The sequence below is a fragment of the Paenibacillus sp. J2L1-98 genome (genome assembly GCF_056269405.1).
Window position 1 is genome coordinate 1 of sequence record NZ_JBWDNW010000025.1, and the last position, 57,671, is coordinate 57,671.

General features: G+C 48.9%; 48 protein-coding genes, 1 pseudogene and 1 riboswitch (1 of these 50 running past the window's edge). Of the genes and pseudogenes, 9 read left to right on the forward strand and 40 right to left on the reverse strand.

Features of this window, described 5'->3' with window-relative positions; all coding sequences use genetic code 11:
- Positions 1–499: 499 nt before the first annotated feature.
- From AC0YNZ_RS26700 to AC0YNZ_RS26790, 19 genes and pseudogenes are all read right to left on the reverse strand, one after another.
- Positions 500–871: a (2Fe-2S) ferredoxin domain-containing protein gene (locus AC0YNZ_RS26700; RefSeq protein ID WP_475829498.1), complete on the reverse strand. Its 372-nt coding sequence runs from the start codon at positions 869–871 to the stop codon at positions 500–502.
- Between the two features lie 85 nt (positions 872–956).
- A complete protein-coding gene (locus tag AC0YNZ_RS26705) occupies positions 957–1,514 on the reverse strand; it encodes a nitroreductase family protein (RefSeq protein WP_475829499.1) in 558 nt (185 codons plus the stop codon).
- 52 nt (positions 1,515–1,566) lie between these two features.
- Positions 1,567–2,124, reverse strand: coding sequence for a cob(I)yrinic acid a,c-diamide adenosyltransferase (locus tag AC0YNZ_RS26710; protein WP_475829500.1), 558 nt, complete (start codon positions 2,122–2,124; stop codon positions 1,567–1,569).
- On the reverse strand, positions 2,093–3,526 hold the full coding sequence (locus AC0YNZ_RS26715; RefSeq protein WP_475829501.1) for a cobyrinate a,c-diamide synthase: 1,434 nt from the start codon (positions 3,524–3,526) through the stop codon (positions 2,093–2,095). The genes AC0YNZ_RS26710 and AC0YNZ_RS26715 overlap by 32 nt, the downstream gene beginning before the upstream one ends.
- On the reverse strand, positions 3,523–4,632 hold the full coding sequence (locus AC0YNZ_RS26720; RefSeq protein WP_475829502.1) for a cobalt-precorrin 5A hydrolase: 1,110 nt from the start codon (positions 4,630–4,632) through the stop codon (positions 3,523–3,525). Before AC0YNZ_RS26720 ends, AC0YNZ_RS26715 begins: the two co-directional genes overlap by 4 nt.
- Positions 4,625–5,419 carry a precorrin-4 C(11)-methyltransferase gene (gene cobM / locus AC0YNZ_RS26725; protein ID WP_475829503.1) on the reverse strand — a complete coding sequence of 265 codons (795 nt, stop codon included), beginning with the start codon at positions 5,417–5,419 and terminating at the stop codon, positions 4,625–4,627. Before cobM ends, AC0YNZ_RS26720 begins: the two co-directional genes overlap by 8 nt.
- Positions 5,419–6,141 (reverse strand): precorrin-2 C(20)-methyltransferase, encoded by a 723-nt coding sequence (cobI, locus tag AC0YNZ_RS26730; protein WP_475829504.1) that lies wholly within the window; start codon positions 6,139–6,141, stop codon positions 5,419–5,421. The genes cobM and cobI overlap by 1 nt, the downstream gene beginning before the upstream one ends.
- Before the next feature lie 2 nt (positions 6,142–6,143).
- A complete protein-coding gene (cbiE, locus tag AC0YNZ_RS26735; protein ID WP_475829505.1) occupies positions 6,144–7,394 on the reverse strand; it encodes a precorrin-6y C5,15-methyltransferase (decarboxylating) subunit CbiE in 1,251 nt (416 codons plus the stop codon).
- On the reverse strand, positions 7,387–8,496 hold the full coding sequence (locus AC0YNZ_RS26740) for a cobalt-precorrin-5B (C(1))-methyltransferase (protein ID WP_475829506.1): 1,110 nt from the start codon (positions 8,494–8,496) through the stop codon (positions 7,387–7,389). The genes cbiE and AC0YNZ_RS26740 overlap by 8 nt, the downstream gene beginning before the upstream one ends.
- Positions 8,497–8,511: 15 nt before the next feature.
- A complete protein-coding gene (locus AC0YNZ_RS26745) occupies positions 8,512–9,162 on the reverse strand; it encodes a precorrin-8X methylmutase (RefSeq protein WP_475829562.1) in 651 nt (216 codons plus the stop codon).
- A 52-nt stretch (positions 9,163–9,214) separates the two neighbouring features.
- On the reverse strand, positions 9,215–9,982 hold the full coding sequence (cobK, locus tag AC0YNZ_RS26750) for a precorrin-6A reductase (RefSeq protein WP_475829507.1): 768 nt from the start codon (positions 9,980–9,982) through the stop codon (positions 9,215–9,217).
- A 15-nt stretch (positions 9,983–9,997) separates the two neighbouring features.
- Entirely contained in the window at positions 9,998–11,095 is a 1,098-nt protein-coding gene (locus AC0YNZ_RS26755; protein ID WP_475829508.1) for a sirohydrochlorin chelatase, read from the reverse strand.
- Positions 11,096–11,129: 34 nt separating this feature from the next.
- Positions 11,130–12,869: a precorrin-3B C(17)-methyltransferase gene (gene cobJ / locus AC0YNZ_RS26760; protein WP_475829563.1), complete on the reverse strand. Its 1,740-nt coding sequence runs from the start codon at positions 12,867–12,869 to the stop codon at positions 11,130–11,132.
- 36 nt (positions 12,870–12,905) lie between these two features.
- Positions 12,906–13,568 carry a 5,6-dimethylbenzimidazole synthase gene (bluB, locus tag AC0YNZ_RS26765; protein ID WP_475829564.1) on the reverse strand — a complete coding sequence of 221 codons (663 nt, stop codon included), beginning with the start codon at positions 13,566–13,568 and terminating at the stop codon, positions 12,906–12,908.
- A gap of 111 nt (positions 13,569–13,679) precedes the next feature.
- Positions 13,680–15,866: pseudogene (gene lonB / locus AC0YNZ_RS26770) on the reverse strand (ATP-dependent protease LonB); the annotation flags it as partial.
- A gap of 85 nt (positions 15,867–15,951) precedes the next feature.
- Positions 15,952–16,095 carry a CbtB domain-containing protein gene (locus tag AC0YNZ_RS26775; RefSeq protein WP_475829565.1) on the reverse strand — a complete coding sequence of 48 codons (144 nt, stop codon included), beginning with the start codon at positions 16,093–16,095 and terminating at the stop codon, positions 15,952–15,954.
- A gap of 37 nt (positions 16,096–16,132) precedes the next feature.
- Entirely contained in the window at positions 16,133–16,636 is a 504-nt protein-coding gene (locus AC0YNZ_RS26780) for a hypothetical protein (protein WP_475829509.1), read from the reverse strand.
- Complete coding sequence (locus tag AC0YNZ_RS26785) at positions 16,626–17,144, reverse strand: hypothetical protein (protein ID WP_475829510.1); 519 nt, start codon at positions 17,142–17,144, stop codon at positions 16,626–16,628. Before AC0YNZ_RS26785 ends, AC0YNZ_RS26780 begins: the two co-directional genes overlap by 11 nt.
- Positions 17,145–17,274: 130 nt before the next feature.
- Positions 17,275–17,482: riboswitch (cobalamin riboswitch) on the reverse strand.
- 716 nt (positions 17,483–18,198) lie between these two features.
- Positions 18,199–20,757 carry a LamG-like jellyroll fold domain-containing protein gene (locus AC0YNZ_RS26790; RefSeq protein ID WP_475829511.1) on the reverse strand — a complete coding sequence of 853 codons (2,559 nt, stop codon included), beginning with the start codon at positions 20,755–20,757 and terminating at the stop codon, positions 18,199–18,201.
- Positions 20,758–21,131: 374 nt separating this feature from the next.
- On the opposite strand from AC0YNZ_RS26790, the gene AC0YNZ_RS26795 reads away from it, so the two are divergent.
- Positions 21,132–21,800 (forward strand): AlkZ-related protein, encoded by a 669-nt coding sequence (locus AC0YNZ_RS26795; protein ID WP_475829512.1) that lies wholly within the window; start codon positions 21,132–21,134, stop codon positions 21,798–21,800.
- 145 nt (positions 21,801–21,945) lie between these two features.
- Here AC0YNZ_RS26795 and AC0YNZ_RS26800 read toward each other — a convergent pair whose 3' ends face one another.
- Together AC0YNZ_RS26800 and AC0YNZ_RS26805 are read right to left on the reverse strand one after the other, a co-directional pair.
- On the reverse strand, positions 21,946–23,703 hold the full coding sequence (locus AC0YNZ_RS26800; protein ID WP_475829513.1) for a methyl-accepting chemotaxis protein: 1,758 nt from the start codon (positions 23,701–23,703) through the stop codon (positions 21,946–21,948).
- Between the two features lie 167 nt (positions 23,704–23,870).
- Positions 23,871–24,548 carry a hypothetical protein gene (locus tag AC0YNZ_RS26805; RefSeq protein ID WP_475829514.1) on the reverse strand — a complete coding sequence of 226 codons (678 nt, stop codon included), beginning with the start codon at positions 24,546–24,548 and terminating at the stop codon, positions 23,871–23,873.
- A 254-nt stretch (positions 24,549–24,802) separates the two neighbouring features.
- Between AC0YNZ_RS26805 and AC0YNZ_RS26810 the strand changes: the two genes are divergently transcribed.
- Complete coding sequence (locus tag AC0YNZ_RS26810; RefSeq protein ID WP_475829515.1) at positions 24,803–25,861, forward strand: ParB/RepB/Spo0J family partition protein; 1,059 nt, start codon at positions 24,803–24,805, stop codon at positions 25,859–25,861.
- Positions 25,862–26,015: 154 nt separating this feature from the next.
- Here AC0YNZ_RS26810 and AC0YNZ_RS26815 read toward each other — a convergent pair whose 3' ends face one another.
- The 6 genes from AC0YNZ_RS26815 to AC0YNZ_RS26840 form a co-directional block, all read right to left on the reverse strand.
- A complete protein-coding gene (locus tag AC0YNZ_RS26815; RefSeq protein ID WP_475829516.1) occupies positions 26,016–28,313 on the reverse strand; it encodes an MMPL family transporter in 2,298 nt (765 codons plus the stop codon).
- Positions 28,205–29,344, reverse strand: a complete 1,140-nt coding sequence (locus AC0YNZ_RS26820) for an NAD(P)/FAD-dependent oxidoreductase (RefSeq protein ID WP_475829517.1) — start codon at positions 29,342–29,344, stop codon at positions 28,205–28,207. Before AC0YNZ_RS26820 ends, AC0YNZ_RS26815 begins: the two co-directional genes overlap by 109 nt.
- Before the next feature lies 1 nt (position 29,345).
- Positions 29,346–30,080, reverse strand: a complete 735-nt coding sequence (locus AC0YNZ_RS26825) for a methyltransferase domain-containing protein (protein WP_475829518.1) — start codon at positions 30,078–30,080, stop codon at positions 29,346–29,348.
- Positions 30,073–31,227, reverse strand: a complete 1,155-nt coding sequence (locus AC0YNZ_RS26830; protein ID WP_475829519.1) for a type III polyketide synthase — start codon at positions 31,225–31,227, stop codon at positions 30,073–30,075. The genes AC0YNZ_RS26825 and AC0YNZ_RS26830 overlap by 8 nt, the downstream gene beginning before the upstream one ends.
- A 324-nt stretch (positions 31,228–31,551) precedes the next feature.
- Positions 31,552–32,409 (reverse strand): metallophosphoesterase, encoded by an 858-nt coding sequence (locus AC0YNZ_RS26835; protein ID WP_475829520.1) that lies wholly within the window; start codon positions 32,407–32,409, stop codon positions 31,552–31,554.
- Between the two features lie 64 nt (positions 32,410–32,473).
- Positions 32,474–33,976: a DUF4153 domain-containing protein gene (locus AC0YNZ_RS26840; RefSeq protein WP_475829566.1), complete on the reverse strand. Its 1,503-nt coding sequence runs from the start codon at positions 33,974–33,976 to the stop codon at positions 32,474–32,476.
- 128 nt (positions 33,977–34,104) lie between these two features.
- Between AC0YNZ_RS26840 and AC0YNZ_RS26845 the strand changes: the two genes are divergently transcribed.
- Positions 34,105–35,889 carry an ABC transporter substrate-binding protein gene (locus tag AC0YNZ_RS26845; protein WP_475829521.1) on the forward strand — a complete coding sequence of 595 codons (1,785 nt, stop codon included), beginning with the start codon at positions 34,105–34,107 and terminating at the stop codon, positions 35,887–35,889.
- 84 nt (positions 35,890–35,973) lie between these two features.
- Entirely contained in the window at positions 35,974–36,543 is a 570-nt protein-coding gene (thpR, locus tag AC0YNZ_RS26850) for an RNA 2',3'-cyclic phosphodiesterase (protein WP_475829522.1), read from the forward strand.
- Between the two features lie 38 nt (positions 36,544–36,581).
- Here thpR and AC0YNZ_RS26855 read toward each other — a convergent pair whose 3' ends face one another.
- Genes AC0YNZ_RS26855 through AC0YNZ_RS26870 form a run of 4 tightly spaced genes read right to left on the reverse strand, consistent with a single transcriptional unit; the run spans position 36,582 to position 40,667 of the window.
- Positions 36,582–37,721, reverse strand: coding sequence for a GerAB/ArcD/ProY family transporter (locus tag AC0YNZ_RS26855; RefSeq protein WP_475829567.1), 1,140 nt, complete (start codon positions 37,719–37,721; stop codon positions 36,582–36,584).
- A 4-nt stretch (positions 37,722–37,725) separates the two neighbouring features.
- Positions 37,726–37,971 carry a hypothetical protein gene (locus tag AC0YNZ_RS26860; protein ID WP_475829523.1) on the reverse strand — a complete coding sequence of 82 codons (246 nt, stop codon included), beginning with the start codon at positions 37,969–37,971 and terminating at the stop codon, positions 37,726–37,728.
- A gap of 13 nt (positions 37,972–37,984) precedes the next feature.
- The gene (locus AC0YNZ_RS26865) at positions 37,985–39,142 is read right to left on the reverse strand and encodes a Ger(x)C family spore germination protein (RefSeq protein WP_475829524.1); all 1,158 of its coding nucleotides are present in this window, start codon (positions 39,140–39,142) and stop codon (positions 37,985–37,987) included.
- Between the two features lie 34 nt (positions 39,143–39,176).
- Positions 39,177–40,667, reverse strand: coding sequence for a spore germination protein (locus AC0YNZ_RS26870; protein WP_475829525.1), 1,491 nt, complete (start codon positions 40,665–40,667; stop codon positions 39,177–39,179).
- 331 nt (positions 40,668–40,998) lie between these two features.
- On the opposite strand from AC0YNZ_RS26870, the gene AC0YNZ_RS26875 reads away from it, so the two are divergent.
- Positions 40,999–41,520 (forward strand): C40 family peptidase, encoded by a 522-nt coding sequence (locus tag AC0YNZ_RS26875; RefSeq protein ID WP_475829526.1) that lies wholly within the window; start codon positions 40,999–41,001, stop codon positions 41,518–41,520.
- A gap of 133 nt (positions 41,521–41,653) precedes the next feature.
- On the opposite strand, the gene AC0YNZ_RS26880 is transcribed toward AC0YNZ_RS26875, so the two are convergent.
- The 3 genes from AC0YNZ_RS26880 to AC0YNZ_RS26890 all read right to left on the reverse strand — a co-directional run bounded on the left by AC0YNZ_RS26880 (position 41,654) and on the right by AC0YNZ_RS26890 (position 45,003).
- Complete coding sequence (locus AC0YNZ_RS26880; RefSeq protein WP_475829527.1) at positions 41,654–42,769, reverse strand: CapA family protein; 1,116 nt, start codon at positions 42,767–42,769, stop codon at positions 41,654–41,656.
- Positions 42,770–43,052: 283 nt separating this feature from the next.
- Positions 43,053–43,799: a C40 family peptidase gene (locus AC0YNZ_RS26885; protein ID WP_475829528.1), complete on the reverse strand. Its 747-nt coding sequence runs from the start codon at positions 43,797–43,799 to the stop codon at positions 43,053–43,055.
- 160 nt (positions 43,800–43,959) lie between these two features.
- On the reverse strand, positions 43,960–45,003 hold the full coding sequence (locus AC0YNZ_RS26890) for a YheC/YheD family endospore coat-associated protein (RefSeq protein ID WP_475829529.1): 1,044 nt from the start codon (positions 45,001–45,003) through the stop codon (positions 43,960–43,962).
- Positions 45,004–45,222: 219 nt separating this feature from the next.
- Here AC0YNZ_RS26890 and AC0YNZ_RS26895 point away from each other — a divergent pair, with 219 nt between their 5' ends.
- Together AC0YNZ_RS26895 and AC0YNZ_RS26900 are read left to right on the forward strand one after the other, a co-directional pair.
- A complete protein-coding gene (locus AC0YNZ_RS26895) occupies positions 45,223–45,975 on the forward strand; it encodes a YheC/YheD family protein (protein ID WP_475829530.1) in 753 nt (250 codons plus the stop codon).
- Between the two features lie 62 nt (positions 45,976–46,037).
- The gene (locus AC0YNZ_RS26900) at positions 46,038–47,411 is read left to right on the forward strand and encodes a YheC/YheD family endospore coat-associated protein (protein WP_475829531.1); all 1,374 of its coding nucleotides are present in this window, start codon (positions 46,038–46,040) and stop codon (positions 47,409–47,411) included.
- 120 nt (positions 47,412–47,531) lie between these two features.
- Here AC0YNZ_RS26900 and AC0YNZ_RS26905 read toward each other — a convergent pair whose 3' ends face one another.
- A complete protein-coding gene (locus AC0YNZ_RS26905) occupies positions 47,532–48,506 on the reverse strand; it encodes an aldo/keto reductase (protein ID WP_475829532.1) in 975 nt (324 codons plus the stop codon).
- Positions 48,507–48,676: 170 nt separating this feature from the next.
- Here AC0YNZ_RS26905 and AC0YNZ_RS26910 point away from each other — a divergent pair, with 170 nt between their 5' ends.
- Positions 48,677–52,021: a DEAD/DEAH box helicase gene (locus AC0YNZ_RS26910; RefSeq protein ID WP_475829533.1), complete on the forward strand. Its 3,345-nt coding sequence runs from the start codon at positions 48,677–48,679 to the stop codon at positions 52,019–52,021.
- Positions 52,022–52,557: 536 nt separating this feature from the next.
- Here the strand turns inward: AC0YNZ_RS26910 and AC0YNZ_RS26915 are convergent.
- Positions 52,558–52,971, reverse strand: coding sequence for a winged helix-turn-helix transcriptional regulator (locus AC0YNZ_RS26915; RefSeq protein WP_475829534.1), 414 nt, complete (start codon positions 52,969–52,971; stop codon positions 52,558–52,560).
- A 114-nt stretch (positions 52,972–53,085) separates the two neighbouring features.
- On the opposite strand from AC0YNZ_RS26915, the gene AC0YNZ_RS26920 reads away from it, so the two are divergent.
- The gene (locus tag AC0YNZ_RS26920; RefSeq protein ID WP_475829535.1) at positions 53,086–54,099 is read left to right on the forward strand and encodes a zinc-dependent alcohol dehydrogenase family protein; all 1,014 of its coding nucleotides are present in this window, start codon (positions 53,086–53,088) and stop codon (positions 54,097–54,099) included.
- Between the two features lie 172 nt (positions 54,100–54,271).
- Here AC0YNZ_RS26920 and AC0YNZ_RS26925 read toward each other — a convergent pair whose 3' ends face one another.
- The 4 genes in view from AC0YNZ_RS26925 to AC0YNZ_RS26940 are tightly spaced (at most 53 nt apart) and all read right to left on the reverse strand, a layout consistent with a single transcriptional unit that may run on beyond the window.
- Complete coding sequence (locus AC0YNZ_RS26925; RefSeq protein WP_475829536.1) at positions 54,272–54,493, reverse strand: hypothetical protein; 222 nt, start codon at positions 54,491–54,493, stop codon at positions 54,272–54,274.
- A gap of 12 nt (positions 54,494–54,505) precedes the next feature.
- Positions 54,506–55,765 carry an extracellular solute-binding protein gene (locus AC0YNZ_RS26930; RefSeq protein ID WP_475829537.1) on the reverse strand — a complete coding sequence of 420 codons (1,260 nt, stop codon included), beginning with the start codon at positions 55,763–55,765 and terminating at the stop codon, positions 54,506–54,508.
- Positions 55,766–55,783: 18 nt separating this feature from the next.
- On the reverse strand, positions 55,784–57,331 hold the full coding sequence (locus tag AC0YNZ_RS26935) for a response regulator transcription factor (RefSeq protein ID WP_475829538.1): 1,548 nt from the start codon (positions 57,329–57,331) through the stop codon (positions 55,784–55,786).
- 53 nt (positions 57,332–57,384) lie between these two features.
- Positions 57,385–57,671: the 3' end of a cache domain-containing sensor histidine kinase gene (locus tag AC0YNZ_RS26940; protein ID WP_475829539.1), read on the reverse strand. The gene runs 1,483 nt beyond the window's last position; the window shows 287 of its 1,770 coding nt (coding positions 1,484–1,770); its start codon lies off the right edge, out of view — the gene reads right to left on this strand; the stop codon is at positions 57,385–57,387.

Here is a 57,671-nt window from a genome sequence, read left to right on the forward strand (position 1 = left end):
GTGTTTGACTTGCTCATTACTTGTTATCGCTTTTTCGCTTATCCCGAAGGATTTGCGAGGCAGTTATTACTCGTTGTTCAGTTTTCAAAGAGCAATCTATTCTTTCGTTTGATTCTCTTGTTTTGCTTGTCGTCCGCGTGTTTCTCTCGGCCGGAATTAGAATATACCATGTATCAGTCTAGTATTGCAAGTGTTTTTTAAAAATAATTTTAGCCACCCTTCTTTCACTAGCCTTACGTCATAAAATTAACCTTCCTTCTTCACAAGACTATTACCAGTAGAGTCGCAATTATGATCGTACATATAAGCACTGAAAATATGAGCAAGCATTAGCAATTATAAATAGAATAGACTGTGAAAATGCCTGATTCCGCGGCCTCAGGTCATTTTCACATCGTTCAAGCTTCTTCGTATCCGGGAATAAAATGAATAACGTCGGGGTCTATCTATTCGGTAAATCGGACCCACAATCGAAGCCTAGTAACATATCCCCTCATCATTATGAAGTTTTATAGCGTTCAAACTGTTGAATTTGTAAAATTTCAGGTAACTCAAGAAGACAGCCGGCATCCGACGATGATTGCGCCCACTCAAGCAGCGCTTCATATTGATTTTGGCTAGTTATTCCGCCCAGCCATATTTGCTTCTGTGGCGTTAAAATAGAAATGACATTTGTTAAGTCGCATGGCCCCAAACAACCGCTAATCGTCAGTTGAATCGTTCGCAGCAGCCCTCCCTGTTTCCAGTTGTTCTTTAACCATTCTTCAGGAATGGCTGGTTTCCCTTTATCCGTTCGACCGCAACAGCAGCCCGAGCAAATGATAACCTGGCCTAAAACTTGGCGCTTTGTATTAATGGTTTGGCTTAACATCTTCGCGGCCCCCCTTTCTTTCGGCATTGTGCATTTTGATTTTAATCCGTTATATGAACTCTCTTTCTAGAATCGAGAAGTATATTCACAACCATGTTGTTTTTTCGGTAAAAGACGTTCGCTTCGTAATTGGTGTTTCAGATGAGGAATAGCCGATAAAAATCGTTCCAATTACCTTTTTATTTTCCGGGCTTCCAATAAAACGGTTCAGCCTCTCATCGCGTACAAGCCCGACTCCTCTCGTTCGCCATACAAAGCCGAGTCCGAGCTCTTTTGCCGCAAGCCACATGGAATGTATGGAACAGCAAACGGCATACTCATTATCTTCAGATGATGCTTCGTCGCCGGGAATGATATCAGAAGTCACGACGATGATAAGCGGTGTGTTTTTCAAGACTGTAAGTGACTCATTAACTAAATTCGGTTTTGTAGGAAACCTTTCTTCCAAATATTCCAGCGCCATATTCTGATATCGCTGCTTGGCCTCTCCGCGGATAACATAGTAATGCCATGGTTCGCGCAAACGGTCATTTGGTGCCCAGGTAGCTGCTTCAAGTAATTTAGCGATTTTGTCCTCTTCTACTTCGTGAGGTTCATAATTGCGTACTGCCCTGCGGCTTTTCAATGTTTCAATGATAGACATCACACGTCACTCCTCCTTTATTTGGTTGAAATTCTATAAATGTCTGAATCTATTAATATTCAATGCCTAATACTGCTGGAACGCCTTCATTGTAATAGTGCTTTACAACCTGTACTTCTGAAGCCAAATCAGCTTTTTCGATAATCTCACTTTTAGCGTTTCTGCCAGTCAGGACGAGATGCAAGTAGGCGGGCCGCTTTTCTATCAGCTCTATTACTTCATTAAGAGGGAGAACATCATCGATTGGGAACTTTTCAATGGCGAGAGCATTATTGATCTCATCCAGAATTACAACATCCCAGTCACCGTTCATTACTTCTTGTTTCGCAGTCGTCCAAGCTGTTTGCAGAGCGTCCCGGTGTTCTTCCGGCGTTTTTGTCCAGGTGAATCCTACACCCAACTGCCGTATATCCACACCTAATTTAGATAGCGCTATTTGCTCACCGTATGTACGCTGCGGCGATTTGATAAATTGCAAAATAAGTACTTTAAAGCCCCGTCCTACAGCACGAACGGCGAGCCCGAGAGAAGCGGTTGTTTTGCCTTTGCCGTCACCTGTATAAACAAGAGTATATCCCTTACGTTTCTTTCTTCTCTCCGCCTGTTCCATCAGCCAAACCTCTTTTCCTGCGATATTCACCGCAATATGAGATGAAACGGTCAACCACTTTCGGGTTCGAAGCAAAATGAACATGCGTATAGCCGGCCATTAGATTGTCAGCATGATATCCCTCTTGCCCAGCGCCGCGCAGCCCTTTCGTTTCATATACATACGGATAATTTTCCTGATCTGTCGTTAATGTAGAATAATGAAATTCATGCCCTCTAATGACTTCTTCTTGTTCCATAAGAATACAGTCGCTTAAAGCCTTTGCTTCCCGATACCCCAGTGCGGCCAGCTTATTTTGCATTTTCACGTCCGCCGGGATCACCCCCGCCATTTCATGCTTATTTCCTGCACGGTCCGTAATCGAACGGGTAAGATACATATAACCTCCACACTCTGCAAAAACGGGAAGGCCCCCGCCAATACGCGCTTTCAAATCTGCTTTGACATGTACATGTGAAGCAAGCTCCGCTGCGAATTCTTCCGGAAAACCGCCGCCGATATAAAGCCCATCCGCAGCATTAGGCACCTGCTCACCCGCCAATGGACTAAAGCAGATGAGTTTGGCACCTTTTTGCTCCAACAGTTCAAGGTTTTCGGGATAATAAAAATTAAACGCAGCATCACGCGCAATAGCAATTGTCGGACCGTCACTCAGATTGGGTGAGCCCATGGTAAACAACCGCTTCTCCGGCCAGCTTAATTCAGTGACTTCCTCCGCCAGTGAAACGATTGCTTCGAGATCTATTCCCTTTTCTATCAAATCAGCAGCATGATCTAAAAATGGGGTTAATTCACCGCGTTCGATCGCGGGAATCAAACCGAGATGCCGTTCAGGAATCTCTAACTGCTCATCGCGTCCCAGCCAACCGATAACAGGAATTTTGCACTCCTGCTCAATAGCTGATTTGACAATCTTATAGTGTCCTTGGCTGCCGCATTTGTTGACGATCACCGCGGCAATGCGAACCCGCTCGTCCAGCTTTTGATAGCCGAGTACAACAGCCGCTGCGCTGCGCGCCATGCTTTGCGCATTAACGATCAATATAACGGGGCTATGAAGAAGCTGAGCGATTTCCGCCGTGGAACCGGTATTCGCTAAAGGATTTTTGCCGTCGTAAAGACCCATTACCCCTTCGATTACAGAGATATCTGCCCCCTCAGAGCCTCTGAGGAAAATTTCCCGCATCGTATCAGGAGACAGCATCCACGTGTCTAGATTCCGCGATTTTCTGCCGGTAACAGCTGTATGATAGGTAGGATCAATGTAGTCCGGTCCGCATTTAAAGCCTTGCACGCTCAATCCGCGGCGTTTCAAAGCCCCCATCAGACCAATCGTTATCGTTGTTTTACCAACTCCGCTGCCTGTTCCTGCAATGACAATCCTGTTTCTTCCGGCATTCATAGTGTTACCTCAGCATTAACGCTGTTCGGAATGCGGGCAACCGAGATCGTTACATTTCCGCTTTTCCGCTTTTCCAACAGCCAATTTGACGCCCCTGATGAAAGCAATGCGGCAGGCTCGCTCACACCATATGCGCCGGTATATTTATACACCGTGTCAGATGGATTTTTTATCTGCACCTGATTTAACTCTTCCGGTGTATAAGTGTCTAACTTCCATTTAAACTTCCCGCAAACTTCAAGCAATCCTTGCTCATCTTTCTTAAGATCAATTGTGGCCACATTGCGTACACTTTTGATCGATAACTGAAGCTCAGACAGCGTTTCCGCTATCGTTTGCTCAATTTCCTCGGCCAGCGTTCCACGGTTGCAGCCAATACCGAGCACAATCGTTTTCGGACGATACAAAACGCCATTGTGAAGAAGTGCCGAGACTTCTTGCGCATTTAATAAACGATCCGTTACGACTAACGCCGCATCAAAGTCCGTTTGCATCGCTTCGCTTGTGCTTGTATAGGTGCGGATATGCGAAGGAAGAGGCCTGTCATAAGTCCACCAGTTCGTCTCGCCTGCTTCTTGTACGACAACAACCCGTTCTTCGTTTACAACGGAAGCACTTACGGGCGTCGCTCTGTCAAAACTCTCAATCTCCCAACCGAAAGCGCGGCCGAACAAATCTACCGGTATCGTCTGCTGCACATCGGAAGCCGTCGTAATGACGGGGCGTGCTCCGATTACCTTGGCCACTTCACGTGTCAGCTCGTTCGCTCCCCCAAGATGGCCTGATAGAACACTAATGACATGCTCACCGCGGTCATCAATGACGACGACAGCAGGGTCTTTCTTCTTATCCTCCAAAATCGGCGCAATCATTCGGACGACGGCTCCAAGGGAAATAATGATAATTAGTCCGCTGTATCTTTTGAATAAATCCGGCAGTATCAGCTTCACAGAGCCCTCGAACAGTTGATATCCCTTTTCCTGCTCGTCGCCTCTTGCAAATTTACTCATATAGTAGAGATCGGTTCCCGGAAAATGATCAGCCAGATTGCGGGCTATTTCAACTCCATGCTTTGTAATAGCCACGGTGACAAACGGCTTAGTCATTGGTGACAACCCCTTTTCTATACCCGTGAGTAAACGACTTATCATACAGCTTGGAACGATGTTCATCACGATCTACCAATGTAGGGTCAAGCGCCCAGCCTGCCAAAATCATGGCGTGCATACGGATACCGGCCACTCGCAAATCCTGATCGAGGTTTTTAAGCGTTGTGCGTACGATTTTCTGATCAGGCCATGTCGCTCTTTGAACGACAGCTACCGGAGTGTCCTCTGACCAACCGGCAGCAAGAAATTCTTTCACGACTTTCTTGGCGAGTGTGGCGCTTAGGAAGAGAGCGACGGTACAATGATGCGAAGCAAGATCGCGAAGCTTTTCCCTCTCAGGAACCGGCGTTCTCCCTTCAGCACGGGTTAAGATGACCGTCTGGGTTAAATCGGGAACCGTTAATTCGGCACCGAGTGCTGCCGCCGACGCAAATACCGAACTGACTCCGGGAATAATCTCATAGGAGATGCCGCGTTGTTTAAGCAGAACCATTTGCTCCAAAATAGCTCCGTACATGGACGGATCGCCTGTGTGAACCCGCGCAACGCTTTTTCCTTCTGCTACAGCTTTCTCCATAATGACAACCATTTCTTCCAAATCCATACCGGAGCTTTGGAGCACATGTGCATGCTCGCCGGCACGAGAAATAAGTTCTTCATTCACAAGCGAATCCGTGTATAGGACAACGTCTGCTTGCTGTATAATTTTCAAGCCCTTAACCGTTATGAGATCAGGATCTCCCGGACCGGCACCAACAATATAAACCTTCGCTTCCATTTCCATTATTTTCTCACCGCCATCAGTGTTAAATATTCAAGATCCTGGCCCTTTAACTCGCGAACGTTACGCCAGACCAGCTCATGGGGAGAGGTCACTTTGGTAACAACGGAAGCCCGGTCTATAAGCTCGAGTTCCTCTAATATATCGATCATCATGTCCATAACCTTAGCAACCTTAATAAAAATAACCGCATCATGCTCTACAATGGATTTCTTCATCGCTTCACGATCCTCCGTTGCAGGTATGATCGCAACTTGATCATCGCCGTCAGCCAAATGAATCCCGAGACGCGCTGCCGCTCCGAGGAAAGAAGAAATTCCCGGAACAGAACGAATCGGCACTTCCGGGTGCAGCTCTTGCATGAGACGAGCCATATGAATGAAGGTACTGTACAGGTTCGGATCTCCTTCCGTGACAAACACGACATCACGGCCTTCCTTCAATTGCTCAAAGCAAAGGGATACGGTCTTGTTCCATTCCCTGTCCAGCGCCGCTTTATCTTTGGTCATCGGAAAAACAAGGCCCAGCATCACTTTCTCGCTGGTATTCACATAAAGCTCAACAATTTCTAATGCGTACGATTTGCCTCCCATGCGCTTCTTCGGATAAGCAATTACCGGACATTCTTTCATCAAACGAAAGGCTTTGACAGTAATCAGTTCCGGATCTCCGGGACCTACACCGACACCATATAAGGTTCCAACCTTAACCGCTGTTGTTGTCATAATTATTCCTGCTCCTTTCCGGAAATGTGATCGGACCCGCGAAAACCGACGATAACATAGATCGGATTAAGCCCCTCGAACCGGGTCATATCAAGGATTGGTTTGCTTCTGGCGATCTGCACGAGCGATATACGCACGGTAAATCCTTCCTCAATCAGCGCTTGCTGGCTCGCCGACAACGTTTCGATTGTCGCCGCATTGATCACAATACGACCGCCTTCTTTAAGCCGGGTACAGCATATATGGATAAGTTCACGCAATTCTCCCCCGCTGCCGCCGATAAAAACGGCATCCGGATCAGGCAGATTATCCAATCCATCAGGAGCCTTTGCATGGATCGCAGTAAAATCAGTGCGAAACTTTTTACGGTTCGCTTCAATATTCGTCATGTCCCCCTCATTTTTTTCAAGGGCAAACACTTGGCCGTAAGGTGCCAACCTCGTAGATTCGACAGCGACTGAACCCGATCCGGCGCCAATATCCCATACCACGCTATCACTTTTCAATTTCATCTCGCACAAACTGAGTACTCGAACTTCCTTTTTGGTAATTAAGCCTTTTTCGGGTTTTCGTTGATGGAATTGCTCATCTTCTATACCAAACCCTCTAAGCGGTTCAGGAGCGTCAGGCTTCCGCCTTAGAATCACGACATTCAAAGGCGAGAATTCCGCATGAAGCATATCCTCCAAAGTCCAAAAACCATACCTTTCATGTTCGCCGCCGAGATTTTCCGCTACAAACACTTCATATTCTTTCATTTCGAACTCTATTAAATAACGGGCGATCGCCGAAGGGCTGTTCTCTTCATCCGTTAAGATCGCTATCTTCGCTTTTCCGTCGATTTTTTGCGCAAGCCCCTTCATCGGCCGGCCATGAACACTTTCAAAAGCCGCATCCTGCCAGCTGTCGCCCATTCTTGCAAAAGCCAGCTGCAGCGAGCTTAAATGCGGATGGATCTCTACCGCCTGCGAACCTATTTTTTTGGCTATGAAACTAGCAATACCATAAAATAATGGATCGCCTGATGCTAATACGACTATTTTTTGATGATGACGAAGCTCAGCCAACTGCTCAATCACGGCGGCTAAACCTCCTTTTAACACTTTGCGTTGTCCGCTGTATTCTGTAAAAAAAGAAAGATGCCTTTCGCCGCCGATGAGAATGTCCGACTCATGAACCCATTGCAAACAAACAGGTGACAAATCATACATGCCATTGTCACCGATCCCAATTATTTTGATGCGATTATCCATTGATTTCCGCCCTCCCCAAAACGTCGCCTTTCATTGTGACCAACACGGTCTCAATTGTTAATCCCCCGCCGATATGCTCCAAGGAATGCCGGCAGGCATATTCGCATAACTTATCGAAAAACTCGCGTATTCCAGCCTCGATGACAATATCTGAAACATGCGATCCCGTATTAGCTTCCAGTATGGAAGTCTGCAGTTCTTCCGATGCTCCTGCTTCTTTAGCCACTCCTGCTAAGAAACCGAAGTCAACAGCCGCACTTTTGGAATGCACCATCATTACGCCTTGCGCGACTTTTGAAAATTTACCCATCATCCCGACCAAACTGATTTTGTTCATTCCTAATCGCTTGGCATGCTTTAAAGAGAAGCCGACAAAGTCACCCATTTGAATAAACGACTCCTCTTTCAGCTCAGGATTTAACTTCATCGCATATTTTTCACTGCTGCCTCCGGTAGTGAGTACAACGTGATTGCATTCCGCTGCCTTGGCCACCTGAATGGCTTGTACGACACTTGCTTTATATGCAGATGTGGAAAAAGGCACCACGATTCCTCGTGTGCCTAAAATCGAAATTCCTCCGATAATGCCAAGCCTTGCATTTAACGTCTTCTTCGCTATTTCCTCTCCATCCGGCACAGCAATTACGACTCGCACACCTTTGTCAACGCCGTATTCGCTTAACACCTGTTCAACCTCTTTGAGAATCATCTTCCGGGGAATGGGGTTAATCGCCGCTTCACCGACAGGAACCGGAAGCCCCGGTTTCGTTACGCGCCCGACACCTGCGCCTCCATCGAGTTCGATGCCGCTGCCCCCAGTCCAAGTGACGGTCGCTACGATTTTCGCCTTATGCGTCGCATCCGGATCATCACCTGCATCCTTTATAGTTGCACATTGCGCCATATCCGCAGTAAATTCACTCTCAATTAAGTCAAATTGATGGAAAAAACCGGCAGGAAGCCAAATCTCTGATTGATATACGAATTGTTCGGTGATCAACATGGTTACAGCGCCTTTGGCCACCGCAGCTGCGCAAGCGCCTGTTGTATATCCATGACGCATCTCTTTGGGATCTTTCTCTGGATCTTTAAAATCACTCATGTGATCACCTTCAATTTAATTTTGGTTTTGAGCCATAATAGATAAGGCGTTTACGGCTGCGACGACAACCGTGCTTCCGCCTTTGCGGCCGATATTTGTAATGAATGGAATGTCCAGTTTGCGGAGCTCATCCTTGGATTCCGCCGCGGATACAAAACCAACCGGCATGCCGATAACAAGGCCCGGCTTCGTCACGCCTTCCTTAATCAAACGAATCAATTCAAGCAGAGCTGTAGGGGCATTCCCAATAGCATAAATGCCTCCTTCGGCTTCTTTAATCGCTTTGCGTATGGAAATGATTGCCCGGGTAGTATTCAGCCTTTTCGCTTCTTCTATAACATCGGGATCTGAAATATATACGCTAACATCTCCGCCAAACTTTTGAATGCGGTCTTTACTTATGCCAACTTGAACCATCTGTACGTCGGCAACTAGTTTTTTACCATTTCGTATGGCTTCTATGCCCGCCTCAATCGCTTTTGGATGGAAGACAAGGCTGCGGCCAAGTTCGAAGTCTGCCGAAGCATGAATGACCCGCTGAACGATTGGATATTGGTCAGCTGTAAACGGATGCTCCCCTAATTCCTCCGTAATCATCTCAAAGCTTTTTCCTTCAATTTCCTGGGGTTGTACAGTCAATGGCTTAAATTCTGTTTTAAAATCCATATCCATATCGATTCCCTCCTTCAATATAAAACAAACACCTTACGTGCATATTTTATTGGATAGCTTCTTTCAACTGGCCAATCACGCCATCAAAGTCGGTAAACACCGATCCAAACTCAATCTCGGGCCTTGAAATTAACACAACATCAATTCCCATTTGCAAAGCAGTCTCTACTTTTTCATCTACAGAACCGGTCTTGCCGCTCTCTTTGGTCACCATAACCGTCGTTCCGTATTGCCGGTAAAGAGCTTCATTCATTTCCCGTGAAAAAGGACCCTGCATCGCAATAATATTTTTTTGCTCTACTCCAAGTTCTTCGCATTTCTCCATATTGTCACGCCGCGGCAGCATGCGGGCTACAAGGCGTATTTCCGGATTTCCTATCAAATGCTTCGCAAAAATATGCAGCGTTTTGCTGCCTGTTGTCAGCATGGCAGATCCTTGGCGCTGCTTTACTTCCAGTGCTGCTTCTTCATAGGATGAGACTACGGTAAGCTTCGGATGGTCGCCATAGACGAGTGATGCACGCTCAAAACGAATATAAGGTACATTAGCCTTCTTAGCGGCTTCAATCGCGTTTTTGTGAGCCTCTTCCGCAAAAGGATGGCTCGCGTCAACAATGGCCTCGAAACCTTCTTCGATGATCAGGCCAGTCATCTCATCCGCAGTAAGCCGCCCCATACGGACCCGCAGTCCCGCTTCTTCCAAGCTTTTTGCCGCAGACTCGGTGACGACAGAAGTCATGACATGATAACCGCTATCCTTGATCCTTACAGCAAGCTCCCTTGCATCACTTGTACCGCAAAGCATAAAAATCATTTGGCTGCCCCCTGACTATCCTTTAGCTACTGATGGCTTCGTATGATTATGGTCATGGTCGTGACTGTGGTGGTCATGATGGTGGTCATGAGCATGATGGTCATGATGGTGATCATGGTTATGGTCGTGGTCATGATTATGGTCATGACTGTGGTCATGATGGTGGTGATCATGGCTGTGATCATGACTGTGATCATGACTGTGATCATGACTGTGATCATGACTGTGATCGTGGTGATGGTGATGATGGTGGTGATCATGATCGTGACCTTGACCGGCCCTGCACATATCGCAGCTCACAAACGGCTCTCCCTCGATCGCCTCCGTTACCCGGTCGAGCAGCACCTCTACCAGCAGCGGATGGAACCCGAAATACCCTGCCTGCTGTATGTCTATCTCTTTATGTGTTGCGGCAAATTCAGCCGTCATTTGCTCAATTCGTTTTATTAATATACCTGTAAACAGAAAATAAGGAAGGACGTAAATTTTCTTAGCTCCAAGTCGTAAACAACGCTCCAGCCCCTCCGGGAAAGAAGGCTCGGTAACGCCGATGAAGCTGCTTTCCACCCATTTCACGGGAACCAGTTCCCACAGCAGCCGGGTCATTTTAAATAAATCGCCGTTTGCTTCGGCATCGCTGCTTCCTCTTCCCAATACAAGGACAGCCGTCTCCCCATTACGCAAAATTGCCGCTTTGCCGCACCCTCCGCCTGCAGGCAGTGAAACTTGCGCGGCTTCGGTCTCAGCCGGGAAGCCGGCTTCTTCAAGGCGGGATTGCAAAATTTCGATTACCTTATGATGAACGCCGATCGGACGGCCATATGTAAATTCAATATGAGGATACCGTTTTTTTCCATTACAGATTTCGACCGGAATATGAACCTTTGCATGGCCTGCCGCAAACAAAGTAATCGGTACCACGACGATACGATGGGCTCCCAGTTCCACGCAGTGGTCAATGCCTTTGGAAATATTGGGTGCCTCGAATTCTAAGAAGCAAGTTTCGATAACGAATTGCGGAGCCGTCTGCCGCACCGTATCCGCAAAACGCAGCAGCTCCGCATTTCCTTCCGGATCGCGGCTGCCGTGCCCGACTAGTAAAATAGCTTCCATTCTTTGACCTCCTAAATTTTATTTGCGTCCCTCATTAATCGCCGCATAACGGATCAACCTCAACCAGTTGAGCTTGCTCGCGGTATTTAAAGCCGAGAACTTCTCCTTTACGCTTAAAAAACTTATGAAATCGCTCATTGGGATGAGCATTTTGAACGTATTGCTGAAAAATGCTCTCCACCGTAGTCACAATCCGATCCCCCGGTATGCCTTCAGCTACCAATTGCGCCGGATGGGCGTTACGTCCGATCGTTTTTCCGCCAAGGAACAAATCGTATGCGCCTCTGCGGAACACGATGCCGATATCTTCAAGGGCAGCTCCATAGCAAGCCATGCCGCAGCCGTTAAAACCGATCTTAATCTCTTTAGGTGTTCTGAGCCCGCCAATCGCCCGGTGGAGATCCTCTGCAACAGGAATCGCTTCGTCTTTTTCCAAATTACAAAAATCACAAGCCTTTATTTGAGAAACGTCGCCGATCGGGGAAACAAGCAGCTGTTCTGCCTTTAGCTTGGCTACTATTTCTTCAGGAACATCCGTGGGCACGCGTAAAATAATCTGATGGTGCGGCGTATACTCCATCTCGCCTTCATCTCCGGCGATTTGCGCGAGCAGCGTCATTTGCCGGGCCGTAAACTTCTTGTTCGCTATGCCTGGAGCTACTCCAACTTCAAATATCAAAATCTCTTTTTTTCTAGATGTGTCAGGATTGGCTGCAGATCCTAAATATCCTCCTGAAATGATTCCTTTAGCCTCAAGCATTTTCAGTGCCTCTAATGCAAGAACAGATGGATGCTCCGGCTTGTTGTCATCGCTTTGCGATAGAGGCAATCCGGTATCACCTGATAGCGAAGCGCCCGGGCCGTCTCCCGATGCATCCGTATCTAATTCATCTTCGTAAGTTATTTCTTCCTCTTCACTTTCCCAGTCATCTTCCATCGCATTTAGCGACCAAGGCTCAGCCGCTGTTTGCAGCCGCTGATGGGGTCTTAGAGTTTGTTCCGCAGTATCAAGCGTATATTTCCGCTGATATCCTCTTGGCGTAATCATTTGGCCGTCATATAAGAAAGTCGTCGAATTGCCGATAATGACCGTAGTCAGCATGCCGATATCATGCTCCAGCATGCGTTCCAGCGTAGTAATCTCTACCTGCTGCCGGTCCCGGTAAGCACTTTTGACCAATCCGACAGGCGTATCAGGAGAACGATATTTCAATAAAATCCGCTGGCTTTCCACGATTTGCCGGGTACGCCGGCCGCTTCTCGGATTGTACAAAGCAATAACGAAATCTGCGGAAGCTGCCGCTTCGACGCGTTTAGCAATTATGGTCCATGGAGTTAAATGATCACTTAAGCTAATCGTACAAGCGTCGTGCATGACCGGGGCTCCAAGCAGTGAAGCGCACGAGTTGATAGCGGATATGCCGGGAATGACTTCAATTTCGACTCCTGTAGCAGATTTCCACCCCTTACCAATCAATACCTCATAGACTAATCCTGCCATGCCATAAACACCTGCATCGCCGCTGGAAATGACGGCAACCTTTTTGCCCATTTCAGCCTGCCGGACCGCTTCCTGGGCGCGGCTTACTTCTTCCGTCATCCCTGTCCGCACAATTTCCTGGTCGGTCAATAGATCCCGGATCAAGTCCACATACGTGTTATATCCGATTACCACTTCGCTTTCCTGTATGGCATTCCGGGCCCGTTCCGTTATATGTTCAAAAGCACCTGGTCCAAACCCGATGACAAGCAGCTTTCCTCTTTTCTCTCCCATCATGCCACCTCCAATTTCATAGTAAGCCTAAATCTATTAACCTTCTTTTCCCCAAAACTCGGAGTATATGAGTTCTTCTAGTGGAATGCGTTTACGCCAATTTTCCTTTTGCAAAATCGGTTGATCGGGAAACTCATCCGTATAACCGATGGAAATTAAAGCAACCGGGTCAACATGCGGAGGAATATCAAGCACCCCTCTTACATCCTGCTTTTTATAGAAACTGACCCATCCTACTGCCAGCCCTTCGGCCCTCGCAGCCAGCCAAAGATTTTGAATCGCGCAGGATACGGAAGCAAGATCCGTTTCAGGAATGGAATTCCGGCCAAAAACATGGGGACCGCCGCGAGTTGGATCGAGTGTAACGCATAAAGTAATAGGCGCTTCAGTGAGGCCCTCAATTTTCAACTTTGAAAACTTGTTGGCTTTTTCCCCTTCATAATGAACCATCAGCGCACGTCTTTCCTTATCCGCCGCATCCTTCAACTTTTGTTTCGTCTCCTCCGACTTTATAACAATAAAGTTCCACGGCTGCATGTAACCGACGGAAGGTGCGTGATGAGCTGCGGTAAGCAGACGCTTCAGCAGTTCATCCGGGACAGGATCCGGCCTGAAGCTTCGAATATCTCTTCTTTGCTCAATCGCTTTATACACGGCCGCCTTGTCCTGTTTCGAGAAGGCAAAGTCCGTCCGGGGAATATCAGTCAATGAATTGCCTCTTGAAACAGATTGTAGGACAGGCTGTACGGCAGCTTCTTTTATTGGCAAGGCCAGCGCTGCACTTTGAGATTGAACAGCGTGCCAAGCCTCATCAATGGAATGCACCCATATAAATTGAATACCGCCTGGAAGTTCTGCTCTGCGATTGCCTATTGGCGCTATCAGCGTTCGTATTCCTAAATGCTGTGCCGCTGCTATCGTTCGATCAAAATAACGGCTTTCCTTAACCAGTCCAAGCACATTTATACTCCCGCAAACCGCTAAATGTTCAGGCAATATCGACTTATGCGCTGCCGATAAAGCGGAGAGGGCGATTGCCAAAGAAAAATGTTTAAAACTATCGTTCGATTTCGCCCCTTCTATCTCAATAAAGTATTTTCCAGGAAGCTGAAATCGGTTTAAGGCTGCTTCAATCGATGAAACGTCCGGATTGCCGGACCCCTCACCTGATGTTTTTATTTCAACTGCCTTTGAAGGCTGGAAATCCGTCCAACACTGCACCATTGTTCCGAAAGCTTCTTGATTGCTTGCGAGCGCCTTTACCCTTCCACAGCATGAACCGGCTCGAAGGAGCTCCAAACCCTCGTATTCACGCAAACCGATCTGTTCTTCCAGCGGCATAGAAATATTTAATGCCTTCAAAATATGATCCTTATGAACAAGCGCCGAGCCGGATTGAACAGCCATATCGCCAGCTGCCCGGATCAAGCCTCCGAGTTCACGAAAGCGGGAGGATAAATATCCAGCCCGATCGGCCTTATGACTTGCTTGATGGATCACTTCATTAACGGCTGCGGAAGTAAAGTGAGGAATTTTCCCGTCTCTATGAACTTCCTGAGCAACAAATTGAAACAGTTTAAAACGGTTTTCCGCCGTATCAGGCATCGTGTCTTTCAAATATACTTCGTACCCGTAACCGCGTATCCTTGATCGCAAAGCGGGATGAATTTTCTCAACATCCTGCATATTGCCGGCGAGCACCAAAATAAAATCGCTTGGCACAGGCTCGGTGCGAATCATCCTCCCGCTTGAACCGGGGGTTCGCCCCGTTATTGCCATCTTTTTTTCTTGAAACGCAGTAAGAAGGGCTTGTTGGGATTCTAAAGATAGTGTCGAAACCTCATCGATATAGAGTACTCCTTGATGAGCTAAATGAATGGCCCCCGGTTCAACCAGATGATGAGGTGACGTCTCCATACCTCCTGATTGATAAGGGTCATGCCTTACATCGCCAAGCAGAGCGCCTGCATGCAATCCGGTTGCATCAATAAAAGGGGGATTTTCCTTACCTGAATTATTAATCAGATATTTAGGTGTTTTATTAGAAGGCGTAACTTTCAATGTTTTTCCAAACCAAAATAGGAGTAACAGGATTAAAAGACCGCTCATCATATAAACCGGATTATCCCGGGTCAAGGAGTAGAACACCGCTACAAATAAACAGACAAATGCTGCAAATCCCAATATCCAACGTAAGGAAGCAGCATTAGAACGATGTGAATGTTCATACTCTTTTATGACTCGTTCCCCTTCACCGGCTGGCAATAAACGGATAGACGGGACGTTGCGCTCTTTCACTCCTGCCTCGGCTACAACATCTGTCAAACGAGATCCTTGCAGCAATTCGGCCATTGCCTGCCCAAGCATGCTTTTCCCTGTTCCCGGTTCACCTATGAGCAGCACCGACCTTTTTTGGGAGGCGGCAAGGCGAATGACAGTCACAACTTCATCCTGGCCTACAACCTGGTCAATGATCTTTTCCGGTACAGGTACCTCAGCTGTTGTTGCATAGTCGCTTCTTTGTTCAAAAGCTGAGCTTTGTTTCTCTAGAATCGGGGCGACGTAGTTTTCAAAAATGGCTTTCACTTTTACTGAACCGTCATGGCGAATTTTTTCCGCTTCAGGCAGCAGCTTCATCTTTATTTCCGGCATATTCAGTAAGGCGATTAGAGTCATAGCAGCGGTTTGCCGGACTTCATCTGATGAATCGTCAAAAGCTTTTTGCCAAAACTGCCATATTTGATCAAAGCGAGCTTCAGCAGACTGCACAATCCCTTTAGCTATCCCTTCACGCACATAAAGGGAAGAATCGCCTGCAAGACGCATCGCTATACTCGCTGCCTCGCCTTGGTCATGAACGATCAATCGCCCAATTTCCCGGCCTGCCAAGTATCGAAGAATCCAGCGCGTGTCTGTGGAAAACAGATATAATGCTTCAATCCATTGCTCGGGCTGTTTCTCAAAAAGCCGGATGATCAAAGCGATCATCCGTTCCATGGCAACAACCTTGCCTTTACGGGCATAATGATCCAATGCTGAGGCAAATAGATGAATTACAAATCGGTTCAAAGCAAAGACCACCTTAATGGCATGGAATAAACATCAAAGCATGTCGCAATTCGTGAAGTGTATCATGCACCGGAGCGTAAGTAGAAAAAAGGGCCGTATAAATAACAATGCCTGCAAGAGCTGTGATAGCGGTTAGTTGGAACGTAAGAGATTGCATTATTTTTCTAAATCCATGACTCTTCTGATGTTCAAATTTATTTAGCACTTAAATTTCCTCCCTTTGCGTATCGTGTTCTCTTGCCTAGTTTACTAATGCCAACGCCTGCTATCATTCCTATTGCGATGACTGCAAGCAGGAAGACAAATGCCTTAAATTTCACTCCAGCGGGCGGATTGAATGCCTGTACGCCTACAATATATTTTTGCTCGGCGATGACGGATCCGTTAGCAGGATCTACAGCCTCGACCGTCACTTCATGTTCCGCCCCATCGAAAAATTGCATACCGAACTTATAAGTGCCGTCAACAGAGGGGCTTTCCATGGATAATATGTCTGCCCCATCCTCAAGCCTTACAGCTTTAAACTTTACTGCAACCGGATTACTCCCGATTTGATCAAATTTCCCTTCAACATAAGCAAGCTCGCCTACACGGGCGTGAATATCGGCTTCCGATTCATCCGAACCGTGCGCAAAAACAGACGCTTGCATCATCAACATTAGAATTAAAACTAAACCTGCTATTCTATTAAACCGCATCGAGTCTCATCCTCCGTTTCGAAAATACCCATCCGCACAGCAATCCGAATATCGCTAACAATCCAATGAATATAATTGCGTTCCGAACCTCTTTTGGATTTTCATGAATGTTGATCTTCAGTTCTTGGGTGCCGATTGCTTTCCCGGTATCATCCATTAAATCCAGCGTCATCGCATACTCCCCGCGAATCGGAAACATATAATCAAATGACGCCTTCCCATTCTCAATCGATACTGTTGAATCTATTAAAGGCGTTCCTTCTACCCACGGAAAGTCCGTAGGCGAGAAAAATTTAGTCTCCGGACTGCTTAGCTGAATATGTACCGAACCGTTAGTAACATCTTGGAAACTCAGCTCCACTGTAGACGTATCCAAATCCGGGCGAACGGTAGCCAGCACCCCCTCATTCAGTTCAATAGTTGCCGCATCCTTCGCCGCGGCCGAAGTTACTAAAACTGCTCCAAAAATCAAAAAAGCTGCAAACCCGACGCTTAACCACTTTGTCATCACTTCATTGCTCCTTTATTACTGGTTTTTAAACACGCAAAAAAACACTTCTACCAAAAAAGCATAGAAGTGTTTACAGAAACGCAAAAAAACTAGCGATCTATACACTTCCCTATCCTCGTAGGTTCTTTAGTGTTCAAAAGAAATGGCAGGTCTCCTGGCTCATGGATCAAACGCAATAAACTGAATGATGCATCAATTCAGTTGCATAAGCCTTCCCACTTTTCATAGTGGCTTATGCATGCTCTCCATTAACAGTGGCGGGACCGCGACGGACTTACACCGTTCTTCCCTTTTAAGAAACGCCTTAGCGTTTCACCTTTTCCTGAAATGTTTTCGTATAGTAGTTCAAAGTCATGCTTAGTATAATAGGGATCTTGAAAAATGTCTATGACAATCCGGTTGATTTCGCTGCCGTGCCGCTTCGCTTATGAAAACGCAAGGCTATGAGGTCAACCTGTTACTCTCCATGAGGCGGATCATAGCTCTCGGATATTTGAGAACAATTCACTCCGGATTCTTCAAATCTATTTCGCCTTGCACAGCATCATCTGCAAACTGCATAAATCAATATTTTCCTATTTCACCATATAAATGATTAGCATCATAAACGGTAATCTCTTGAGACGCTCATAGCACACGCTTAATTTATTTTCTAATTGAATGTCTTAAAATTTCATCTGCCACTGCTTGTGGCGGATACGATAGCATGGTATATCCCTTTGTTTTTACAGTTACCCTTTCGCCAATTTTCAGGTCATGATAATGTACGATAACCAAAGACCAATCCGTAGAGAGCAATTATTAATACCAAAAAAGCTAACAATCTTCTCATCTTTCTTCCTCCTGTTCAAAATACAGTAAAGTAAGGTTACGTTATCCTTGAGAAAACGGCAGCCGGTATAGGATGGCCGCCTGTTTTATCTTCAATAACCCCATTCTACAGGTAAACAGGTAAAACCTGAATTGGAGGTATCGTGTTTATTTTACAAAAAAAAGGAAAAATCACACGGAAATCGTATGATTGTTCCTCATTTTTCACTCCAAGAGGCCGTTATTCTTTTATTCCTGCCAAGCTTGCAACTTCCGCCGGTGAAAGAGCGCCTTCATAAATGCGTAATTCATCTATCAGTCCCTTAAATGGCGTATCCCACCAGTTCACGCCTAAGCTGAAGCTTGCATCGGCAGTCGTGAAGATGTTCGGGAAGTTCGTGCCTGTAAACTTCTCTTCGCCGTTCACATAAACATGGATCGTGCCGTTATCGACGGTAAGCGCTAAATGGCTCCATGCTCCGATAGGGATGGTCATGCCTGTGACCGCATCGTACCATGAGCTGCCGGACCAAACCATCGTATTACCGCCGGCCGGTCCGCTCGGAACGAGGCTTACCCAGTTGCTGCTGTCTCTCGCGCCAAAGAAAGTCGTCGTAAACATCGTTAACTGCTCCGGCTTTAACCAAACCGAGACAGAGTACGTATTGCTGGCGATGAGCCCATCGGGCAAGCGTACGCCGGATCCCCCGTCGAACGCTGCGGCTTTGCCGCTCTTGCCCTCGCCATACGTCATGCCGCCGCCGGTATTATTGATGCGATTGCCGGTTAACTTACCTGCGCCGAAATTACCCGTCGCATCGCTCAAGTTATCTTCGAACGCGTAATGAGCGGCCAAACCGGCTGCTTGGTAAGGCAATACCGTGATTGTAAAGCTTTTTGTTGCCGTTACGTCACCTTTCGCGATGGTTGCGGTTAGCGCAGCCGTCGCGCTGTCCGAACCGGCCTCCGGCCGGCTGATGACGCCTGTTTCCGTTACAACGCCGGAATCCGAAGTCTGCCAAGTAATTTGTGCGTGCCTGGTCCCTTCTGCCGGAAGCGTTAGATTGGAAATGACGTTCGCTGTATCGCCGAGGTCCAGATCGTTGACAACATCCGTGACGATTTCCTGATCGGTTTTACCTAGAAGTTTGCTTCCCCAGACGGAAATTCCTTTCGACATCGCGGTGAACGTCATCACATAACGTTCCGAAGCCGGATCCCAAAGACGTACGAATACGCCGCTATAGGCGACTCCATCCACTGTGATTTTCGCTTGATTATGGCTTGTCCTCGCCCAACTGCCCTTTACATCGCCGGAAATGGTATAGTCTTCGTTTAACCGTATAAGAACCGAGTTCGTGATCGCTCCGGAATAGCTTTTCCCATGGTTAATGAATTTGTATTCCCCGATCAAATCCTGGATGTTTACTTTATCAAGGGTCTCGCCTGTGTAACGATAAGGAGCAACCACAGGCCAGCCGTCTTTATTCATAAACATCTGGTGAACCCGAACCTCGTGAAATTCGCCTGTTTGCGGGAATCTTGTATGGAAAATCAGGAATTGCTTGCCGGTTTCCGCGTCATAATATACGGAATTATGACCCGGAGAAACGTATCCTACGCCGATACCCGTTCCGGCATCCCCGATTTTTCGCTCAAATAAATAATTGCCAATCAGCTTGTTGCCGTAGGGAGCATTATCCGTAGCGCCCGGTAAAACGGCATTTTGGCCTTGGGCGTCTACATAAGGGCCCTCGGGATTTCTGGAACGGAACTGTCTCATATTGTAACCGCCGTCTGCCCCTAACCACCCATAAGTTACATACAAGTAGTAATAGTCCGTGTTCTTGTCATACACAATATACGGACCTTCGCCCGATTTATAATAGCCGCCTGCAATTTTCGTTCCAAAATATCGGTCGATCAGTCTGCCGTCTGACGTCGTGCCGTCCTCGCCCGGATAGATGGCTTTACCCGTCGATTTATCGATTTCAAGCAGAAAAATGCCGCCGGACCATGAACCGTATGTCATCCACAGTTTCCCGTTCTCGTCATAAAACAGAGTCGAATCAATCGCATTCGGATAAATATAGTTGTTATATGATCCGTTTGCATTGAACCACTCCGGCCTTGTTCCCGTTAACTTGCCGTTATCGATAAGCGCCTGAATATTCGTATTCGTCCATTTCTTATTGATTACGCTGTTGTTATCGTACGCTTCATCCCGGGTAAACCCGGAATATATGACGGTATCCCCATACGTATACGGCCCTTCTATGTTCTTCGCTACCGCAAAACCGATTGCCGAACGAATATACGTGGATGATGCGCTGTAATACATCATATAGGCACCGGTTGTTCCGTCCTTATTGATGTAGTCATTGTTCCAGAAAACATCGGGAGCCCAAACGGAGAACCCGCCCTTGCTATCGGAATCGTTCTCTCCGGCCCATGCAAAGGAGCCTGCCAGATTTGCGGATAAATCACCAAACAAGACATTGCCTGGTGTCGTGTATCCATTCGTGAACCGGGTCCAATTTTGCAAATCCGTCGACTTTGCCGCTTCGATATGAGAACCGAACACGTAATACGTGTCGCCGTCTTTCACGATCGAAGGGTCGTGAACAGAAACGTTTGTAAATGCCGGAGTTTCGCCCTGCTCGTCAAGGTGAGGTTTGTTGCTATTATCGCTTGGCTGGCTATCCGTTACGGCTGTGCCCTCAGCGAGCACGACATTCGGTAATGTTAATATAAATGTTAATAATAGAAGAATGAATCTAATGGATGAACGTTTACTCATTCAAAGCTTCTCCTCTCACAATCACCGTTGATATGCAAACGCATTCATATTGCTGGTTTACACTGGTTCTTCCCACACCTCCCACGATTGTAATCGAATCGGAGTTGATGAAACGCTTACATCTTTAAAAATATTAATGTAATTATCAACAAATTAATAATAGTATAAATTTTATAAGATCTCAACCAAAACTTATTATCGAACAATCGTTCTTGTCATGACAAAAGGCGCCCGGTTCGGGCGCCTTTTCCTATTCTTACTTCTACGGCATTGCACAAATGACGGAAAAGTTACATCCTTGCCGCGCAGCGTGTGTGAAGGAAAAATAAGGTTATAACTAGAATAATTCAGTAATCTATTTTAGGAGTGAACACATGAGCATCTCAACGTACCCGGAGTTCGTACAGCTGGTCAGTCAATATAAGATTTTCCCATTCTCCGATCTTATTCCCGAGCATCCTTCCCTTACCTCCGTCGTTCCCAGTGACAGCTGGCATACGGGAACCGAGCTGGATCCGTGGCTATGGCGCGTCAAGATCGTAAAGGATGAGCATGCGGCTTACGGCAAGTTTTTTAGCACTAAATTAACCTTCATTCATATTGATCTGTTCCCGCTTATTCAAACGCTGCTTTCCCTAGGGAAAAGTGTTGAAGAGAGATATACTAGCGGCCTAATGTCGCCGGACGCCAAAAATATTTATCACATTATCAGAGAAGCCGGAAATATCGATTCGCGTAATTTGCGGAAGGAAAGCAAGCTTACCGCCAAGGAGCAAAAGAAGGATTATGAGCGGGCGCTGGTTGAGCTTCAAAATTTCGCCGATATTGTCATTACCGGAGCACAAGAGAGCGATTTCGACGGCGGCTGGAACAGCATGTGCTTTGAAAGCTCAGACCATTGGTTGCAAGTAACGCTTGGCAAAAATGCAGCGGAGGCGGCTGATCTTCCTGATGCTAAAGCTGCCGTCAAAGCGGAGCTGAGCGAGGTTTGCACAGAGAAGGCATTGAAATATTTGGACAAGAAGCTGCGGTTTAACGTCTAGCTGCAGCAAAAAGGGAGATGCTTAAGATTAGCGCAGGCTAACTTGCATCTCCCCTCTTATGTATCATTCCATTATTTTCTGAAAGTCTCCTCATGTTCTTTATTTCTCATATCATACGCTGCATTCTCTATGATAATAGCAGGCTTTAAACATTGACCTGTGATATAGCCTGCCTCATATCCTTCGTATTGTCGCTCAACACGGCTGATGCATCGCGAACCTGCTTCATCATGTCCAGCTGCCGGGCGGTCATCGCTTGAATCTGCTCCGTCATCTCAGATACTCCGCTTGCTATGTGAGCGATGCTGCTCACCGTAGCCGCGACCTCTTCGGAGCCGGCGGTTAATTGCTCCGTCGTTGCCGATACCTCCATAATTTGCTCGCTTACAAGACGGAACGACTCGACGGCATGCAGGAACGATTCCGCCGCTTCGCCCGATAAAGAGACACCAGCGCCAATCTCCCCTGAGGCCTTCTCCATTTCATCGCTAATTCTTCCTGACTCCAATTCAATATGGCTAAGCAGCGATGAAATTTGCTGTACGGAGGATGCGGAAGCGTCCGCCAGCTTGCGAACCTCTTTAGCTACAACCATGAAGCCTGCGCCATGCTCTCCTGCCCTAGCCGCTTCAATAGATGCGTTCAATGCAAGGAGTTTTGTCTGATCCGCAAATTCGCGAACCGAGCCGATTACATGACCGATCTCTCCCGTGTAGCCTTTCAGCTGCCTAGCTGTATCGAGCGTCTGAGCGGCAGACTCTGAGATGCTTCTGATCTGGTTATTTAATTGCTTCATGGCGGATTCGCCCGCTTGTGCGATTTCCAGCGATTGTACAGCAGCGGTGGAAACGGTTGATGAAGATTCCGCAATTCTAACGATGCCCTGCGCGATTCCCTCCATCGCAAGCGCGCTGTCGTCCGCGCTCTTCTTCTGGGCATGCGCGCCCTCGTAAATATGCTGCACCGAGCCGTTCATCGTTTCGCCCATTTGCAGCATTTGATCAGCATGGCTGGCAAAGGTTTGCGAGGACGAGACAAGCTGCTCCGAGGTTTTCTCCACATTGACGACCACACCGCGAACCCGTTCGTTTAAATGCTCCGACATGGTAAGCATAGCCTTGTACACTTTACCGATTTCATCTATGGACTTAACCGGCCTTGCCCGCAAAACCGCATTCGCCTCTGCCAAGTTTCCTGAAGCCATCTTCTCCGCGCTGTCGGTCACCGTTTGCAAAGGCTGCAGCGATCTCCGAACAAACCATACAATGGCTCCAATTAGAGCTATCGTAATTACCAGCATCAAAATATAAAGAGGCGCGCTTTCCCAAATGACATCCAAAGCAAGCTGCTGGAATACAGCCGCATCGGTATCGATGCCAAGCGCCCCGATAACTGCGCCGCCCGCATCCTTCACCGGCACATAGGCGGATAAATAGGAGCCGTATACCGGATTTTCAATAAGCGGCGAGCTTGCGTTCTTTCCGGCTAAAACATTCTCAACCGCCGCGGCGGGCATATCCGTTAATTCATTAATAGGAGACGCGGAGCTATCCCCCTTAGGCATGCCGTCAATCATAATTAGCGGCTGCCGCTTTTCATCGAAACGAACAAAATATACATATCGCGCACCAATTTGCGTACGGAAATGATTAAGTTCTTGGCGAAGCGACCAGTACAGCTCCGTCTCCTGCGGCTGCTTAAGGAATTCGGCAAAACGATCCGGCTGAAGCGTTGCGGCGTAGCTCTCCCCGATCCGCATATTGTAGCTGTTAATCGCCTGTTCAACTGCGGATTTGGTTTGTACGACCTGTGTACCGACGTAGCCTCCCGCTATCAAAATCATGACTGCGGTCATTGCACATAAAATACGGACAATCAGATGCTTTTTCAATACCGTGATCATTCGCTGGCTTCCCCTTTGCGCCCTACCGATCAAGTTATAGAACTGGAAAAATCGGGCCGGTGATTTTTTAATATATTCCTCATCATACCACCATTTTTCGACATTAATGAAAAATATTCCACACTTTATACCTAGTTAATATAGTTCTTCAGACATGAAAGCTTAGATCATTTTGTAGAGCTTATAAACGCAATAACCGCATCCAGCTGATCCGTCTTCAACACCAGCTTCTCTGAATCGAATACTAGGAATACTGGAAAAGACTTAATATCGAATGCCTTCTTCACATCCATCACATAGTTTGGATTATACTCCAGCCAGCCATAGCCGCCCTGAAGAACGACGCTCGCTTCCTTTTCTATATATGCATCATCAAAGGGTTGAAGCTGACCCTTTTCGTATACGACAGTCGTTCGATAAACGCCTTTTTTACCGGCTAGCAAGCCCGCTCTCTTTAATAATTCTTCGTTGGTCATAGACAAAATAATGAGCTCATCCGGTATATCCGTTACCTTCTCCGTCTTCGGCGGGCTAATCAGCACCTTCTGTCCGTACTTCAGATCCTTCCACCCCAGCCGCTCGCCTGCTTCATTGCTTATCTTCGTGCCCGGAAGCACACGGGCTTCATAGATCGCTCCCCAATCATTGATAGCCGGCCCCGGTTCATCGCGCTTTGTCCATTCAGAGATATCGAAGCCGATCGTCTGTTCCTGCTCATTTATGCCGTCTACGAACCCAATCATTTGATCGTCCCGGTAATGTCCATAAGGCTTACTGACGCAGCTTGTTAGAAGCATGCCTATCATCAACAAAATGATAAGCCCGGCTCTCCTCATTCGTTTCATTAGCCATCCCCCTTTACGAAAGATAACGAGCACCGTCGATTAATTGTTTCAATTTCTTCCATAGATGCAGCTCACTCCGCTTAGCGCCACCAATCGTTTCCTCATTTTCACCCTTGATATATAATAGGATAAGTCACCGTCGGGGACATTGAAAACATAGTACACGCTTACGAAGCAAGTTTTGTTACATAAAACTAATCGCATGCTTACGAAATAAGTCTGGTTATTCAAAACATTAAGGAGAAATAAATCATATGGATATTATTGAAATTGTTACGGATTTAATTGACGAGGATACCGATCAGCCCAGGTATCAGTTTGATGAGGAAGCGCTGCAGGAATTGATGAAAAGCATCGGGGAAATCGGTCTGCTCTCACCGATTAAAGTAAGATCAACGAGCAACGGACGTTATAAAATCATCTATGGCAACCGCCGCTATAAAGCAAGCAAGATGCTCGGGCGGCCGACGATTCCATGCATCGTCTCTACCGTTACGGACGAGATGGAAATTTATTTGGAGCAAATCGCGGAAAATTTGACGCGCGAGGGCTTCTCGCCGATTGAAGAGGCGGAGGCGTTCAATAAGCTGCTCAACGATCCGAAGTTCAGAAGCTCGACCAAATTTTTGTCCGGCAAGCTGGGCAAGCCCGAATCCTATATCAAAAACAAATGCGAGCTGCTGAAATTCGGCAATGCGGTGAAGAAGCTGATCGTGAGCGGCACCGAGATTAGGAAGGACAAGCTGACGGAGGATCAGCTGCTCCCTCTAAAAGACCTGCCTATCGAGCATCGTGATCCGCTTGCGCTTATCGCGGCAAGGGATGAGCTGCCGGTTAGCGACGTGAAAAAAATCGCCAAGTTGTTTAAAGATAAAACCATTTCAGACAGCACCAAGGACAAGCTGCTCTTCAAAACAGGAAGCGGCCTCATCGAAACCTGGTCGACCCATGAGCAGAACAAAGCGGAGCGCGCCAAGCCGGCTGCCGAGCCGAAAGCGCCCGCGCCGAAAGCCGGGAAGCATGCTAAGCAGAAGACTGATGAAGCTCCGAAGGTCAGCCAGCCTGCAGTCTCAGCGGCAGCCGGGGCTTCAATCGAGCTAATTCTTCAGCAGCTGGCTGCCGCCCTACCGGCTGACAGCTCCTTATCAGCAGATACGCTGCAATCCGTAGAAGCGATCGAGGCGGGCGGGCAAGCCCCTTTCATCCAAGGCGTGGACACGTTGATCGACCGTTTGGAGAAGCATTTGGCGGAATGGAAGACGGTACGCGAGCTAGCGGCTGCGAAATGGCAAGCGGCATCCGCAGCAGAATAATGCAGCAAGCGTAAACGGCTGATGCCATCTTTGACGGCATAGGATCGTTTCGCGGTGAAATATAAGCATAGTATAGGGTTCAAATTTATACTTTCTTATATTTGAAAAAGGCTGTTCCCAAAGTTATCCGACTTGGGATCAGCCTTTTTTGCCGCTATTTCAACCAGCCTGGCGCCCACCAGTTCCAGTTTCCGAGCATGCTCATTAAGGAGGGCACCAGCACCATTCTGACGATCGTTGCATCGATGAAGATAGCGGCCGCGATGCCGATGCCAAGCTGCTTCACCCCGGCGACCTCGCCGAATGCGAACGGAGCGGTGACCGCAATCATGATGGCCGCTGCTGAGGTAATGATTTTGCCGGAAGCGGCCAGCCCCTTCACAATAGCCAGCTCATTGCTGCGCGTCCTGCCATATTCCTCATACATGCGCGAAACGAGAAATACGCCGTAATCCATGCTAATTCCGAACACGAGGCCGAAAATAAATACCGGTATCATAATGGCGATGCTGCCCGGCTCGATCCCCAATCGGCCATCCGCGAAGAGCCACACCAACATACCGAAGGATGCTCCTATGCTTAGAAAGTTCAGCAGGATCGTTTTTAGCGCTATTAGAACGGAGCGGAAGGCGGCAAACAGCACGATAAAATTCGAAAAAAATAGAAAGAACAGCACGCGGCCCAAGCTGCCAAAAACTTGGTCGAATACTTCCTGCTCATATTTTGCCTCTCCGCCTAGCGAGAAGGTTAACGGCGACGTCTCCCCTCTCCGCTCCCATTCCCTCAACCAATTCATCGCTGCGCCCGATGCTGGATCAGCCGATATCGTCACCTGCAGCAGCATTCGGTTATCGTGCAGGAAAGGCTGAAGCGCCGCTTCGTATTTCTTCTTTTGCAGCGGCTTCAGGGCGATTGCCAGCAATTGCTTGGGCTGCATCTTAAGGCTTGAGAAAACCGATTCGACCCGTACCACGCTTGGATCACGCTTAAAGCGTTCCGCAAGCGCATACGAATCCGTCCAATCCGCCAGCTTCAGAAACAGCGCGTTTCCCTCCACGACAACCCAAACTTTTGACGTGGCCGGCTGCTCGAAATAAGCGTGATAAGCCTCAGCGGCCAACCGGGAATCGTAGCTTTGCGGCAGAGATGTCTCATTGGGGATCGTAACCTTCATATGGCTCACGGGCAGCATGCATACGATTAAAATCCCCCCTGCCAGCAAGCCCATCGCAGCCGGACGCCTCATCACCAAACGGGCAAGCCCCGCCCAAACTTCCGCTTGGCCGGATGCTTCCGGGCGCTTTCTCACCGTTTGCAGCGCAGGCAAGCAGACCGCAAGGAGGGCAGGCAGCAGCGTGAACGCCAGCAGCAGCGAGACGGCCAATACGGCCACAGCCCCAAGCGCAATGGACGAAAACATCGGCAGCGGGATCCAGACGAAGCTTAGCAAGCCCATAAAGACGCTGGCCGATGAAAATAAAACAGCCCTGCCGGCTGTTCTTATCGTTTGGACCAGCGACTCGTCCGGCAGCTGGTTTTTTCCCAGTTCCTCACGGAACCTGCTGACGAGCATAAGCGCAAAATCGATGCTTAGAGCGAGCCCTACCATCGGAATAACGTTTAAGACAAAATTCGAAAGGGCCAGCTTCCCGCCAATCCCGTACATCATTCCCATAGCCGCCGTCACGCCCGTAATCCCTATAACAATCGGCAGAAGCGCAATCACCATTTTGCGGAATACGAGCCATATAATCAGGAACGCAAGCGGTATTCCGATCAGCTCGGCTTTGGCCAAATCATGATGGCTCGCTTCATTTACATCGGCTTGTATGACCGATTGGCCAGTCACCTTGACCGAAATGCCGTTATAGGCAGGCAGCTGACGTTCCAGCTTCTCAAGCGCCTCCTTCATCCGATAAGGCGGATAGGTAAATGACAGGAGCGCATAGGCGTAATTGCCCTTCAGCATCCCCTGCCGCCCAAGCGGAGAGACAAGCTCCTTTAAGCCTTCAAGCTCCCCTGCTTGAAGCAGCGTTTGCCCGATAAACCACTGGAAGCGCGAATTCGGTATGCCTTCCTCTCTCTCGAACAGCAGCATAACCGGCGAATCCGGTATCCCGAAGTCGGAAGCAAGCATGTTCTGCACCTGCGCATATTGGCCATCCTGCGGATATAAGCCGTGATCCTGAAGGACGGTATGCAGCTTGAACGCATAAGGGCCGACAAGGAGCAGCGTAACCATCCATAGAAAGATCATAAATCTTGGAAAACGGAAGGAAAAAAGCGCAAGTCTGTGCACACCCATAAACCTGCTCCTCCCGGCATCGAATGAATGCATGACCATTAGAATGGCTTTAATCTTGTCGCCCGTACAAGCCCTTGCGCTAAAGCCGGGGCCATACGCGCTGCATGCGGCAGCCAGCCGGACACGGTCGGCACGCCGAATAGCCATTGCAGAAAGCTGCCCCATCGAAGCGGCCCTTTAAACTCGCGCTTGATAGCCCCCGTATAAACATGCTGCCATTCAGCCATAGACAGGTTCCCGCGCAAATAGCCGTCTGCAAGCGGCGCGCATAAGGCGGCCGACCGCAGCGCCATCGACATCCCATCTCCGCATAACGGCGGAATCATTGCAGCCGCGTCGCCGAGAAGCGGAAGCTGTTCCCATGCCAGCGGCTTGCGGTTTAAATATACAGGCGCAACGGCAGCCTGCGAATCCGTAACAGGCTCGGCATGCGCCAGCTTGTCGCGCAGCTTCGGATTCCGCTCCGCAGCAGCGTGCATAATCGCGATAATCGTTTTTCCCGCATTCGCCAAAGCATCCCGCTGCAGCAGCGCCGACGCATTCACCAGCCCGCCTTCAATCGGACATAGCCCCATGTAGCCGCCCCGAAAAAAATAAAGCTCGATGACCTTCTCCATCGATATGCCGCGAAAATGTGATTTCACGCCTATGTAGGAACGCTTAGCAGAATCCGGTTTGCGGAAGCCCGGCAGTCCCGGCCGCCGGCTCGCCCCCCACGCTGCAATAACGGTTCGCGCCTCTACACAGCACCTTTCCCCATTTTGCACCATCTCGATTTTGTAGCCTCGGTCCGCAGGGCGGACAGCCGTCACCGTTGTTCCCGTCTGCAGCTTTGCGCCCGCTTGCTGCGCGGCCAGATGAAGAGCGGAATCAAGCGAATAACGGCTAAGCCCTAAAGCTTTACCGGGAAGCGAAACCTCCACTTCGGTTCCATTTTCAAAAATCAGCCGTATCCGTTCAATTCCGCTCGGCCTAAGTCCCGCTACGGTGTCGCTTATGCCAAGCGCATGCAGCGTGCTTTGCGACTCCGGCGATAAAAACTCCCCGCACACCTTATGGCGCGGGAAGGACTGACGGTCGAGCAGCAGTGTTTCCCAGCCTTTATCCGCAAGCGCTTTGGCAAGGCTGCTGCCGGCAAGGCCGGCTCCGAGCACAGCCGCATCAAGAATACGAGTCATCCTACTCAACTCCGTCGATTAAACTTTCCTGCGCCTTGCTTATCACGACAGCGTATCGAAACAAAGGCATCCATTTACAATACATAGCGGGGAGTTCAAGCGTTTGCCCGAGACGCTTCCAATCATCCGCGCGAAAGCCTTTCGCCACCGACAGCGGACCGTCATGCAAAATATAACGGTTAGACGAGATGATCCGGGTCGTCAACCACACCGCAGCCCATGCGAGCCAGTGGCGGTGGATGTCATTGATCACGACCCCAAGCCTCGCCGCTTTCAGCATGCTTGCGACTGCATGCGGCAGCTCCTCCTCGGCAAAATGATGCACGAACTGCGTTCCCGTCACGATATCCGCGCATCCGTCAGGCAAGGTAAATAAATTACCCCGCCTTACCTGTACTCTAGGCTCATCCCGATAAAGAAGCCTCGCTTCCTCGCAAGCCTCCTCGGTTATATCTACCAGCCTAATGATAAGCCCGACCCCTTGCTCGTCCGCCCATCTTAGCAGTTGACCGTTCACATCGCCGGAGCCCGCTCCGATATCGAGAATGGACAAGCTTCCCGGCTTGCCCGCCTTCTCCCAAAGCCGCTTTACCCCATGCAGCGTCGGCGAAGCGGCTGCGAATATACGGTTTAGAAGGCGAAGCTGCCGCAGCGCTTCACGCAGCTCCGTCCCTCCGATTGATAGATCATCCATTAATTCCGCCTCAGCAGCCCGATATCGCAAACCTTTAGACATATGTCCCATCCACCGTCTGCTCCAGATCATGCTTGATGTCTGCCGGCACATAAGCAATCTTGATCATCTCGGCCGTAAGGCCGGGCCCGAATGCCAAGGCGATTCCGCTTGCCGGCTCCGATCCGGTATCCTCAAGATGCTTCCTCATCGCGTTCAGCACAAAGAGTATCGTAGCCGAGGAAACATTGCCATAATCGCGAAGAATCCCCAGGCTATGCGCCGTTTGCTCATCGGTAAGCTCAAACTTATTTTGCAAAATATCGATGATGCCCTTGCCCCCCGGATGGATGGCCCATAGCTCCAGCTCTTCCTCGCCGCATAATCGTTCCACCTCTGCGGGAATAAATTCGCCGATCAGCTTTGGAATTTGAGGGGAAAGGTACAGGTCGAAGCCATGATTGCCTACCTCCCACACCATTTCACCGGCGCATTCAGGCAGCAGGACGGAGCGCTCTTGTCCGAGCAGAAAAATAGGCTTGTGATGAGGCTTTGCCGCGCCAATCACGCAGGCGGATGCCCCGTCTCCGAAGAACGAAGCGGCGAATAACGATTCCCTGTCGCCTGAAGGCTGAATATGCAGCGTGCACAGCTCCACGCACACGATTAATACATGGGCGGCATGATCGTTCAATACGATTTGACGCGATAGCCCTATCGCCTTAAGGCCGGCGGCGCAGCCTAGAAAATTAAGCGGAATGCGGGTCACGGTAGAAGCCAGTCCCAGCTGCTGCACGATAGCTGCATCCATTCCGGGAAGAAACTGTCCGGTGCAGCTTACCGTGATGAGATGCGTAACCGCAGCAGGCTCGACATCGCCGTCAGCCAGTGCTTGTCTCGCCGCACGCAGTCCGAGCGGAACCGATTCCCGCTTATAGATGCCCATGCGCTCCGCCGTCGAAGGCGCATCCTCGGCTGAGGAGCTGGAAAAATAACGGCATTCTGCCGCTTCCGCAAGCAGGTTCGGTTCACAAGTATAACGGCTTTCCACGCCGCATTGCTTGAAGATCCTTCTCCCCCAGCGGGCGGAATCGGGCTTGTCGCTTAACGCATCGACTAGTCTTCGCGCCGTATCGGCCTGATCTATCAAATATGGCGGCACTGCTGTGCCTATGCCAAGTACCGCAGCACTCGATTGTGTTTGGTTCATATCGTTAATTCCCACCCTCTCTGGACAAGTTACTTTTAACAAGTCTATTCAACGCATCTCCCCGATATGACGCGGGCTGGGAGTGCAATTGTGAATATTACCGGCTTTTCCAATCATTTGTAATCATCTTGAAATCTAATTTTCATCTCGTTTTAATGAAAGCAGCCTATAATAAAAACAACCCCCTTTTGTTATATATATTTAAGACCCACGGCACCGAATGCTGTGGGTCTCTTTTTGCGCTTTTATATAACTATTATTCATAAACCTATCGACTGCCAATCCGAATCGTTTTCCATTAGCTCCGCATCTCTGCCGCCCTCATTACTTTGCTTGCGTCAGCTCAACCAGCACGACCTCGGGGCGGTTAAACAACCGCTGCGGAATAATGCTGTTGCCGAGTCCGCGGCTGACAATCATCGCCCTGCCGCTCTCCGTGTACTTGCCTCCGTCATACTTCGGCAGGAAGCCTTGGCCCGGAGCGACCAGCCCGCCCAGGAAAGGCAGACGGACCTGTCCGCCATGAGCATGGCCGGAAAAGGTAAGATCGAATTTACTTTGTACATATTCCGAAAATAGCTCCGGACGATGGGACAATAGAATAGTAAACCGGTTCTCGGAGCTGTCCACCCCTTGAAGAGCAGCCGCGATATGCTCTTTTATTCTGTCGGCATCGCCATCCGCCGTATGATTAAAGGTCGGATCATCTACGCCCGCGATCCGAATCTCTCCAGTCCCAAGCTTCACAAGCTCACTCTTGTTGCGCATAACATGTACGCCCAGCTCCTTCAGCCCTTTCTCGAGCGAAGGAAACCTCGATCCCCATTCATGATTTCCCGTCACATAATAGACGGGCGCTAATTCGGTCATCCTGCGCATCAGAGTCAGGCTTATCTCCGCGTTGTACCTTTTCCTGTCAACCAGATCGCCCGTCATCACGATGAGGTCGGGCCTCAGCTTTTTTACCTTTCGGGTAATCGTATTCTGCTCCTTGCCGAAGGACTTGCTATGTAAATCCGTTATATGAACGATGCGATAGGAGTCAAACCCGTCCGGCAGCTTACCGGAGCTCAGTTCGTACTTCGTGATGCCGATAGCGTTGTTCTCATAATAGAGAAAGGCGATCGCAGCTAAAATGACCAATGGCAGGATCACAAACAGACGTTTTTTCTTCATACGCATAACAACATAACTCCTTACTATCCATAAAATATTTTCGGCATAACGGACCCTCGCTTCCTTCCCGTCACTTCGCCCTTTGCTTCGATAAGTTCCACGATTGCCACTTCTTATGCGAGTGCGCCTGCTCCTGCAAATGTACGATTACCTCGCTTAGCCCCTCCAGCTTCGGATGCATTCTATGCAGCTTTAGCAGTTCGGGCGCGGCATCCGTCGATAGCGTGCCTAAATAGGAGATATCGATATTTCCGGTCCGCTCGAAGCGGCCGATATTTTTGGCAGCGATGCGCGCATCCAAATTAACATAGTTCATCGCGACAAAGGCGATGATGGACACGCATATATAAGCTTTACCCATGGAGAAATGTTCTCTCCAAATGCGAAGCATGGCAATCGCGAGCAGCACGCCCAAGTACAGCATGAATCCGTGCACCAATAATCTCGTTTGCGAGAAGCCGTAAGCCTCCTCGTATAACGACAGGCGGCTAAACGCCGATATCAGCATAACGAGGGTACAGCCAATGAGTACGGATAGCGACAGCTTGCGGACCCACTCTGCAGCGGCGCTCGTTCGCCGGATCAAATGCAGGCCGCACATGAGCAGACCGACGTTGATCAAAGCGACCAGGACCAATTCGGCGAAGCCTCTGCGCGCATACTCGGCATAAGCCGCTCCTTCAGGGAGCAGGCCGTTTGCCGCTCCGAATAAATACGAGAACTGAATAAAGACGAACAGTACATATACGAGATTGATGCTAATAAGCAGCGTGCCTGCCGTAAGCGGATCAATTTCCAATCGCCTGCTTTGCATAAATACGGCCTCTTGCGAATCGGCTGCCGGACCGCTTGGCGTATCGGTTAATTTATTGAAAAGCAGGCCCCATATGTAGCAGAAGGCATACAGGACAAAAAACGCCGCTACAATTAATCGCCAAATGCCGTCTCCTAAGGAGAACCGACCTAATACGCCGGGAATTTCAATCATCCACGACAGAAATATTTCATCAGCAGAAGCCAGCAAAGCGATGACAACGATCAGAATAGGCGCCGAGAGCAATAGTCCCAGCAATATTTTGGCAAGCTTGCTCCTCGCAGAGTTCGGGTTATCCTTCCCTTTCAAGCGATCGTTAAACAAGGTGAAAGGCACGCCGATAAACGCAAAAGGCTTTATCAGCGCCAGAAATAACAGCTCTGTATAAAAAACGCCCCGATACCACGGCTTTGTACTGCTGCTGGTCATAACCGCCGTTTGAGAAACGATTAGCGCAAACAATGCAAACATATTCAACTGCCGGAACAAGCTGTTCGCATAGAGAGCATAGGTCAGCGTCAGCAGAAAAATCGGAATGAACAGCAGCCGGCCCGAGCTTGCCTGCCCCTGCCATTTCTCGAATCCGCCCATTCTCCCTTTAATGGAATAGAAGAACAAGCCGTAAAATGCAAAAATGAACACTAATACCGAAATGCCTGCCGGCGCTCCGACAAACAAATACTGACTTACCAGGCCGAACAAAAGGGCAAGAAGAAGCATTCTTTCGTACCTTTTTTGCCATGGCGCCGGATCTCTCATTTCACTCACTCCCCCCATCTCCGTATACGATTTGTTAATTTCCTCCTTTTATTGTAACCTAGAAAACAAGAACAAAAAGTGTAAGTTATAACTGGAAAACTTCATATTTTAAGGCGGGAGTAATTTGCATGAAAATACGTCGGCATTACTTAGCGCTCAGGCGATCTTATCCGAGCATTCAAGAGAATGTCTCCTTTGAAGTAACTACGCAGGAGCTGGCAAATTTGCTCGATTGCACACATCGAAATATGGTACTTTTATTGAAGCGGATGCAGCAGGAGAATTGGCTGACCTGGGAGCCTAAGCGGGGACGGGGCAACCGCTCGGCGCTCTCCTTCCTCGTAAGCAAGGAGCAGGTCGCGCTCCAGGAGGCACAGGAAATGATGCAAAAGCAGGATCTGCATTCGGCGCTCGAGCTTCTGCGGCAGGTAGAGGAGTCGCCAAAGCTGCGCGATCAGTTTCAGGATTGGCTGTCCGGTCAATTCGGCTTTCATTCCGAAGTGCAGGGCAAGCGGCGCACCGATATTTTGCGCTTTCCCCTCCCGCAAACGATCTATTCGCTGGATCCGGCAGCTATCCATTATACGGGCGAGTCCCATCTCGTCAGCCAGCTGTTTGACGGGCTTGTCCGCATCGATCCGAAAGGCGAGCAAATTTTGCCGCATCTTGCGCATGCGTGGGAGGTCGATGAATCGCGGACGCGATGGACGTTTTATTTGCGCAAAGGGGTGCTGTTCCATCATGGCCGCGAGCTTGATTCGTCTGACGTCAAATATTCGCTTGAGCGGCTCAAGCGGCTGGCGCCGCTGGGGCTTTACAGCTGGGTCTACTCCAGTATCGTCTCGATGGACACGCCCGATGATACGACTATTCGCATTCAATTGTCTGAGCGCAATGAAGCTTTTCTAGCTTTCTTATCGACCAACCGCGCATCGGTCGTCCCTCAAGATGCTTGCGAAGCGGCAGGAGCGCAATTCAGCGGGAAGCCGATCGGCACCGGCCCCTTCCGATTCGCGGGAAACGAGCAGGGCGTTTGGATTTTGGAGGCTTTTGCCGCTTATTTTCAAGGAAGGGCCTTTCTCGACCGGGTAGAGGTGTGGACCATTGCAGAGGAGGCAACGCGTGAGAATAGCGCTGAGCTGCAGCCGTTTCAGGTCATGCACAACGCGAGATTGTCGGATTCGGCAGCGAAGCGGTGGCAGCAGGTACGGCAATCGGGCATGACCTGCAAGTTTATTACGGTAAATGAACAGAAGGACGGCTTGTTGGCGAGCCCCGCCATACGAGCGGCGATTGATCACGCCATCGAGCGGACGGAGCTGCTGAAGCTGCTGTCGGGGGATGTGATTGAAGGCGTGGACAGCTTCTGGCCGGAATCTGAAGATCGCGGTTGGCCTGAGGCTCCGAGGGAGATTCATGCCACTCAGGAAGAGCTGTTAGCCGCCGGCTACAACGGTGAATCGCTCATTCTTGCCACGATTCCGCAATACGCGGCAGATGCCCGGATCATTCAACAGGTATGCGCGAAGTCGGGCGTCCCGCTTGAGATCAGCCTCATCGATGCGGAGCAATTCAAAGGGACGGCCCGCATGTCAGCCGACTTATTGCTATTTGCGGTCATGCTGGACGAGCATCGCGAGCTTCGTCTCATCGATCTTCTCAAGAGCATGCAGCAGCATGCCCGGCCAGAAATACATGAAAGGCTCGAGATGAGCATCCGGATGATTTTATCAGAGCCGAACACAGAGTGCCGGGCAGCGATATTTAAGCAGATTGAAGCGGAGCTCAAAGAACGGCACAGCCTGCTGTTCCTCTACCGCAAGCATCTAAAGACGGCATTCCACCATTCCGTCCGCGGCATTTCACTTGAGTCGCTGGGCTGGGTCCGCTTTCGGGATATTTGGTTTACTTAGAAGAGGATTGCATGGACTGGCAGCTATAGATACATACTGAGAAAACGATTGAGGGATCTGCAATAGAGAAAGGGGTTATCTATAATGGAGCAGCATATTTCGAAGGAGCATACACAGCGCTTGTTCGTCGCCATTCCGGTACCGGAGCCTATTTCGAGGAAACTAGAAGACTGGACGCGCACCCATAAAGAAAAGCTTCCTTTTCGCAAATGGACACATCCGCTTGATTACCATATTACGCTTCAATTTCTTGGCGATACGCCGGCAGCAAAGCAAGAAGCGCTGCAGGCCGTTCTGAAGGAAGCGAGAGTGACACCATTTTCCCTAGCATTGAACGGAGCAGGAACCTTCGGTCCGAAAGCATCGCCCCGCGTTCTTTGGGCAGCCGTCAGCGGAGATCTTGAGGGGCTAACCGCTCTCCACCACGAAGTCATCAAAGCTACCCGTTCGATTGGATTCGAGCCGGAGGATCGACCCTATGCACCGCATATTACGCTTGCCAGGAAATTTGCCGGGGACGGCGAAATGCCTAATGAAGCGATTCTCTCCGCTCCCTCTTTATTCGAATGGGAGGCCGACCGCTTCGTGCTCATGCGCACCCATATGAACGCTTCGCCGATGTATGAGGTTATTGGCGCCTTTCCATTGTCCTAACGGCAGTAAAAATGCTCTCCATATAAGGGGAAGCAGGATTATGGAATCTCTTCCCCCTTCGGCTGCTCCTGCTTTCTGAACAATGCGACCACTGTCAGCAGCAGAGTCGGAGCAATAAACCCGACATACGTCCATACCGGGTGTATGACGGACACGATATGCCCCCACTCCGCAGCCCCGTCAAAAGCAACGAGTCCGGTAAGAAAACTTAATAATGCCAACGGCATAACTAAGTTTCGACTGTCCTTAAACCGGCATAGCTGACTTAAAAATAAGCTAAACGCATACAAGGTAATCGTTGTTTTCATATAAGAGCCCAAAATAAGCGACATGCCTATAATGGATTCCATCCTTTGAATAATTTCCTGGAACTCGATCACCCGCGCCAACGAAAACAGCACGTATGGCCGCTCCCCTGCATAGGCTCCAAAAACCATAATGGAGCACACCGTGGACAAACATAAAATAAAAATGTTGAGCCCAAGCGTAATTCGCATGATCTTACACAATTTAGGTGATGAGCTTTTGCTGACAAACGGCAGCAGCATCGAGAACAGGAAAAGCTCGGCGTAAGGAAATCCAAATGAGAAATAGGCGCCATGAAGCACCGGTTTAATTCCTTTTGGCATAACAGGAAGCAGGTTCGACGGATGATAATCAGGAATCGCCACGAGCAATACAGCAATAATAAAGAAGGTGATCATGATCAGGATCAAGGTAAACATTCTCGCCATAACCTCAAGTCCGGCACGGGCGGTTGCCGCTGAAATGGCGTAAACCAAGAAAGAAAATACATACATAGGTGTTTCCCTCAGCATGGAGCTCACCATAAACAAGCTCACATCTATAACGATTCCCGCTTGCATTTGAAGGAAAAGAGACATGGTGAAGACGGAAAAGATAACGGTAAGCGTCGTTCCGATTAATTTGCGGCTGTATTCCACGTAGGTCATTTCGGGAAAGCGGCGATATAGGAACAGGATGCAGCTTAAGAGGAGAAAGCCGAGGCCGCCTGACAGCAGAAGCGAAATCCATGCCCCGTTATTCGCTTTACCGATGAGCGGACCCGGAATATTGATGATCGAAGAACCGGTCATAAAAACGAAAAAGAGCACTCCCATTTGGAAATGGCTAACGGTTTGCTTGTCGATGCTGCTCCCCTCCTTTGCTCTTTCGATACGCTTATTTGTTTACATTTAAGAAATCATCTATTGTTTTGGCTGTGCCCCCGAGAATAGGCTTGACCACATCATAAAAATCAAGCCAATTTTTATTCACGATATAATCGAGAGCTAAATAGAAGCAGATGAGCAGAATGGTACCATAGACGGCTTTCTCTCCTTTGCTGATTTTATTTTTTAATTTAAACCCGTCATAAAGCAGCATGCTGCCGAAAGCAACCATTAAGACAACCACTCGTTCTACCATATTCTGGCCTCCTCTAGTTAGCTTCTACTGCGGGTTTGCCGGTTATGGTTCCGTTTGTGACGAGCCGGAGTTTGACCTGAATGTCAAAGGGGACTTCCGCAAATTGCGCATCCCAAGTTTGCTTGATCTTCTCCCATTTCTTAGGATCCATTTTGTAGATAGCATTGCCGATTCCGATAACCTCCATTTGATTCGCTTGCAGGAAACGGATCGTGCTTTTCATTTGCTCCTTCATTTTTCCTTCGATTCGGTGGATGAATTCGGCCTCATCCTTCTCAGTATCCAATTTACTGCATTTCAATTCGCCAATCGCTACGTCCCCTTGCAGCTTGACGCTTACAGATATCTTATCCCCCTTAATAACCGGCTTTGTTCGCGTATGAATAGCAAGAATCTCCGTATTTTCCACTTCTCTCTTCTTATCCGCGCATGGAATTTCAATGACGCCCGACTTATACTCATCGCGCAGCAAGATCAGTCCTTCCACTTTACTGGATGGCAGAACAGTCTTCATTTTGCCATCCTTGAGGAGGGCAAGACCTGCCGAGGAATACATTTTATCGGATAATTTGCCCTCATACACATACGATACGGCCGTATCCGGATGGGCGCTCTTCATCTGCATCACCAAATTAAGCAGGGAAGTATCTAACGTTTTGGCCGAACTGTTATAAGCCGTTTCCTCTGCCCGCAACAGCTGCTGTGCCGTGGTCTGTTCAATTAACGGCCTCTTCTCCAGCATCTTGCTGGCCTTGCCTTTCGCAATCGCGAGGGATACGCTGCTTCGAGGTTCATGATCTCTGTAAAAAAGGTCGAGGAGCTTGCCGATGTTAACCGACCTGGCCAGCTTTTCTCCAACAATAATAATCCGCATATGGCTGAATTGCGCTTTTCTGCCCAAATGAATGGGGATATCGCGCACCGCCTCCATGACAGAATCATCGCTTGTTTTAATATTAATGCTGGAAACTCTGGTTAATGCAGACGCTGTACTTTGCACGGAAGTAGGACGGTATACTTGTGTCAGCATGTCGATTTTCCCGTCTTTCCCTTGATCAAACGTGATGCCCATTACGAATCCTAATTCCGTCAGCTCTTTTTTGCTCCAGCAGCCGGGCAGCATAAGAAATATAGCCGTCAGGAAGAGCAGAATCGCCAGTTTTTTCATCATCCCTCATTCTTTCCGCTCGAGGCTTAGATAAAAGTTATTTGACCGGTTTTTGCTTATGCAGCTTCCGGGGGGTACGAAGCAGTGCTTTTAAAGGAATTCTTACGATAACATCCCGCATATCAGTCAGTCTAAACGGCGCCACCGATGACAAATAGGGCTGTCCAAGCGTCCGCAGCTGGCAGAGATGAAGCAGTATAAATAAAAAACAAATCATCATGCCAAAGCCCCCCAGCATAGCCGCAGATAGCATTAACAAAAATCGCAATATTCGCAAGGAGATGGCGATGTTGTACTGCGGAATGGAGAATGAAGCGATGCCCGTTAACGCGACGACGATGACCATAATGGGAGAAGCGATACCTGCGCTTATGGCAGCATCTCCAATAACAAGCGCCCCGACGATGCTCACGGCAGAACCGACCGGCCTTGGTAATCGGACCCCTGCCTCCCGCATCAGCTCAAAGAAAAATTCCATGATCAGCGCTTCAAAAAAGGCGGGAAAAGGGATGCCTTCCCGTGCATTGAGGATCGCAAGCAGCAATACGGTGGGGATCAGCTCGGGATGAAAGGTCGAGAGCGCAATGTAGATGCTTGGTAAAGTTAAAGCGATAAGAAAAGCCAATATACGAAGCCAACGAATCAAAGTTGCAATAACGGTGCGTTGATAGTAATCCTCGCTGGATTGAAAAAATTCGGTAAAAAGACCCGGACATAATAAAATACTGCCCGTGCCTTGCACCATGACCGCAATTTTTCCGTCCATCATCGCAGCCACCGCCATATCAGTCCTCTCCGTATAGCGATGCTGCGGAAAAGGCGAAAAGGAAGAGTCCTCAATGAGCTGCTCGATATAAGAGGTCTCCATAATCTCAAGATCCTTAATTTGCTCTATTCTTTTTTTGAACTCGGCCAACAATTCACCATCAACTTTATCTTCAATATAGCCGTAGGCGACAGTCGTTTTAGTATCTCCGCCCGCTTTCATCGACTCTATCTTGAATTTAGGCGTTTTTAGGCGCAACCGCATCAAGCCGATATTTTTCTGCAAATTCTCGACCGTGCTCTCCCGCGGTCCCTGTACAACCGATTCGTTAACCGGTTCAGTCACCTGTCTGCTCTCAACAGACTGTGCCTTAAAGCTTAATGCCTTATCCCATTGATCAAATAAAATAATGAGGCGGCCTTCCGATATTTCTTCCATCGCGTGATGCAAATCATTAATAACGACAGCTTTTTTTCCCGAAACGCCGTCATGCTCGAAAAATGTTCGGACATCCAGTGGCGTAAGGTCCATACCGGGGCCAATCTCATGCGTGACAAGGTCTTGAAGTGATATCTTCATATAATTAACGGTGTCTTCTTGGACAAGCGATTCATAATAAATGGAGCAAGCGGTGTACTTCAGCTCAGGTCCATAATTCCAATGCTTATAAACAATATCTGTGCTTATCGAAAATATCGATTCCAAGTCCCGCATATTTTCCGCCAGCCGCTCGGAAATGGGTGTTTTCGGAGGAGTTGTCATGTAGGGATCACCTGATTTCAGTAGCCTTAGCTCATTTCTAGCCATTATTCCCTTAACTCATGAGCGTATACAAAAATTCCTATATTTCAGGCTCTTCTATGTCTTCAAAAAGAAAGTTTGCATTCTAACATACGGCTCGGTATACAACAAGTAAAAAAATATTCATTCAACACGGCTGATACATCCGAAAATAAATAAAAAACCGCAATTCAACTCGCTTTTTTCAACCTTTTTATGTACTTTTTACAGATTCATACCAATTTTTTCAGGTTTATTACCTCTATCAAGTAAACTTATAATACAGTGAGACTAACACAGAGGAGAGATCATCATGAACAAAGGATTCAAAAGAAAAATCGCAATCTTGATGTTAGCCATCAGCTTGCCTGCAACATCATTATTACAAGTACACAATGCCGAAGCCGCCACATCAGCAGCAGCTAAAAGAGATAAGGTTGTCAGAACGGCAATCGCGCTGACCAATAAAGTACAGTATGTACACTGGACACAGAGACAAGAAAGCCATGCCCCATACAGAACAGACTGTTCCGGTTTCACATACCTTGCATACAGACTTGCTAATGTCGGCGTAAAGCTTGTCAACAGAGATGACGACGATCAAGCTAAAGTAGGTACGAGAGTAGCATGGGGCAATTTTAAAAAAGGCGACTTGATTTTCACTTGGAACAGCGGCTCTAAGAACAGGAAAGATGTCGGTCATGTCGGCATTTACATCGGTAACGGCAAAATGATTCATAACGCCGGCGCAAGAAACGACGTTATTATTTCAAACATTTATAAAGGCAGCTACTACAAAGACAGATTTATCGTAGCAAGACGTGTAATTAAGTAATCATAAGTCCATCGTGAGGAAACGCTATCATATCGGTTCCTATCCGTCCGGAATTTTCCGTTAATAGATCACCCTAGTAACCTGCAATGCAGGATGAAGGGTGATCTTTTTCTGTATTTTTACGATTTGACCGTTACAGCACTTTTAATTCGGAAGCATCCGTATTTCGTTTAATATGCTTCTTGACATGCTCATACATCGTCTTCATCCTATCCCATTCTTTTCCGCCGATGTCCGTTTGTTTCTTAATCGCGTCTTTCAACGGCAGTATCCGAAATACGCTCCTTTCTCCCGATCTGGTGATGCGCGTCCAGGTAGGAATAAATTCCGCTTGTTTAATCTGTATCGTTCCGTCATCATTTTTCCTGATATTTAGCCGGGTTATGAGCCCCGTTAGGGTATGGTCGTTCCAATAAAGCCGCGTAGAAATGAAATTACCTAAGGAGTAGATTGCAAACTTTTGTTTGCTCACCCCCGTGTTGTCCTTAACCTTATAAAATAAAGCCGGCTGGATGACATGCGAATGTGCGCCTAGAATAATATCCGCGCCGTGTTTAAATAATAACGGAACAAGCTCCTTTTGTTGATCATTCGGAAACATGCCGTATTCTCTTCCGAAGTGCATGCATACGATAACGAGTTCCGCCCCTTGGGCTTTTATCTTCTTGATATCGGCAATAATTTTGCTTGAACTGATCAGATTGACGGCCCAGGATTGTTCGGAAGGCACGGGAATTTTATTCGTTGTTTTCGTATAGGCTAAAATACCGATTTTTATTCCTTTAACTTCTTTAATTAAATATTTCTGCGACTCACTATGTGATCGAAACGTTCCTGTATGATCAAGTCCGTGGGAATCAAGCACCTTTAAGGTACGTTTGAGACCGTGAATTCCGCAATCCATACAATGATTGTTTGCCGTGGTGAGCACGTCAAAACCGAGATTTTTAAGCGTCTCGGCGAACTGATCCGGACAATTAAACATAGGCCAACCGGTTTTAGGATGCCTCTTCACGACGGAGTACACGGCATCAATCGTTTTCTGGCTTGGCTTGCTCTCAGAGCCGGTACCGCCAAAGTTCGTTTCAAGATTGCCAATCGTAAAATCCGCGTTACGCAAATAGGAGGCTACGGGTTCAAATATTTTGTCGAATGAATAACCCTTTTCACCGGAAACTCTCGCTGAGTTTATAATTCTTGTCTTTATCAAAAAGTCTCCGACCGCGGCGATCGTAATATCCGTACTCATGATTCATCTCCGTTCTCTAACTCTTTTTTGAACTCTCGAAAAGCGCGGAGCCACACCATATCATATGATCCGGGCACTAGTCCCGCACTCCATATTCGCCTATATTCCACATTCTATCCTGCAATAAAAAAAGGGCATGAGCGCCCGTAGTGCTGCGTACGGCAGAAATTACCGGCCGCATCGCTTTACTTGGCGTCATACCCGTTTCGTTTGGTTACTATCCCGTTATTACTTTGGTATACGTGCTGTTTGTTGTTATGTATACCGTCAGTAATTGTACGATTCATTTTCTCCATGCAGGTACGGTCTTCTGCGGCGGAAGGATGTATGATTGCGGAATTACAGGCGCTTTTATGGTTTTTCCTGCCATTCCGCTCAGGGCAGCATTAGGCAAAACGCGTCTCGCGGAATGGAACTTCTCACCCCACCAGTACGACCAGCTGTCTACCGTCCCTAACCCCGTAGGGTTGCCGTCTCCTCTTGTGCCGATAACGACAGGTTGTCCAGCACGGTTGGTTCCCATATAAATGGCGACGTGGGAAATATGATCGCTTTGCTGAAACGTCAGAATATCTCCGATCCGCAAGTTTTGAATGCCTGTCAGCTGCCATTTTCCATTTACTTTTTTCTTGCCGACACCTGCAACCTTTGTTCCTACGGAATCATAGCTTCTGGAAGTTCCCGTTATATTGTAGCCAAAGTCACCGAAAACCAGGCGCGTGAACCCCGAACAATCCTCATACCCATACTTGCCGTATGCATCGTTGCCATGGCCGTAAATAAAGTAACCGTTTTCCATATACCATATAGCGCGCTCAACGACCCGGTAGGCCAAAGTTCCTTTAAGACTGGCATATTTACTGCGGAAATCCGCTACATTGTACAATTCGTCTTTTACATAGCTATCAGCTTTAATATACTTTTTATATTTAGCCACCGCTTCGGACCTTGAAAAATCTGTTGCGGCGAAAGCTATTCCTGTTGTGCTTAATGACAAAGCCAATGTCAGGCCAATAATCTTTTTCTTCATAGATCTGCCAACTCCTTAAGTGATGTATTCTTTCCTATGATAACAAGTATTGCTAATCGAATTCGATGGTACATATATCCAGTCCCCTCTCCGCTTCAATTTTTTTTCCACAAAAAACGACCCTACACCACGTGCGAATTCGGGTGTAGGGCCGTTTTTGTTACTTTTTTACCGACAAATTTCGAGCATATTGATAAGGGATATGAAGACATTTTTCCCATGCCTTTTTCCCGTGAAGCCGCCTTATAATCATTTTCCCCGGTTTAATATTGATCTCAATGAGCCATAGCCGTCCACTGGTATCAACAGCGAGATCGATCCCGAGTTCGGACAAGCGGGAGTTGTATGATTTTTCCATGAATTCCGGAATGTATTCCGCCACCTCGACAATCGATTTTGTGAGCGCTTCTCCTTTCTCGCTGCCAAACTCTCTCTCCAGGTAATCTGTCACTTTATAGGCGTCGCCGCCGCTTTTAATATTCGAGGTGATTTTGTCCTTCATGCCTTCCCGGACGGCCATTCCCGTCATTTTCCAGTCGCCCTCGTCCTTCTTCTGCATAAGTGCGCGAATGTCGAACACTTTCCCGTTTTTGTTTCTGATATCGATCCATTTTTGCATCAAATGCCGGCCTTTCTTGAGTACACTCCAAATATAGGAGTCCAGCCGGGTGTTCGGCAAAATCTGCTTGCGCATACCGTCTCTTTGAATGACGAAATGCTCTTTTTCAATGGATACCCTTATAATTCCTCTTCCGCCCCACCCATTAATCGGCTTCAGCATAATACTTCCATGCTTCTTTAAAAATTTGATGAACTGCTGGGCACTCGTTACTTGTTCGGTTGGCAGCAAGAGAGGCTGAAGAACAGAGGAAGCGGCCATATGGCTTTGAATTTTGCATTTATTGCCGAGGCCGTAGCCGGTAAAGCGCAGCTGCTTGCTCTTTTTCACAAGGGTTGCTCTCGGGGTTAACGCGGCCGGGTAGAAACCGATATCCATATTAATCTTGGGGAAAGGGACGGTTTTCCTGGTCCAGCTGCCGCCCTGAAACAGACAGCCGTTGATTTGACGATGTTCCAAGTTCACATCTCTTGGCGTAAAAATAACGACGCCGTCGAATTTTTCTGCAAGCGCAGATTGGGCATGACGGCGAAAGTTTTCCGGGCGCGTGATACGGTGTGTCATGATGCCTAAAATATTATTCATACTCGATCTCCGATCTTTATCGTCTGCCAGGCTCTCCTATGGATGAACCGTATAGTATCCTATGCGCAAAGGCAATTGTCCCGCTTTGGATATTCGCCCAAATCATGAATAATCTTGCGGATTGGTACTCTTTGTGACATGCCGGAATAACATAAATAACGTCGATCGGGGCCTATTTCATGACGTGAACTGCTGTTAATCAACGGAGGAGATTCCACAGTGAAAGCTAGATTGATTAAATATCCCGGAAGGAAATGGTTGAAGCACGAGTCACTCTGGGGCGAACCGGAACTCCGTGAATATTTGCCCGAAACAGAGCTATTCTCCCCGCAAGCATTCATCCAAATGATCAAGCGATATCCTGTCCTTTTTGTCAAACCGGACGTCGGAATGCAGGGACAAGGCGTTATGAAGGTTACGCGGGAGGACGACACTTATGTCATCCAGACGGCTGCACAGAAACTTATATACCGCGATCTGAAGAAAGCTGCTCTTAAACTAAAAAGGCTGATCGGTGCTGAGACATTTCTCGTGCAGCAGGGCATCGATCTGATTCAATTTAATGGAAGCCCGGTCGATTTCCGCGCTCTATTGCATCTGAAACCGAACGGGAAGTGGCGGTTTTTCGGAATTATGGGGAAGGTGGCGGCGAAGAACCAGTTCGTGACGAACCACAGCAGCGGAGGACGGCCGATTCGGCTGCATCAGGCGCTGGGAATTCCGAAGGAAAACAGCGGGCAATGGGATCTGCTTATTAAGAAATTTTCCATTCTGATAGCGGACACAATGAAGCTGCATTTTCCCAAAATAACGGAGCTGGGCTTAGATATTGCCATCGATTCCAATAGAAAAATTTGGCTGCTGGAAGCAAACACTAAACCTCAATTTCAATTATTCAAATATCACTCGAACCCGCGCCTGTTTGCTCAAATCTCCTATTCTGTCCGCATGCTCAGAGATACGGCTGATTAAATAAGGATTTCAAGCATTCGAAGTCTTTCTTCATGAAAAGTCGGTGCTGGGAAGGAGTTCGCATGAACAGTATAAAGGTTAAGCTCCAAATACAAAGTGCTGGCACCTCTCCAAACGGATCGGTCCTATCTCTCAATGAATCGATTATCGAAATGTGGACGATCCCCATCGGGCAGCCCTTGAAACTATGCTTCGGATCAGCTATTCAGGAGGTAATGGTCGATCCTTCGTCAAAAGGAGATATTCTGCTCATTAGCGCTGCGCTTGCTTCGAAATGGGGACTCACCAGTGGTGACGAGCTGTCCGTTCAGTATCAACCCAGCACTGAAACGCTTCAAATCGGTCCGCTGATCGGCGTGATGCTCAGTCACATTAATAGGAAGATGCCTAGTAACCCCTTCGGCGTCAATACGTCATTTTGCCGCGAGCTCATCCGGGCAAGCAAGATGGATAACTCTATCGTCTTTTTTTTCACACATGCGGATATACAGAGACAGTCCGATACGATTAACGGCTGGAGATACACGAACAGATGGGTGCGGAATCGCTTTCCTATCCCCAATGTGATCTATAACCGCGTAACCTCCCGTAAGCTGGAAAGTCTTGCGAGCGTCCAGCAGTTTATAAAATACGCCAAAAGCCGCTATAACGCCGTATTTTTCAACGAGAAATACTTAAATAAAACAGAAGTATTCAAAGCGCTTAAACAAGAACCCGAGCTGCATGTGTATCTCCCGGAATCCCATCTGCTCAGTAATTTTGCGCTGTTGAAAACGATGTGCAGCAAGCATAACGTCGTGTTTCTAAAACCGAACAGCGGAAGCTTGGGCAAGGGCATCATCCGCATTAACCGGAATGCCAATACAACGTACACTTGTCATTTCAACAGTTTCAACGGCGTCCGCAAACAATCATATACAAGCATAGAGAAATTGTTTAACGCGATCTCTAGCAAAATGAAAAAAAACCGCTATCAGATTCAGCGGGGTCTTAATCTCCTTTCAGTAGGCAGCAGGCCGGTAGATTTCCGGGCGCTGGTACAGCGCGATGACACCGGGCAGTGGAGCATCACCTCCATTGTCGCCAGAATTGCCGGCAATCAGCAATTCGTTTCCAATCAGGCCCGCGGCGGAACGATTACGACCGTTAAGGCTGCTCTCTCGCGAACAGGCGTTGCTGCGGCGTCCGGCGGATTGGCGAAGCTTAGGCGGGCTGCGCTGCAAATAGCCAAAGGCATCGAGACGCAGATGACGGGGCATTTTGCCGAGCTGGGCATTGATTTGGCTATTGATACGAAAGGTCATGTATGGCTGATCGAAGTGAATTCCAAGCCGTCGAAGAACGATAAAGCCCCGCTGTCCGCAACCGGCAAAATCCGGCCGTCCGTAACGAAGTTTGTGCAGTATGCTAATTTTTCAGCAAAAATTAGCGACTAGTTGTCCGCCGCCATGAAGCCCGGATGCCCCATTCAAGATGAACGTCCATGCACGATGGCGCTCATCTTGGCCGGGCGTGAGCGGGAGCCGCCGCACACAAGGAGGAGGCCCAAGTGCCGCTTACGGCAATCGGTAAAAAGCGAAAGGCTCGCCTGTGCGAAACGGGCTGCTCATCGCATCCAGCTTTTCTTGGGCCTCTGTATCCAACTGAAGAGAAACGCTCTTCATATTTTCCGCAAGCTGTTCCCTTCGCGCAGCCCCTACAATAACCGTCGATACGGCGGGCTTATTCATAAGCCATGCAAGCGACAGGACGCTTGGCGTACACCCTAGCTCCTTGCTGAGCTTTCCTGCCTCTTCGCCGAGCGCAATCGTTTTGTCATCCAAAAATTTGCTGAAATTCGGATCGGTTTGCGCCCGGGAGCCTGCCGGCGCCTTATCCGTGGAGCTGTACTTGCCGGACAAAATACCGCCCGCCAGCGGAAAATAAGGAATGATGCCGACCCCTTGATCAAGACACATCGGGACAAGCTCCTTCTCGGGCGTACGATCCGCGAGTGAGTAACTCACTTGAGTGGAAACGAATCGGTTCAGCCCCAACCGTTCGCTGATGCCTATCGCTTTCATCAGCTCCCACGCCAAGTAATTGGACGCGCCGATATAGCGCACCTTGCCTGAGCGCACCATATCCTCAAGCGCGCGCAGCGTTTCTTCAAGAGGTGTCTCCGGATCGAATGTATGAATTTGATACAGATCGACATAGTCGGTTTTCAGACGCTTCAAGCTATTTTCCAGCTCCGTCTGCAAATGATAGCGGGACGAGCCCCGCTCATTTACCCCTGCTCCTCTCACTAACCCCGCTTTGGTCGCCAGCAGGATGTTATGGCGGTTCCCCTCCAGCACTTGCCCGATGATTTTCTCCGATTCGGTACCCGCATAAATATTAGCGGTATCAATAAAATTGATTCCGTTGTCTAACGCATAATGAATGATTTGTTTGGATGTCTCATAATCGGCCCGCTTGCCGAATGAGTTCGTTCCTAATCCGAGTACAGATACTTTAAGTCCGCTATGGCCAAGGCGGCGAAATTGCATAATGCTCAGCTCCTTTTTTCTATCGTTAGTCTTTCTATTTTCTCCATTATAGTCTTGATTGTATAGCATTTCAGTATTTTCGATTATGACCTGGCTCATCATTTCTGATATGATAAGAGCTAACATACAAATCGGAACAAACGTTTCCGTTTCCGGAAAGGAACCAGGCGATGAGCGTTCAATTGTCACATCGGGTTATTAAATTACTGTGCGGCGATGCCTTCTACGAACGGGGGGAAGCTTACTATAGAAATGGTAAAGTAACGATTACGAGCTCAAATCCGCAGGCGGCAAGCTATGAGGCGGCCGTGCTGGGAAAAAGACGCTACGAGGTTACAATCGATATCGATCGGGACGGAGATGTCGATGCGGCATGCACCTGTCTCGCATTCAGCACCTATGACAATTACTGCAAGCATGTGGCAGCCGCTCTGCTGCACATCCTTGATCTCCAGCAAGATAGCGCCAGACCCGCCCGCATCTATCCCTCCCTCCTTCATCCGGAAGATAGACCTTACGAGGATGAGGATGTTGATGACGAGGGAGATGAAGCGCATATTCGCCCCCGGTTTGCAGGTCATGCAGGACTTGAAGCAGCCGATACCCGGCTTGCTAACGGTTTATTGGAATTGTTCAGCGGCCGGCCGCTTCGAACCGGCGCGAGCCGCTCGCTCTTCGATTCAAGGATACCTCTCGACGTAGAGATTACATGCAAGCTCTACCCCTACGGCTACCGGAAGCATATGTTCGGCATCGAGCTGAAGATTGGACCTAAACGGCTCTATATCGTACAGCGAATACGAGAATTTCTTGAGAAGGTCGACCGCCGGGAGGCATTCGTTTTTTCGAAGCATTTCACGTACGATCCGGCTATTCATTGCTTCCAGCAAGAGAACGATGAGGTGATCAGGCAGCTCATTCAAATCTATCGCAATGAGGCGCTCATCCGCGAATCGTCGACCCGGGCATTTCTCAAAGAAGCTCCGGCGAGCGGTGAGCGCATGCTGCTTGTGCCCCCTTTCTCTTGGGAGGCGCTGCTCCCTCTGCTTATCGCGGCTCCTTCGGCGCAGCTTGTGTGCGGCAATCGGACGTTTGCCGGCATTACGCTGAGCGACGAAGCGATCCCGCTTCATTTTGCCTTCGATCAAGCGACGGGCGGCGGCTATCAATTGGATATTCAGGGCCTCGGCCAAATGACCGTTATGGAGGAGTACAAGCTGGTCATCGCGGAGGGCAAGCTGCAGCAGCTGCAGCCGGATTCCTGCAAGCGCCTTGCGGAGCTGAAGCATCTGCTCGACACCTCCCGTAAGCCGAAAATTCATATTGCCCCCGAACAAATGGAGCCTTTCATGGAGAAAGTCGTTCCCGGCCTGATGAAGCTGGGGAGCGTCGGCATCGCGGAAACGATATCGGACCGCATTCTGCAAACGCAGCTTAAAGCGAAGCTCTATCTCGACCGGGTAAGAGACAGGCTGCTCGCCGGACTTGAGTTCCAATATGGCGACATTATTATCAATCCGTTAGAAGGCAGCGGTAACAAACGCGGCTCCGACCGCATCCTGATGCGGGACGGGGAGCAGGAGCGGCGCATACTTGATCTGATGGAGCTGGTCCCCTTCGCCAAGACCGAGGGCGGGTATTTTATGGAAGACGAGGAATCGGAATACGAGTTTCTACACCATGTCGTCCCGCAGCTCGAGAAGCTGCTTGCCGTATATGCCACCTCGGCCGTGAAGGTGCGAATCGTGACCAAGCACGCGCCGCCAAAGGTGACGGTTAATGTGGATGAACGCACCGATTGGCTCGAATTCAAGTTCGATATGGATGGCATCCCGGAATCGGAAATTCGCAGCCTGCTGAAGTCGCTCGAGGTTAAGCGCAAATATCACCGTCTACCTGACGGGGCGTTATTACCTCTCGAAGGAGCTGAGTTTCAAGAAATCATTCGATTCTTGAATGAAGTCGGCTTGCGCAAAGGGGATATCCATGGAGCTGAATTCCGCATTCCAGCAGTCCGCGGCCTGCATCTCATGGACTCGCATGAGAGCGGCAACGCCGTAAAGCTCGGCAAATCGTTCCGCCGGCTATTAGAAAACATGCGAAATCCGGACAATCTGGATTTCCCTGTTCCGGATCATCTCGCGCCCGTGCTGCGGGATTATCAGAAGTATGGCTACCAATGGATGAAGACGCTGGCGCACTACCGTTTTGGCGGAATTCTCGCGGATGATATGGGGCTTGGCAAAACGGTGCAGGGGATCGCTTTTATCGTCTCCGTACTGCCCGAAATCCGAAAGCGGGAGCAGCCTGCTTTAATCGTCTCTCCGGCTTCGCTCGTATACAACTGGCTGAATGAGCTTAAAAAATTCGCTCCCGAAATTCGCGCCGTTATCGCAGACGGAAGCAAAGCGGAGCGCAGCGGCGTGCTGAAAGGCGATTTAGAGGCGGATGTCATCATTACCTCCTATCCCCTGCTGCGCAAAGATATCGCGCAGTATAAGAAGCAGCGCTTTCACACGCTGATCATGGACGAAGCGCAATATTTCAAAAATCATACGACCCAGACTGCGCAAGCGGTGAAAGCTATCGAGGCCGGGTATCGCTTCGCTTTGACCGGAACCCCGGTGGAAAACAAACTAGAGGAGCTTTGGTCGATTTTTGGCGCCGTATTCCCTGAGCTGTTCCCGAGCAAGCAAGCCTTTAACGAGCTCACCCTTGAAGCCGTCGCTAAGCGGGTTCGGCCGTTTCTGCTGCGCAGGCTGAAGAGCGACGTACTACAGGAGCTTCCGGAGAAGATCGAATCGATTCAGGCGTCCGAGCTGCTGCCGGAGCAGAAGCAGCTGTATGTCGGCTTCCTGGCCAAGCTGCAGCAGGAGACGGTGAAGCATTTGAACGAGGAGGGCTTCCAAAAAAACCGGATTCGGATTTTGGCTGGCATTACGAGGCTGCGCCAGCTCTGCTGCCACCCAGCGCTGTTCGTCGAAGGCTACGAGGGAAGCTCGGCCAAATTCGAGCAGCTTCTCGAAATGATCGAGGAATGCCAGAGTGCGGGCAAGCGCCTTCTCATCTTCTCGCAATTTACCGAAATGCTCGGGCTGATCGGGCGCGAGCTGGGCTACCAGGGGATGCCTTATTTCTACTTGGACGGACAAACGCCGGCCGCTGAGCGCGTTGCCCTCTGCAGCCGGTTCAACAACGGCGAGCGCGATCTCTTCCTGCTGTCCCTAAAAGCCGGCGGCACCGGACTAAACCTGACGGGTGCGGACACGGTTATTCTCTATGACCTGTGGTGGAACCCCGCTGTCGAGCAGCAAGCAGCCGACCGCGCTCACCGTATCGGACAGAAAAACGTCGTGCAGGTCATCCGCCTCGTCACGCAGGGCACGGTGGAGGATAAAATGTACGAGCTTCAACAGAAGAAGAAAAACCTGATCGACGAGGTGATCCAGCCGGGACAAGAGGCGCTGTCCTCCCTATCGGAGCATGAGATTCGTGAGATTCTAATGATTGAATAAGAAGAAGCCTTGATCAACGAATAAGCTGTTGATCAAGGCTTTTTATGATGCGCTGTCCAAGGGCCTTCTGATCGCTCTTATAGAGCGTCCTTGCCGTTTACCCCGTCTTATTCCGAGACGGCTCTACGAAGGATAAAGCCCATTGCAACGTTAGACATCGCTCCCCTTGACGTCCGGGGGGAGCCAGCTTATAGAGACGTTAATCTTTAGTAAGCTGATCGAAGTGAAGTGAGGTAGTGAAGTGAAGTGAGGAGAAGAGAGATTGCAGCCATTTTAGCCATCTCCTGCAATTTAGTTACATATCGTAAATTTAAATGAAACCGGATAAGTCTAAATGACCGAATAATTTGATTTTGTAAAACTAATCCGATCTTTTTTTCTTTCGTCAAAAAAATAAGGCGATTAGTTTGATGAAATAAACTTAAACCACTCTCTTCACAAACCTGCCGCGGATTAGCTCGACGAATTGAAACTAAATCTAACCGGATTGCATGATCTCTGCCTGTTTGTTCCCTATTAATTTTATATAGCGCCGTTCAAGAGCCTTCCGGTCGCACTTTTAGCGCATCCCCGCCGTTGACCCGGTCGTATTCTGCTCTTGCCTTCTCGACAAGCGGATAGTATTCAGCCGTCCACAGCTTTAAATGTCTCAAAGTATTTATTAATGTTTCACCGAGAGGTGTCAATGAATAGTCTACGACCGGCGGCACGGACGGCGTAACCTCGCGCCTGACCAAGCCGTCCCGCTCCAGCTGCCGCAGCGTTTGGGTCAGCATTTTTTGCGACACGCCTTCGATCCGTCTTCTTACTTCTCCGTAACGCAAGCTTCCATCCTCTAAGGCGTAAATGACCAGCGCCGACCATTTATTCGAAATTATTTCAAGTACCCTGCGATAGCTGCATGCGGTAATCGATATGTCGGCTTGTTTCGCTTGAACGGTATTTGCCATACCCTCTCCTCCTTACGCACCTGAAGGTGCCCAACGAACGTTAAAGTGCCTTCTTACTAAATATTAGTTTATGTATTAATGTATGTCTACACCTACAAGAAGGAGAGATGACTTATGAAAGTATATGAAATACAAGATGGCTTCGGACTTGATCATATAAGGATATCGGAGCGTCCGATTCCTGTTCCGGGTACTGGCGAGGTGCTTATCAAAATGCGCGCGGCTTCGCTCAACTACCGTGATCTGGGCGTCATCGACGGATATTATAATCCAAGCCTGGAGCTTCCCTTCATTCCCGTTTCAGACGGAGTTGGCGAGGTGGTTGGCCTCGGTGAGCAAGCGAATCGGTTTAAGCTTGGGGAACGGGTAAGCGGGATTTTTACGCAGAGCTGGATTTCGGGTGAACCGGCGCAAGAAGGCTGGGCAAGCACGCTGGGCAATCCGCTGGAGGGCCTCCTCGCTGAATATGTTGTTTTGAATGAAAAGGGTTTGGTTCGCGTGCCCGATCACCTGAGCGATGAGGAAGCGGCTTCCCTTGCTTGTGCGGGAGTGACGGCATGGCATGCCATCGTAGTGGAAGGCAAGGTCAAATCCGGAGACACTGTACTCGTGCAAGGAACAGGTGGCGTCTCCCTGTTCGCGCTTCAATTCGCCAAGCTTCACGGCGCCTCCGTCATTGTAACATCGAGCAGTGACGATAAGCTTGCACGCGCCAAATCACTCGGGGCAGATTTCGGCATCAACTACAAAAACACAACTGATTGGGATAAAACGGTGCTTGAGTTTACTCATGGCCGTGGTGCTGATCACGTTGTCGATGTTGGCGGAGCCGCTACGCTGAACCAATCGCTTCAAGCTCTTCGGCTGGGCGGGCAAATTAGTTTAATCGGCATATTATCGGGAGCAAGTGTGGAGAGCTTTAATATTATCGAAGCGCTGCAGAAGAAGGCGCGGCTTCAAGCCATTAATGTCGGCAGCCGGGATATGTTCGAGGCCATGAACCGCGCGATTTCACAGAATGCGCTTCGTCCGGTCATAGACCGTATATTTCCGTTTGAACAATCCGTCGAAGCGCTCCGCTACTTAGCTAAGGGAACGCATTTCGGAAAGGTATGCATCACGATTTAAACCTTAGATTTAGTTACATTTCGTAAAACTAATTGAACGCGGCTAAGTCAAAATGACCGGATAATTCGATTTTGCGAAACTAAACCGGTCATTTTTTTCTTTCGTCATTAAAACAAGGCGATTAGTTCGATGAAATGAACTTATAGCACGCTTTTCACAAGCCTGCTGCGGATTAGTTCGACAAATCGAAACTAAATCTATTTTTCATAATCCGTTCGTTCTTATAGCGCGTCCCCGCCGTTTCCCCGGGCAGAGGCGGGGGCAAGATGGAAGGCAAACAAGCCGGGAGTTGCAGCCAATCCACCTGCTCGACAAGCGGGGCGATTGCAGCCAAGTTAGCCGGCTCGACGAGCGGGGCGATTGCAGCTATTTTAGCCGAGTCCTTCGATTGCACCTATTTTGATGGCTATGGCTTCAATAACCGATCAATCTCGACTGCCGCTTCCGTTAAGCCCTGCTTAACCGAAAGCTCCTCTTGAAAAATTTTTTTCATATACTCAGTATAAATGGCGTCAATCCGGCTGTAATTTTTCACCGGCGGCCGTAAAAACGTATGGTTGAGCGCTTCGGCAAACGGATGAATAAACGACTCGCCCTGCACCTTTATATCTTTGGCCTCCAGATTGGTCGGGATCAAGCCGGTTTGCGACATCGCGATTTGCGATTGCGTATTTACCATCCATTTCATAAACAGCCATGACTGCTCCGGATTTTTGGAGCCCTTCATAATGACGAGGTCTTCTCCGCCCAATATGGACGCTGGGCCGTAAATCGGCGGAAACGGAACCGCTATCGTTGCGTTTATCGCCCGCTGCAGCTCTTTGCCCTGAAAGATGCTATAAAACCAAGGACCCTCGTCAGTGACCAAAACCTTCCCGGATTTTACGCCCTCCCAATTGTCGCCGCCGCCGTTAATGACCGTCCGGTCAATCAGCTGCTCCTTATATAGCGATAAAAGCTGCTCTACCGCTATCACTGTCGCTTCACTGTCCAGATAGCCGGATGCCCTCGTGTACGCTTCATCCGTCATCCGCCCGCCAAGCGCATAGATATATGGCAGGCTCCTCCAAGGCTCAAGCCCGCCCATGCCGATCATGTAGCGTTCATTCTTGGCAAGCGCAATAACCTCCTGAAAAGCGGCCGGCGGCTCCGACAATCCGGCTTGCTTCAGCAATTCACGGTTGAAGATCGCGACCTTCGTATTCGTATTCACGGGCAGCGAATAGTAGGCGCCCTCATAATAGCCGGCCGAGCCCGTATTGCTCTGCAGCGTTTGCATAATTTCATCGAAATCATCATACTCGCTAAGGGGGAGCACCAGCCCGCTTTGAGAAAACTCCGGTACCCATACGATATCCATCCGGACTACATCCGGCGCTCTATTCGCAGAAGCCTTAGAGATGAGTGTATATTTTAGCTCCGCATTATTGCTTTGCCGAACAGGTACGACATGAATAGCTGGGTATGCCTCCTCAAAAGCAGGAATGAGCACGTCTTCCAAAATTCGTGTCTCTTCATCGCTGTACGTATGCCAGAACTCAATCTCATGATCCTCCGTATTGTTAATCTTCTCGACTTCGCTTTCCTTGGATATGATGGACTGCTGGCCGCAGCCCGCGGCAATGACTAGGAAACATCCGATTATAATCAGCCTTATAGCATGCATGTCTATCTCCTCCATCAACTATTGTTGATGCTTTTCCCGATACTCGACAGGTGTCATCTGCGTCATTTTTTTGAACAGCTTGCTGAAATATTTCACGTCGTTAAAGCCCGATTTTTCCGCTATCTCATAAATCTTATACTCATTTTGAACGAGCATCCGCTTTGCTTCGTGCAGCCTCAAATCGATCAAATAATCGATGAAATTTTGACCGGACTGTTTTTTGAACAAATTCGAAAAGTAGCTCTTGCTGACATGAATCGTATCCGCTACTTCCTGCAGTGTCAGATCGTTCCGGTAATTAAGCTTAATGTACTCAATAGCTTTCGTGATTAATTGTCCGCTATGGCCTTTATCGTTCAAACGCAGCTGATTAGGATGCTCCATCTCCTCGAACAGATGACGGACAGTCGATTCCAGCTGGACAACCGTATCGCAGCGCGAAATATGATCCCGGAAATCCGACAGCGTCTTGGAATCCCCGTTTAAATAAGCATAGGCGGCGAGCAGCTCGTAAGCCTCTCTCTTCACAAGCTCCGGCGTCGGCCCGTCCTTCGCCCACCTCGAGACGAAGCTGTCGATTACCGTTTTGGCGTTGTTCTCGGAACGAAGCCGCTCGACGATCTCGTGCATCTTCATTTCCTCGTATTCATGCCCGTCTTCGCTCTCATCCGGCGGAAGCTCCCAGGCAAACAGCCGGCCCGTCCCTTCAAAAAATCGCCGCTCTCCCGCCGTCCGGCTTCTTTGCAGTCCCGCTTCCACCCGCCCGCTTTCCTTCTCGATGCAGTATCCGACCGTAACCGAGACGGATAATTCAGCGGCTACACGCGCCTTGAAGCGCTCAAGCTTCGCTTCGGCATCCTGCTCATTAGGATAGATGAGAAAGAGGCCTTCTCCCGTTAAAATGTGCGCGCTGCCGGCTTGAAATCGCTCGTAAAAGATGGACTGCATATCCTCATACATAATGCTGATATGCAAATGCCCGTAACGCTCCTGCCATTCGTTCAGTCCGTCCGATACGACCAAAGCGCAAATGTAGCATGAATTGCTGTGGCCAAAAATATCGCTAAACCGAAAATCGGACCGCCCGGACGCGAGCAGCCGCTTCATCTCCTGTTCGGACCGCCTTCTCTCCAGCAGCGTCAATTGCTCGTCGAGCTGCTGCTTCTGCATCGCCTGCTTGCGGTTTTCCAGGAGCATATCCTTACAGCGGTCAAGCACGGCAATAAGCTCCTCCGCTTCCAGCGACGGCTTGAGCAAATAATCGACAGCCCCTTGCTTCATCCCCTCGCGGACGTATTCGAACTCATTGTAGCTGCTGATAAGAACGACCTTCATCTGCGGATTAACCTCGAGCGCATTCCGCGTAAGCTCCAGGCCGTCCATGATCGGCATCTTAATATCGGTTATTAAAATATCAACGGGACGGGAGCGAAGCAGCTCCAATGCCTCGAGGCCGTTTGCGCAATCGCCAACTAAAGCGAGCCCGTGCTCCTCCCAGTCGATAAAGCTTTTAAGCCCGTTTCGGATAATCGGCTCGTCGTCCACAATCAGAACGTTATCGTTCATATTATCCCTCCCCTAAGTTGTTGAATGCTGCGCAACAGCCGATTTTGGAAGCACTAGCTTCGAAGGCGGATGACGATATGAATTTGCGTGCCGCGCCCTGGCTCACTGGTAACCGTCATACCCGAGCCCGGTCCAAAATAAAGCCTCAAGGAATCGTGGACATGCTGCAGCCCGATCCCCCGCTTCGTCGTGCCTTCCTTGGCATTTAACGGCTGCAGCTTCTCGGGTGCCATGCCCGCTCCGTTATCGCTGATTTCAATTTGCAGCTCGCCCTGACGCTCCGCTGCCTTGATCGTAATTTCACCTCCGCGGTTAAGCGGCACAAAGCCGTGGAACACCG

Bases quoted from the DNA above. Each gene is read 5' to 3' on its own strand.
- AC0YNZ_RS26700 (WP_475829498.1), bottom strand. From the start codon at position 871: ATGTTAAGCCAAACCATTAATACAAAGCGCCAAGTTTTAGGCCAGGTT.
- AC0YNZ_RS26705 (WP_475829499.1), bottom strand. From the start codon at position 1,514: ATGTCTATCATTGAAACATTGAAAAGCCGCAGGGCAGTACGCAATTAT.
- AC0YNZ_RS26710 (WP_475829500.1), bottom strand. From the start codon at position 2,124: ATGGAACAGGCGGAGAGAAGAAAGAAACGTAAGGGATATACTCTTGTT.
- AC0YNZ_RS26715 (WP_475829501.1), bottom strand. From the start codon at position 3,526: ATGAATGCCGGAAGAAACAGGATTGTCATTGCAGGAACAGGCAGCGGA.
- AC0YNZ_RS26720 (WP_475829502.1), bottom strand. From the start codon at position 4,632: ATGACTAAGCCGTTTGTCACCGTGGCTATTACAAAGCATGGAGTTGAA.
- cobM (WP_475829503.1), bottom strand. From the start codon at position 5,419: ATGGAAATGGAAGCGAAGGTTTATATTGTTGGTGCCGGTCCGGGAGAT.
- cobI (WP_475829504.1), bottom strand. From the start codon at position 6,141: ATGACAACAACAGCGGTTAAGGTTGGAACCTTATATGGTGTCGGTGTA.
- cbiE (WP_475829505.1), bottom strand. From the start codon at position 7,394: ATGGATAATCGCATCAAAATAATTGGGATCGGTGACAATGGCATGTAT.
- AC0YNZ_RS26740 (WP_475829506.1), bottom strand. From the start codon at position 8,496: ATGAGTGATTTTAAAGATCCAGAGAAAGATCCCAAAGAGATGCGTCAT.
- AC0YNZ_RS26745 (WP_475829562.1), bottom strand. From the start codon at position 9,162: ATGGATTTTAAAACAGAATTTAAGCCATTGACTGTACAACCCCAGGAA.
- cobK (WP_475829507.1), bottom strand. From the start codon at position 9,982: ATGATTTTTATGCTTTGCGGTACAAGTGATGCAAGGGAGCTTGCTGTA.
- AC0YNZ_RS26755 (WP_475829508.1), bottom strand. From the start codon at position 11,095: ATGGAAGCTATTTTACTAGTCGGGCACGGCAGCCGCGATCCGGAAGGA.
- cobJ (WP_475829563.1), bottom strand. From the start codon at position 12,869: ATGGGAGAGAAAAGAGGAAAGCTGCTTGTCATCGGGTTTGGACCAGGT.
- AC0YNZ_RS26775 (WP_475829565.1), bottom strand. From the start codon at position 16,095: ATGCAATCTCTTACGTTCCAACTAACCGCTATCACAGCTCTTGCAGGC.
- AC0YNZ_RS26780 (WP_475829509.1), bottom strand. From the start codon at position 16,636: ATGCGGTTTAATAGAATAGCAGGTTTAGTTTTAATTCTAATGTTGATG.
- AC0YNZ_RS26785 (WP_475829510.1), bottom strand. From the start codon at position 17,144: ATGACAAAGTGGTTAAGCGTCGGGTTTGCAGCTTTTTTGATTTTTGGA.
- AC0YNZ_RS26790 (WP_475829511.1), bottom strand. From the start codon at position 20,757: ATGAGTAAACGTTCATCCATTAGATTCATTCTTCTATTATTAACATTT.
- AC0YNZ_RS26795 (WP_475829512.1), top strand. From the start codon at position 21,132: ATGAGCATCTCAACGTACCCGGAGTTCGTACAGCTGGTCAGTCAATAT.
- AC0YNZ_RS26800 (WP_475829513.1), bottom strand. From the start codon at position 23,703: ATGATCACGGTATTGAAAAAGCATCTGATTGTCCGTATTTTATGTGCA.
- AC0YNZ_RS26805 (WP_475829514.1), bottom strand. From the start codon at position 24,548: ATGAAACGAATGAGGAGAGCCGGGCTTATCATTTTGTTGATGATAGGC.
- AC0YNZ_RS26810 (WP_475829515.1), top strand. From the start codon at position 24,803: ATGGATATTATTGAAATTGTTACGGATTTAATTGACGAGGATACCGAT.
- AC0YNZ_RS26815 (WP_475829516.1), bottom strand. From the start codon at position 28,313: ATGGCTATTCGGCGTGCCGACCGTGTCCGGCTGGCTGCCGCATGCAGC.
- AC0YNZ_RS26820 (WP_475829517.1), bottom strand. From the start codon at position 29,344: ATGACTCGTATTCTTGATGCGGCTGTGCTCGGAGCCGGCCTTGCCGGC.
- AC0YNZ_RS26825 (WP_475829518.1), bottom strand. From the start codon at position 30,080: ATGTCTAAAGGTTTGCGATATCGGGCTGCTGAGGCGGAATTAATGGAT.
- AC0YNZ_RS26830 (WP_475829519.1), bottom strand. From the start codon at position 31,227: ATGAACCAAACACAATCGAGTGCTGCGGTACTTGGCATAGGCACAGCA.
- AC0YNZ_RS26835 (WP_475829520.1), bottom strand. From the start codon at position 32,409: ATGCGTATGAAGAAAAAACGTCTGTTTGTGATCCTGCCATTGGTCATT.
- AC0YNZ_RS26840 (WP_475829566.1), bottom strand. From the start codon at position 33,976: ATGAGAGATCCGGCGCCATGGCAAAAAAGGTACGAAAGAATGCTTCTT.
- AC0YNZ_RS26845 (WP_475829521.1), top strand. From the start codon at position 34,105: ATGAAAATACGTCGGCATTACTTAGCGCTCAGGCGATCTTATCCGAGC.
- thpR (WP_475829522.1), top strand. From the start codon at position 35,974: ATGGAGCAGCATATTTCGAAGGAGCATACACAGCGCTTGTTCGTCGCC.
- AC0YNZ_RS26860 (WP_475829523.1), bottom strand. From the start codon at position 37,971: ATGGTAGAACGAGTGGTTGTCTTAATGGTTGCTTTCGGCAGCATGCTG.
- AC0YNZ_RS26865 (WP_475829524.1), bottom strand. From the start codon at position 39,142: ATGATGAAAAAACTGGCGATTCTGCTCTTCCTGACGGCTATATTTCTT.
- AC0YNZ_RS26870 (WP_475829525.1), bottom strand. From the start codon at position 40,667: ATGACAACTCCTCCGAAAACACCCATTTCCGAGCGGCTGGCGGAAAAT.
- AC0YNZ_RS26875 (WP_475829526.1), top strand. From the start codon at position 40,999: ATGAACAAAGGATTCAAAAGAAAAATCGCAATCTTGATGTTAGCCATC.
- AC0YNZ_RS26880 (WP_475829527.1), bottom strand. From the start codon at position 42,769: ATGAGTACGGATATTACGATCGCCGCGGTCGGAGACTTTTTGATAAAG.
- AC0YNZ_RS26885 (WP_475829528.1), bottom strand. From the start codon at position 43,799: ATGAAGAAAAAGATTATTGGCCTGACATTGGCTTTGTCATTAAGCACA.
- AC0YNZ_RS26890 (WP_475829529.1), bottom strand. From the start codon at position 45,003: ATGAATAATATTTTAGGCATCATGACACACCGTATCACGCGCCCGGAA.
- AC0YNZ_RS26900 (WP_475829531.1), top strand. From the start codon at position 46,038: ATGAACAGTATAAAGGTTAAGCTCCAAATACAAAGTGCTGGCACCTCT.
- AC0YNZ_RS26905 (WP_475829532.1), bottom strand. From the start codon at position 48,506: ATGCAATTTCGCCGCCTTGGCCATAGCGGACTTAAAGTATCTGTACTC.
- AC0YNZ_RS26910 (WP_475829533.1), top strand. From the start codon at position 48,677: ATGAGCGTTCAATTGTCACATCGGGTTATTAAATTACTGTGCGGCGAT.
- AC0YNZ_RS26915 (WP_475829534.1), bottom strand. From the start codon at position 52,971: ATGGCAAATACCGTTCAAGCGAAACAAGCCGACATATCGATTACCGCA.
- AC0YNZ_RS26920 (WP_475829535.1), top strand. From the start codon at position 53,086: ATGAAAGTATATGAAATACAAGATGGCTTCGGACTTGATCATATAAGG.
- AC0YNZ_RS26930 (WP_475829537.1), bottom strand. From the start codon at position 55,765: ATGCATGCTATAAGGCTGATTATAATCGGATGTTTCCTAGTCATTGCC.
- AC0YNZ_RS26935 (WP_475829538.1), bottom strand. From the start codon at position 57,331: ATGAACGATAACGTTCTGATTGTGGACGACGAGCCGATTATCCGAAAC.